General features: G+C 65.1%; 49 protein-coding genes (2 of these 49 running past the window's edge). 26 read left to right on the plus strand and 23 right to left on the minus strand.

What is annotated here, in order from left to right; genetic code table 11:
- Both GA566_RS21875 and GA566_RS21880 read left to right on the plus strand, forming a co-directional pair.
- Positions 1-2,610: the 3' portion of a nitrate reductase gene (locus GA566_RS21875; RefSeq protein ID WP_137925409.1), read on the plus strand. It extends 129 nt beyond the left edge of the window; the window shows 2,610 of its 2,739 coding nt (coding positions 130-2,739); its start codon lies beyond the left edge, outside the window; it ends in the stop codon at positions 2,608-2,610.
- Between the two features lie 133 nt (positions 2,611-2,743).
- Positions 2,744-3,712 (plus strand): threo-3-hydroxy-L-aspartate ammonia-lyase, encoded by a 969-nt coding sequence (locus tag GA566_RS21880; protein ID WP_160473992.1) that lies wholly within the window; start codon positions 2,744-2,746, stop codon positions 3,710-3,712.
- Between the two features lie 175 nt (positions 3,713-3,887).
- On the opposite strand, the gene alaC is transcribed toward GA566_RS21880, so the two are convergent.
- The 4 genes from alaC to GA566_RS21900 form a co-directional block, all read right to left on the minus strand.
- A complete protein-coding gene (alaC, locus tag GA566_RS21885; protein WP_160473993.1) occupies positions 3,888-5,102 on the minus strand; it encodes an alanine transaminase in 1,215 nt (404 codons plus the stop codon).
- Between the two features lie 117 nt (positions 5,103-5,219).
- Positions 5,220-5,606: a hypothetical protein gene (locus GA566_RS21890; protein WP_137925412.1), complete on the minus strand. Its 387-nt coding sequence runs from the start codon at positions 5,604-5,606 to the stop codon at positions 5,220-5,222.
- Positions 5,607-5,686: 80 nt separating this feature from the next.
- On the minus strand, positions 5,687-6,508 hold the full coding sequence (locus tag GA566_RS21895) for a siderophore-interacting protein (protein ID WP_160473994.1): 822 nt from the start codon (positions 6,506-6,508) through the stop codon (positions 5,687-5,689).
- A gap of 2 nt (positions 6,509-6,510) precedes the next feature.
- A complete protein-coding gene (locus tag GA566_RS21900; protein ID WP_160473995.1) occupies positions 6,511-7,221 on the minus strand; it encodes a PadR family transcriptional regulator in 711 nt (236 codons plus the stop codon).
- A gap of 132 nt (positions 7,222-7,353) precedes the next feature.
- Between GA566_RS21900 and GA566_RS21905 the strand changes: the two genes are divergently transcribed.
- Together GA566_RS21905 and GA566_RS21910 are read left to right on the plus strand one after the other, a co-directional pair.
- On the plus strand, positions 7,354-8,082 hold the full coding sequence (locus GA566_RS21905) for an SDR family oxidoreductase (protein WP_160473996.1): 729 nt from the start codon (positions 7,354-7,356) through the stop codon (positions 8,080-8,082).
- Positions 8,083-8,263: 181 nt separating this feature from the next.
- Positions 8,264-8,860 carry a 2-hydroxychromene-2-carboxylate isomerase gene (locus tag GA566_RS21910; protein WP_160473997.1) on the plus strand — a complete coding sequence of 199 codons (597 nt, stop codon included), beginning with the start codon at positions 8,264-8,266 and terminating at the stop codon, positions 8,858-8,860.
- A 6-nt stretch (positions 8,861-8,866) separates the two neighbouring features.
- Here GA566_RS21910 and GA566_RS33625 read toward each other — a convergent pair whose 3' ends face one another.
- The 3 genes from GA566_RS33625 to GA566_RS21925 all read right to left on the minus strand — a co-directional run bounded on the left by GA566_RS33625 (position 8,867) and on the right by GA566_RS21925 (position 11,418).
- Entirely contained in the window at positions 8,867-10,411 is a 1,545-nt protein-coding gene (locus tag GA566_RS33625) for a methyl-accepting chemotaxis protein (protein ID WP_137925417.1), read from the minus strand.
- A gap of 144 nt (positions 10,412-10,555) precedes the next feature.
- The gene (locus tag GA566_RS21920; RefSeq protein WP_202126850.1) at positions 10,556-11,050 is read right to left on the minus strand and encodes a DUF6644 family protein; all 495 of its coding nucleotides are present in this window, start codon (positions 11,048-11,050) and stop codon (positions 10,556-10,558) included.
- Positions 11,047-11,418 (minus strand): DUF6152 family protein, encoded by a 372-nt coding sequence (locus GA566_RS21925; RefSeq protein ID WP_237380573.1) that lies wholly within the window; start codon positions 11,416-11,418, stop codon positions 11,047-11,049. Before GA566_RS21925 ends, GA566_RS21920 begins: the two co-directional genes overlap by 4 nt.
- A 154-nt stretch (positions 11,419-11,572) precedes the next feature.
- Between GA566_RS21925 and GA566_RS21930 the strand changes: the two genes are divergently transcribed.
- The gene (locus tag GA566_RS21930; protein ID WP_160473998.1) at positions 11,573-12,721 is read left to right on the plus strand and encodes a DSD1 family PLP-dependent enzyme; all 1,149 of its coding nucleotides are present in this window, start codon (positions 11,573-11,575) and stop codon (positions 12,719-12,721) included.
- Between the two features lie 16 nt (positions 12,722-12,737).
- On the opposite strand, the gene GA566_RS21935 is transcribed toward GA566_RS21930, so the two are convergent.
- Positions 12,738-13,223 (minus strand): hypothetical protein, encoded by a 486-nt coding sequence (locus GA566_RS21935; RefSeq protein ID WP_137925419.1) that lies wholly within the window; start codon positions 13,221-13,223, stop codon positions 12,738-12,740.
- Positions 13,224-13,704: 481 nt separating this feature from the next.
- On the opposite strand from GA566_RS21935, the gene GA566_RS32970 reads away from it, so the two are divergent.
- From GA566_RS32970 to GA566_RS21955, 5 genes are all read left to right on the plus strand, one after another.
- Positions 13,705-13,878, plus strand: coding sequence for a hypothetical protein (locus GA566_RS32970; protein WP_171020411.1), 174 nt, complete (start codon positions 13,705-13,707; stop codon positions 13,876-13,878).
- Between the two features lie 79 nt (positions 13,879-13,957).
- Positions 13,958-16,099: a phosphocholine-specific phospholipase C gene (locus GA566_RS21940; RefSeq protein ID WP_160473999.1), complete on the plus strand. Its 2,142-nt coding sequence runs from the start codon at positions 13,958-13,960 to the stop codon at positions 16,097-16,099.
- A 140-nt stretch (positions 16,100-16,239) separates the two neighbouring features.
- On the plus strand, positions 16,240-17,163 hold the full coding sequence (locus tag GA566_RS21945; RefSeq protein WP_137925421.1) for a LysR substrate-binding domain-containing protein: 924 nt from the start codon (positions 16,240-16,242) through the stop codon (positions 17,161-17,163).
- Positions 17,164-17,224: 61 nt separating this feature from the next.
- Complete coding sequence (locus GA566_RS21950) at positions 17,225-18,253, plus strand: M14 family zinc carboxypeptidase (protein WP_160474000.1); 1,029 nt, start codon at positions 17,225-17,227, stop codon at positions 18,251-18,253.
- A 15-nt stretch (positions 18,254-18,268) separates the two neighbouring features.
- Positions 18,269-19,027, plus strand: a complete 759-nt coding sequence (locus tag GA566_RS21955) for an alpha/beta fold hydrolase (protein WP_160474001.1) — start codon at positions 18,269-18,271, stop codon at positions 19,025-19,027.
- Positions 19,028-19,085: 58 nt separating this feature from the next.
- Here GA566_RS21955 and GA566_RS21960 read toward each other — a convergent pair whose 3' ends face one another.
- Together GA566_RS21960 and GA566_RS21965 are read right to left on the minus strand one after the other, a co-directional pair.
- Positions 19,086-19,706 (minus strand): TetR/AcrR family transcriptional regulator, encoded by a 621-nt coding sequence (locus GA566_RS21960; RefSeq protein WP_137925424.1) that lies wholly within the window; start codon positions 19,704-19,706, stop codon positions 19,086-19,088.
- Positions 19,707-19,983: 277 nt separating this feature from the next.
- Positions 19,984-20,655, minus strand: coding sequence for a copper resistance protein CopQ (locus GA566_RS21965; RefSeq protein WP_160474002.1), 672 nt, complete (start codon positions 20,653-20,655; stop codon positions 19,984-19,986).
- Positions 20,656-21,119: 464 nt separating this feature from the next.
- Here GA566_RS21965 and GA566_RS21970 point away from each other — a divergent pair, with 464 nt between their 5' ends.
- Complete coding sequence (locus GA566_RS21970) at positions 21,120-21,995, plus strand: alpha/beta hydrolase (protein ID WP_137925426.1); 876 nt, start codon at positions 21,120-21,122, stop codon at positions 21,993-21,995.
- Positions 21,996-22,022: 27 nt separating this feature from the next.
- Here GA566_RS21970 and GA566_RS21975 read toward each other — a convergent pair whose 3' ends face one another.
- The gene (locus GA566_RS21975) at positions 22,023-23,096 is read right to left on the minus strand and encodes a methyl-accepting chemotaxis protein (protein WP_160474704.1); all 1,074 of its coding nucleotides are present in this window, start codon (positions 23,094-23,096) and stop codon (positions 22,023-22,025) included.
- A gap of 346 nt (positions 23,097-23,442) precedes the next feature.
- On the opposite strand from GA566_RS21975, the gene GA566_RS21980 reads away from it, so the two are divergent.
- Positions 23,443-23,742 (plus strand): hypothetical protein, encoded by a 300-nt coding sequence (locus tag GA566_RS21980; protein WP_160474003.1) that lies wholly within the window; start codon positions 23,443-23,445, stop codon positions 23,740-23,742.
- Between the two features lie 91 nt (positions 23,743-23,833).
- Here GA566_RS21980 and GA566_RS21985 read toward each other — a convergent pair whose 3' ends face one another.
- The gene (locus GA566_RS21985) at positions 23,834-24,754 is read right to left on the minus strand and encodes a LysR family transcriptional regulator (protein WP_160474004.1); all 921 of its coding nucleotides are present in this window, start codon (positions 24,752-24,754) and stop codon (positions 23,834-23,836) included.
- A 132-nt stretch (positions 24,755-24,886) separates the two neighbouring features.
- Between GA566_RS21985 and GA566_RS21990 the strand changes: the two genes are divergently transcribed.
- Entirely contained in the window at positions 24,887-26,380 is a 1,494-nt protein-coding gene (locus tag GA566_RS21990; RefSeq protein WP_160474005.1) for an acyl-CoA synthetase, read from the plus strand.
- Positions 26,381-26,423: 43 nt separating this feature from the next.
- Positions 26,424-27,395 carry a tripartite tricarboxylate transporter substrate binding protein gene (locus GA566_RS21995; RefSeq protein ID WP_137925430.1) on the plus strand — a complete coding sequence of 324 codons (972 nt, stop codon included), beginning with the start codon at positions 26,424-26,426 and terminating at the stop codon, positions 27,393-27,395.
- 13 nt (positions 27,396-27,408) lie between these two features.
- Here GA566_RS21995 and GA566_RS22000 read toward each other — a convergent pair whose 3' ends face one another.
- The 4 genes from GA566_RS22000 to GA566_RS22015 all read right to left on the minus strand — a co-directional run bounded on the left by GA566_RS22000 (position 27,409) and on the right by GA566_RS22015 (position 37,176).
- The gene (locus tag GA566_RS22000; RefSeq protein WP_370459338.1) at positions 27,409-27,978 is read right to left on the minus strand and encodes a VWA domain-containing protein; all 570 of its coding nucleotides are present in this window, start codon (positions 27,976-27,978) and stop codon (positions 27,409-27,411) included.
- A gap of 98 nt (positions 27,979-28,076) precedes the next feature.
- The gene (locus GA566_RS22005) at positions 28,077-29,111 is read right to left on the minus strand and encodes an ATP-binding protein (RefSeq protein WP_160474006.1); all 1,035 of its coding nucleotides are present in this window, start codon (positions 29,109-29,111) and stop codon (positions 28,077-28,079) included.
- Positions 29,108-32,902: a cobaltochelatase subunit CobN gene (gene cobN / locus GA566_RS22010; RefSeq protein WP_160474007.1), complete on the minus strand. Its 3,795-nt coding sequence runs from the start codon at positions 32,900-32,902 to the stop codon at positions 29,108-29,110. Before cobN ends, GA566_RS22005 begins: the two co-directional genes overlap by 4 nt.
- Before the next feature lie 284 nt (positions 32,903-33,186).
- Positions 33,187-37,176, minus strand: a complete 3,990-nt coding sequence (locus GA566_RS22015) for a cobaltochelatase subunit CobN (protein WP_160474008.1) — start codon at positions 37,174-37,176, stop codon at positions 33,187-33,189.
- A 451-nt stretch (positions 37,177-37,627) separates the two neighbouring features.
- Here GA566_RS22015 and GA566_RS22020 point away from each other — a divergent pair, with 451 nt between their 5' ends.
- From GA566_RS22020 to GA566_RS22030, 3 genes are all read left to right on the plus strand, one after another.
- On the plus strand, positions 37,628-37,942 hold the full coding sequence (locus GA566_RS22020) for a hypothetical protein (protein ID WP_137925434.1): 315 nt from the start codon (positions 37,628-37,630) through the stop codon (positions 37,940-37,942).
- Positions 37,943-38,037: 95 nt separating this feature from the next.
- Positions 38,038-38,709 carry an alpha/beta hydrolase gene (locus GA566_RS22025; protein WP_137925435.1) on the plus strand — a complete coding sequence of 224 codons (672 nt, stop codon included), beginning with the start codon at positions 38,038-38,040 and terminating at the stop codon, positions 38,707-38,709.
- The gene (locus GA566_RS22030) at positions 38,706-39,083 is read left to right on the plus strand and encodes a hypothetical protein (RefSeq protein WP_160474009.1); all 378 of its coding nucleotides are present in this window, start codon (positions 38,706-38,708) and stop codon (positions 39,081-39,083) included. Before GA566_RS22025 ends, GA566_RS22030 begins: the two co-directional genes overlap by 4 nt.
- Before the next feature lie 137 nt (positions 39,084-39,220).
- Here GA566_RS22030 and mdtD read toward each other — a convergent pair whose 3' ends face one another.
- Positions 39,221-40,639 (minus strand): multidrug transporter subunit MdtD, encoded by a 1,419-nt coding sequence (gene mdtD, locus GA566_RS22035; RefSeq protein WP_160474010.1) that lies wholly within the window; start codon positions 40,637-40,639, stop codon positions 39,221-39,223.
- Positions 40,640-40,768: 129 nt separating this feature from the next.
- On the opposite strand from mdtD, the gene GA566_RS22040 reads away from it, so the two are divergent.
- Positions 40,769-41,626 carry a LysR family transcriptional regulator gene (locus GA566_RS22040; RefSeq protein ID WP_137925438.1) on the plus strand — a complete coding sequence of 286 codons (858 nt, stop codon included), beginning with the start codon at positions 40,769-40,771 and terminating at the stop codon, positions 41,624-41,626.
- A 139-nt stretch (positions 41,627-41,765) separates the two neighbouring features.
- Here the strand turns inward: GA566_RS22040 and GA566_RS22045 are convergent, their stop codons facing one another.
- The gene (locus GA566_RS22045; protein WP_160474011.1) at positions 41,766-42,911 is read right to left on the minus strand and encodes an AGE family epimerase/isomerase; all 1,146 of its coding nucleotides are present in this window, start codon (positions 42,909-42,911) and stop codon (positions 41,766-41,768) included.
- Positions 42,912-43,095: 184 nt separating this feature from the next.
- Here GA566_RS22045 and GA566_RS22050 point away from each other — a divergent pair, with 184 nt between their 5' ends.
- The 4 genes from GA566_RS22050 to GA566_RS22065 all read left to right on the plus strand — a co-directional run bounded on the left by GA566_RS22050 (position 43,096) and on the right by GA566_RS22065 (position 46,086).
- Positions 43,096-43,338, plus strand: coding sequence for a hypothetical protein (locus GA566_RS22050; RefSeq protein ID WP_137928628.1), 243 nt, complete (start codon positions 43,096-43,098; stop codon positions 43,336-43,338).
- A gap of 151 nt (positions 43,339-43,489) precedes the next feature.
- On the plus strand, positions 43,490-43,771 hold the full coding sequence (locus tag GA566_RS22055) for a hypothetical protein (RefSeq protein ID WP_137928629.1): 282 nt from the start codon (positions 43,490-43,492) through the stop codon (positions 43,769-43,771).
- Positions 43,772-44,072: 301 nt separating this feature from the next.
- Complete coding sequence (locus GA566_RS22060; RefSeq protein ID WP_202126920.1) at positions 44,073-44,933, plus strand: ferritin-like domain-containing protein; 861 nt, start codon at positions 44,073-44,075, stop codon at positions 44,931-44,933.
- Between the two features lie 7 nt (positions 44,934-44,940).
- Positions 44,941-46,086, plus strand: coding sequence for a glycosyltransferase (locus tag GA566_RS22065; protein WP_202126851.1), 1,146 nt, complete (start codon positions 44,941-44,943; stop codon positions 46,084-46,086).
- Here GA566_RS22065 and hpnA read toward each other — a convergent pair whose 3' ends face one another.
- Positions 46,087-47,151 carry a hopanoid-associated sugar epimerase gene (hpnA, locus tag GA566_RS22070; protein WP_255459447.1) on the minus strand — a complete coding sequence of 355 codons (1,065 nt, stop codon included), beginning with the start codon at positions 47,149-47,151 and terminating at the stop codon, positions 46,087-46,089.
- Between the two features lie 156 nt (positions 47,152-47,307).
- Here hpnA and ispH point away from each other — a divergent pair, with 156 nt between their 5' ends.
- Entirely contained in the window at positions 47,308-48,306 is a 999-nt protein-coding gene (ispH, locus tag GA566_RS22075; RefSeq protein WP_137928599.1) for a 4-hydroxy-3-methylbut-2-enyl diphosphate reductase, read from the plus strand.
- Positions 48,307-48,340: 34 nt separating this feature from the next.
- Positions 48,341-49,507: an adenosyl-hopene transferase HpnH gene (gene hpnH / locus GA566_RS22080; protein ID WP_137928598.1), complete on the plus strand. Its 1,167-nt coding sequence runs from the start codon at positions 48,341-48,343 to the stop codon at positions 49,505-49,507.
- 147 nt (positions 49,508-49,654) lie between these two features.
- Here hpnH and GA566_RS22085 read toward each other — a convergent pair whose 3' ends face one another.
- Positions 49,655-50,284 (minus strand): phospholipid-binding protein MlaC, encoded by a 630-nt coding sequence (locus tag GA566_RS22085; protein WP_137927843.1) that lies wholly within the window; start codon positions 50,282-50,284, stop codon positions 49,655-49,657.
- A 208-nt stretch (positions 50,285-50,492) separates the two neighbouring features.
- Between GA566_RS22085 and GA566_RS22090 the strand changes: the two genes are divergently transcribed.
- Both GA566_RS22090 and GA566_RS22095 read left to right on the plus strand, forming a co-directional pair.
- A complete protein-coding gene (locus GA566_RS22090) occupies positions 50,493-53,216 on the plus strand; it encodes an MMPL family transporter (protein ID WP_160474012.1) in 2,724 nt (907 codons plus the stop codon).
- Positions 53,217-53,301: 85 nt separating this feature from the next.
- Positions 53,302-54,096: a VacJ family lipoprotein gene (locus GA566_RS22095; RefSeq protein ID WP_137927845.1), complete on the plus strand. Its 795-nt coding sequence runs from the start codon at positions 53,302-53,304 to the stop codon at positions 54,094-54,096.
- A 286-nt stretch (positions 54,097-54,382) separates the two neighbouring features.
- On the opposite strand, the gene GA566_RS22100 is transcribed toward GA566_RS22095, so the two are convergent.
- The 3 genes from GA566_RS22100 to pelG form a co-directional block, all read right to left on the minus strand.
- Entirely contained in the window at positions 54,383-56,137 is a 1,755-nt protein-coding gene (locus GA566_RS22100) for a HAMP domain-containing sensor histidine kinase (RefSeq protein WP_237380578.1), read from the minus strand.
- 56 nt (positions 56,138-56,193) lie between these two features.
- Complete coding sequence (locus tag GA566_RS22105; protein ID WP_160474013.1) at positions 56,194-56,895, minus strand: response regulator transcription factor; 702 nt, start codon at positions 56,893-56,895, stop codon at positions 56,194-56,196.
- Positions 56,896-57,143: 248 nt separating this feature from the next.
- Positions 57,144-57,671, minus strand: partial view of an exopolysaccharide Pel transporter PelG gene (gene pelG / locus GA566_RS22110; RefSeq protein WP_137927847.1) — the 3' portion only. The gene runs 843 nt beyond the window's last position; the window shows 528 of its 1,371 coding nt (coding positions 844-1,371); the start codon falls outside the window, past its right edge — the gene reads right to left on this strand; its stop codon occupies positions 57,144-57,146.

Here is a 57,671-nt window from a genome sequence, read left to right on the forward strand (position 1 = left end):
GGCGACGCCGACCATGCATCGAACTTCGGTCGCCTGTGCGTGAAAGGCTCCGCGCTTGGAGACACCGTCGACCTCGACGGCCGGCTGCTGCATCCACAGTTCCGCGATGCCGATGGCACGCTACGTCGCGTGAGCTGGAACGATGCGCTGGATCGCGTCGCGAATGGCTTTGCGGACGTGATTGCTCGCCATGGTCCCGACGCCGTGGCGCTCTACGTCTCCGGCCAGATCCTGACCGAGGACTACTACGTCGCCAACAAGCTCATGAAGGGCTTTATCGGCTCGGCCAATATCGATACCAACTCGCGGTTGTGCATGTCATCGGCCGTGGCCGGCCACAAGCGCGCGTTCGGTGAAGATCTGGTGCCGTGCAACTACGAAGACCTGGAATCCGCCGATCTCGTCGTGCTCGTTGGCTCAAATACCGCGTGGTGCCATCCGATCCTGTTCCAGCGCCTCACGCGCGCCAAGGAAGCGCGGCCCGAGATGAAGATCGTGGCTATCGATCCGCGCCGCACCGCCACGTGCGAACTGGCCGACCTGCATCTGCCGTTGCGCGCGGGCACCGACGTGCGGCTGTTCAACGGGCTGCTGTCGTACTTGTCGCGGCATGGCCATGTGGATCAGGCGTTTGTCGAGGCGCACACCAGCGGATTCGATGACGCTCTGGCCGCCGCCGACTTGGAAACCAACGAGATCGCCGCGCTCGCCCGCGCGTGCAAGCTCGATGCGCAAGACGTAGAGACCTTCTTCGCGCTATTCGCCGGCACCGAGAAGGTCGTCACGGCGTTCTCGATGGGTGTGAACCAGTCATCGTCGGGCACGGACAAGGTCAACGCCATCGTCAATTGCCATCTGCTGACGGGTCGCATCGGCCGCGCCGGCATGGGTCCGTTCTCGCTGACCGGGCAGCCCAATGCGATGGGTGGGCGCGAAGTGGGCGGTCTCGCCAACATGCTGGCGGCGCATATGGAGCTGGCGAATCCGCTGCATCGCGACATCGTGCAGGATTTCTGGCAGTCGCCGCAAATGGCCGATCGCCCCGGCCTCAAGGCCGTGGATCTGTTCCAGGCCATCGAGCAAGGCAAGGTGAAGGCCGTGTGGGTCATCGGCACCAACCCCGTGGTGAGTCTGCCCGATGCCGATCAGGCACGCCGCGCGCTGGCGCAGTGCGAACTCGTGGTGGCTTCCGACATCGTTACCCGCACCGATACCAATGACGCTGCGCACGTGTTGCTGCCTGCGCTGGGCTGGGGCGAGAAGGACGGCACGGTCACCAACTCCGAGCGCCGCATCTCGCGCCAACGCGCGTTCCTCTCCGCACCGGGCGAGGCTCGCGCGGACTGGGACATCCTCTGCGATGTCGCGCGTCGCATGGGCTTTGCGGGCTTCGACTACGCGGGCCAGCATGAAATCTTTGACGAGCACGCGCGCCTGAGCGCGTTTCGCAATGGTGATGCCGATGATCGCCACGCCCCGCGCATGTTCGATATCGGCGGCCTCACCGGTCTTGGCGAGGAAGCCTACGACGAACTCGTACCCGTGCAATGGCCGCTGCGTACCGCCACCGCGCCCGGCACGCAACGTCTGTTCGAAGACGGACGCTTTGCATTCGGCGATGGCCGCGCGCGCTTTGTCGCTACGGCTGCCCGCGCACCTGCGAACAGCGCGGACGATGATTTCCCGCTGATCCTGAACACGGGCCGCGTGCGCGACCAGTGGCACACGATGACGCGCACCGGCCGCGCCGCGCGACTGGCCGATCACCTGCCCGAACCCTTCGTCGACATGCATCCGCAAGACGCGCTGCTATGCGGCGTGGGCGAAGGCAAGCTCGCGCGCGTGACCAGCCGATGGGGCGCCATGGTGGCGCGCGTGCGCTTTGGCGGCGGCATCCCGCGCGGCAGCGTGTTCGTGCCGATCCACTGGAACAACCAGTTCAGCTCCGACGCGCGCGTGGGCGCCGTGGTCAATCCCGCCGTCGATCCGGTCTCGGGCGAGCCCGAGTTCAAGCACACGCCGGTACGCGTGGACGAGTTCCGCGTCTCGTGGCACGGCTTTGCGCTGAGCCGCAACGCGCTGCCCGCCGACGCGCTGACGTACTGGACGCGCATCCAGGGCAAGCAGTTCCATCGCTACGAATTTGCGGGCCGCGATGTGGTGACCGACCGCACGGCCTGGGCGCGCGCACTGCTCGGGGTGCAGGACCCGGATGCCGACTGGCTCGAGTACGAGGATCGCACGGCAGGCGTGTACCACGCGGGCTACGTGGTCAATGACCGCATCGAGGCATGCGTCTATATCTCGACGCGCGCCGAACTGCCATCGCGCGCGTGGCTGTCGCAACTGTTCGGCCAGGAACGGCTGGAAGACGCGGACCGCATTGGCCTGCTGCTCGGCCAGCCCCTGGAAAAGACCGCCGATGCAGGACCCACGATCTGCTCCTGCTTCGGGGTGGGACGGAACACGATTTGCGATGCAGTGCGCAAACACGACCTCAAGACACCTGCCGAGATCACGGCCTGCGTGAAGGCCGGCGGCAACTGCGGCTCTTGCGTGCCAGAGCTTCGCAAGCTGCTGGTGGAGATCCGCGTCACGGAAGTGGCGTAAGGACAGCGCAGGGGAAGCGTGAAGTCGGGTACAGGCGGCGCTGTTCCGGTGCCGTCTGTATCTTGACAATCGAGGAGCCAGCCTTAAAGCTATGGGGCTTCGCGTGCCCACGCGCCCTCCTCGCGGAACCATCATGACCACCCTGACCCTGCCCACTTACGCCGACGTCGAAGCTGCTGCCGGCCGCATCGCCGGTTACGCCAACCGCACGCCAGTCAACACCAGCCGCACGCTCAACGACCTGCTGGGCGCGGAAGTGTTCTTCAAGTGCGAAAACTTCCAGCGCATGGGCGCGTTCAAGTTCCGTGGCGCGTTCAACGCGCTGTCGCGCTTTTCCCTCGAGCAACGCAAGGGCGGCGTGGTGGCGTTTTCTTCGGGCAATCACGCACAAGGCATCGCGCTGTCCGCCAGGCTACTCGGCATGCCCGCCACGATCGTGATGCCGCATGACGCACCCGCTGCCAAGGTAGCGGCGACCAAAGGCTATGGTGCCACCGTGGTCAGCTACGACCGCTACACGGAAGACCGCGAAGCCATCGGCCGCAAGCTGGCCGAAGAACACGGCATGACACTGATTCCCCCGTTCGACCACCCCGACGTACTGACGGGCCAGGGCACGGCGGCCAAGGAATTGTTCGAGGAAGTGGGCAAACTCGACGCATTGTTCGTGCCGCTGGGCGGCGGCGGCCTGCTCTCCGGCACCGCACTGTCCACGCGCGCACTGGCGCCGGACTGCAAGCTCTATGGCGTGGAACCCGAAGCCGGCAACGACGGCCAGCAATCGTTCCGTAGCGGTTCCATCGTCCACATCGATACGCCGAAGACCATCGCCGATGGCGCACAGACCGGCGCGCTGGGCAACTACACGTTCGGCATCATCAAGCGCGATGTGACCGATGTGCTGACTGCATCGGACGCCGAACTGGTGGAAGCCATGCGCTTCTTTGCCGAACGCATGAAGATGATCGTGGAGCCGACAGGTTGTCTGGGTCTGGCTGCGGTTTTGCAGCAGAAGGAAGCACTACGCGGCAAGCGCGTGGGCGTGATTATTAGTGGTGGGAACGTGGATATTGCGCGGTTTTGTGAGTTGTTGGGTGGGTGATTGATTGTAATCCCTCTCGCTGGTTTGCTCCCCTCTCCCGCATAGCGGGAGAGGGGTTGGGGGTGAGGGCCGGAGGTTCTGCTTGCCGACCACGTCGCAATTTGATCCGCTTGCCCTCACCCCCGCCCCTCTCCCGAAGGGAGGGGGGAGAAAACCGAGAGTGCGGGAGTGGAAACTACTCCCCCACCTTCACCAACCCATCCACTCTAAACATCGACTTGATACCGCGCACCGCCTGCCGGATGCGGGATTCGTTTTCGATCAGGGCGAAGCGTACGTATTCGTCGCCGAAATCGCCAAACCCGATGCCGGGCGAGACCGACACCTTGGCCTTTGCCAGCAACTGCTTGGCAAACTCCAGCGAACCCAGCGCGCGGTACGGTTCCGGAATCCGCGCCCAGATGTACATCGACGCTTTCGGGATATCTACCTGCCAGCCCGCCTCGATCAGCCCGCGCGCCAGCACGTCGCGGCGCGACTGGTATTGCGCGGCGATTTCCGTCACGCAGGTCTGATCGCCTTCGAGCGCAGCGATGGCGGCCACCTGCACCGGCGTGAACGTGCCGTAGTCGTGATACGCCTTGATGCGTGTCAGCGCGGCCACCAAGTCCGGGTTGCCCACCATGAAGCCGATGCGCCAGCCCGCCATGTTGTAGCTCTTGGACAGCGTGAAGAACTCAACGGCGATGTCCTTGGCGCCGGGCACCTGCATGATCGACGGCGCCTTCCAGCCATCGAACACGATATCGGCATAGGCCAGGTCATGCACGACGAAGATGTCGTGCTTGCGCGCCAGCGCGATCACGCGCTCGAAGAAATCCAGTTCCACGCACTGCGCCGTAGGGTTCGACGGAAATCCGAGCACGATCATCTTCGGCTTCGGATAGCTGCCACGGATGGCGCGCTCCAGTTCCGCAAAGAAGTCGATACCCGGCGCCAGCGGCACCGAACGGATATCGGCACCGGCAATCACGGCGCCGTAGATATGGATGGGATAGCTCGGGTCCGGCACCAGCACCGTATCGCCGCGATCCAGCGTCGCCAGCATCAGGTGGGCCAGACCTTCCTTCGAACCGATGGTGACAATGGCTTCCTTGTCCGGATCGATCTCCACGTCATAGCGCTCTCGATACCAGTGCGAGATGGCGCGACGCAGGCGCGGAATGCCTTTCGATGTCGAATAGCCGTGCGTATCGGGCCGCTGCGCGGCATCGACGAGCTTGGCGACGATATGCGGTGGCGTGGCCCCATCGGGGTTGCCCATGCTCATGTCGATGATGTCCTCGCCACGGCGGCGGGCGGCCATCTTCAACTCGGCGGTGATATTGAAAACGTACGGGGGAAGGCGATCGATGCGCGCAAAGCGGCGCTTGCCGGAATCGGCAGTCATGGAGAGATCCTTTACGTAAGCGCCCGGAACCGTCCGAGCGACGTCGTGACCGCTGTCTAGGTCACTGGGGATCGATCATAGCCAGCCGTGCGCATTTTCACAACTGGCCCGTGACACCTAGATGAGTCCGCCCGGCACGTTGACCGGCCGATCGGGCGGCAGGTTGCGCACGGTGCAGTCCAGCGCGTCGGCGTTCTCCTTGTTGCCGCCAAAGGTGGCGGCGATGGAGTCGCGATATTGCGGCACAGAGATGCGGTTGTAGTAGAGCCGCGACGTCTGATCCAGCCAGTAGACGTAGTTGCTGTCGCTGTCATCGGAGCCGCTGCGCAGCCACTCGCCCATGGGCTGGCCGCCCAGCCGCGTGTTGGCGCAGACGTCCTGGATCTTGTCGAGATACTTGTTGAGACCGTGCGCCTCGTAGTTGCGCACCGAATCCGGTGCGCATGCAGCAAGGGCAAAACAGGGGATGGCGGCGATGAGCGACAACCGGCGGAGACTGGGCATGTCAGGGTTCCATGTCGATGGGCATGCCAAACAGTGTAGTCGGGCGCGCGCATCCGTGCTTCCGCATCCGCCCGCTTGCTTCAGTCGTCGATCGTTTCATGCACGGCAGCATTGCCATGCTTCCAATAGGCCGAGGCGCGGATGCGCTTCTTGTCGATGCCACGCTCGCCCACCAGGTACTGCCGCACGTCGCGCATCGCGGCGGCCTCGCCGGCAGCCCATACGTAGCCCTCGCCTTGCGGCAGGGTCAGTGTGCGCAGCGCGGGCAGCAACTGGCTGCCTTCCGGCTCGCCCCCGCGATAGACCCAATGAACCTCGACATTGGCGCTTGATGCCAGCGCAATGCGCGCCGACTCGTCACCCACCTCGGCTACCACCACCACGCGCGCATCCGGATTCTGCTGCGTGATGTCTTCCACGCGGCGGCCAATGGCAGGCAGCGCGGTGTCATCGCCAATCAGCAGATGCCAATCGAATCCAGTGGGAATCACGAACGATCCGCGCGGGCCACCCACGCCGAGGTACTGCCCCGGCTGCGCCTGCGCGGCCCAGGTGGATGCGGGGCCATCGCCGTGCAGCACAAATTCGATATCGAGTTCCAGCGCAGCGGCATCGTAGCGGCGCGGTGTGTAGTCGCGCGCCTGCGGGCGAGGCTGGCCTTCGGGGAACACGACGCCGTCGGGGCCTACCTGTGGCAGCACCGGCTTCTCATCGCCGGGCGCGGGGAAGAAAACCTTGATGTGGTCATCGAACGATGCGGATACGAACTCGGCCAGATCATTGCCGCCCAGCGTCACGCGCAGCAGTTGCGGCGACATCTGCTGCGTGCGCAGCACCTTGAGCAGACGTATCTTGAGCGGATGACGCACGCGTTGCACGGTCAGGTCACGGGATTCAGTCATATTCAAGCCTCCGGGTTCGGGTTCGATGCATTCGTCGCGCCTTCGATCTCGTCGGCAGCGCGCTCCAGGATGGCCGCGATGCGGCGCTGTTCGTCGGCGGACGCGCCGCTGCGCATCATCATTGCCTGCTTGAGACGGCCACGTGCGCGCGTGAGTTCAGGCGCCCAGCCGCCCTCTTCAGGCTCGCGCTGCGGCTGGCCACTCATGGCGCGGCGCATGAAATCCATCTTGCGCGCCACGTGCTGGAGACGCGCCACCATTTGTTCCAGACGCGCGCGGTTCTGGGTCAGGTACTCGCGGCCTGCATCCGACAGTTGATAGCGTTTCTTGTTGCCCTCGGTATCGACGGTGGCGTAGCCCACGTCTTCGAGGTACGTCAGCGCGGGATACACCACGCCCGGACTCGGCTTGTAGAAGCCACCGGTGCGGGTTTCCAGCGCCTTGATCAGTTCGTAGCCATGTGACGGCTTTTCATCGAGCAGGGACAGTAGCAGCAGTTGCAGGTCCTCTGCACTGAACTTCCGGCCACGGCGCAGGCTCTCGCCGTCGAAACCGCTTCCATCGCCCTCGCCACCGTCGAATCCGCCGCCTTGCGACCAGAACCCGCCGCCGCGCACCATGGCGAAAAGACCGTGCATATGACGATGCAGCTTGCCACCATGGCCATGATGATGACCGTGGTGAGCGCCGTGATGTCCAAAGTGATGTCGCATGGAATAGCTCCGTTATGTCGTAAGACGTATCGCAAGATATATATCGTACGATATAAAGTCAAGGGTTGATCTGCATACGCCGCCCGCGATTGACGCTGTCATAATGCAAGTCACTTCGACCGGAGGAGACCCATGCCCGACAAGAAAGCCGTGCTCGTTGTAGGTGCTGGAGATGCGACAGGCGGTGCCATCGCGCGCCGTTTCGCGCGTGAGGGATATATCGCGTGCGTTACGCGCCGCAGCGCCGACAGGCTCGCGCCCCTCGTCGACCAGATCCGCGCAGAAGGCGGCGAAGCCCACGCCTTCGCCTGCGATGCGCGCAAGGAAGAAGACACCGTGGCGCTCATCGCGCGCATCGAACGCGAGATCGCACCACTGGAAGTGGCGATCTTCAACATCGGCGCCAACGTCAATTTTCCGATTCTCGACACCACATCGCGCGTGTACTTCAAGGTCTGGGAGATGGCCTGCTTCGCCGGTTTCCTGATGGGCCGCGAAGCTGCGCGCGTCATGGTGCCGCGCCAGCGCGGATCGATATTCTTTACGGGTGCCACAGCCAGCACGCGAGGCCGCGAAGGCATGTCGGCCTTTGCCGGTGCCAAGCATGCCCTGCGCGCGCTGGCACAAAGCATGGCGCGCGAACTGGGCCCGAAGAACATCCACGTCGCGCATCTGATCGTCGATGCAGCCATCGACACGGCCTTCATCCGCGACAACTTCCCAGAGCGCTACGCCACGCGCGAGCACGACGGCATCATCAACCCGGACCACATCGCAGATACGTACTGGATGCTGCATCAGCAGCCGAGGGATGCGTGGACGCATGAACTGGATGTTAGGCCCTGGGTGGAGCGGTGGTAGTTGCCAATTTCCTCTCCCGTTTTTAGCTCCCCTCTCCCACTTGTGGGAGAGGGGTTGGGGGTGAGGGCCAGCGGTTCAAATTGCCACTTGTCGGCAAGCAGAACCGCCATGCCCTCACCCCCGCCCCTCTCCCGCTCGCGGGAGAGGGGAGAAAACCGAAAGAAAATTCCTGGAGACCCCCATGCCCAACCAAGTCCACTTCTACTTCGACTTCGGCAGTCCCTATTCCTACCTCGCCTATCGCGAACTGCCGCGCATTGCGGCGCGCACGGGTTCGACCATCGTCTGGAAGCCGATGCTGCTGGGTGGTGTGTTCAAGGCCACGGGCAACCATAGTCCGATGGAGATTCCAGCCAAGAGCGACTGGTCGAAGCTCGATCTTCGCTGCTGGGCCGAACGCTATCACGCGCCTTTCCAGCACAACCCGCATTTTCCGATCAACACACTGGCACTGATGCGCGGGGCGATCGGTTATCAGCGCAAGGGCGAAGCCGAATTCCTCCGCTATGTGGAGGCGATCTTTGCTGCGATGTGGGAGAACGGCAGGAACCTGAACGATCCGAACGAGATCGGCAAGGTGCTGGTGGCGGCGGGATTCGATCCGCGCGAGGCGTTGGCGATGCTGGACGATCCCGAGGTCAAGGCCGGGCTCAAGCAGGCCACCGAGGAAGCCGTGGCGCGCGGTATCTTCGGCGCGCCGAGCTTCGTGGTCGATGAAGAACTGTACTGGGGCAATGACCGGCTGCTGTTCGTCGAGGAACGGCTGGCCGGTCGATAACTCACGTCAGGCCAGACGGAACGTGCCCACGGCGGCGGCCAACTGGTTCGCTTGAGATTCGAGCGAATCTGCTGCAGCCGCAGCCTGCTCTACCAGCGCGGCATTCTGCTGGTTGACCTGCTCCATTTGCGACACGGCCTCGCTGACCTGCGTGATGCCGCTGGACTGCTCCAGCGACGCCGCCGAGATCTCGCTGACCGTACTCGCCAGCCGCTGCACAGCGGATACGATTTCCTCGATCGTGCTGCCGGCCTGCTCCACCTGGGCGCTGCCCGCATCCACCTTGTTCACCGAGGAATCGATCAGCGTCTTGATTTCCTTTGCGGCGTTGGCGCTGCGCTGGGCCAGGCTGCGCACCTCGCCCGCCACCACGGCAAACCCCCTGCCCTGCTCGCCCGCGCGCGCGGCTTCCACTGCCGCATTTAGCGCGAGGATGTTGGTCTGGAAGGCGATGCCGTCGATCACGCCGATGATGTCGACGATCTTCTGCGAGCTCGAGTTAATCTCGCTCATCGTATGGACCACGCCACGCACCACCTCGCCACCGCGCGAGGCCAGGTCGGCCGCGTTGCTCGCCAGTTCGGCGGCGTGCGCCGCGCTCTGCGCATTGTTGCCCACGGTCGAAGTCAGTTGCTCCATGCTGGCCGCCGTCTGTTCGAGCGCCGACGATTGCTCCTCGGTACGCGACGACAGATCCGTATTGCCGGCTGCGATCTCGCGCGCGCCGATCGTCACGGCATCCGAACCCGTGCGCACCTTGTTCACGGTCTGCGTCAGGCCCGCCTGCATGCGGGACAGCGCGTCGAGCAACTGGCCGATTTCGTTGCGGCCCGCCTTCGGCACGTTGATGGTCAGATCGCCATCGGCCACGCGCATGATCAGGTCACGCGCCTGCATCAACGGCGCCACCACCAAACGGCGCAGTGCTACGTGGACCATGACGATCAGCGCCACGGACATGACCAGTCCCACGCAAACCAGCACGATCACACGGCGCAGGCGCGACGCATCTTCTTCCATCGCCGCATCGTTCAGCTTCGTTGCGTACTGCTGAAACCGCTCCACGCCGGCCGAATACCTGGCGCCGGATGCCGTGATGTCGCGGTCGTTGATAGCCGCGTAGCCATCTGGATCGCCGTTGCGCAGCGCTTCCAGCCCGCGCTGCACCACCTCCATATGCGAACGGCCCGCGCTGACGATTTCCTCGCGCGTGGAAGCATCCTGCTGCGGCAAGGCTGCGGCCTTCTCGAATTCGTCGAGTTCGGTCTTCGATTTGCCGAGCGATTTCTCCGCGCTGGCAATTGCTTCGGCATTGACCTGGCCGCTGGCCTTGGCCGAGCTGTACGCACGCGTCAGCGCGGAGCGCACGCGGGTCATGTTCTTGTAGGCATCGTTGATCAGCAACGCCCGCGTGGACACCGCATGCACGCTGCCGGCGGCCTGGCTGGCCGCACTCAACTGGCTGACGCCGAGCACGGCGCCAAACACAATCATCAAACCAAAAATCACAAGCGTCGCCAGCAAGCCGTGGCGAATACTGAGGTTGTTCATCAGGGGGCTCTACTCGTAAGGGGTCCGACCTGCCTTAACGTCGCCCACATTTAATTCTTGAGCGTCTACTCTCACACGTTTGAGTTACATCAATTTCAGCACTTGAAAGCGCCGATTGATGCACCCGAATTGCCTGGAAAACACCTACACATAGGCGATGAGACGCCCTGCGCAGATGACCAGGAACCACGTCAGGATCGACAGTCCGGCGCACGCGCGAGCCATCGGCGGCGGCGCACGTTGCGTTTCCCACGCGCCGTTGCCGTGCAGCCGGCGATACGGGCCAAGATGAAACCATGCGGCATTGAGCAGCCCGAGCAAAATCAGCACGAGCTTGAACAGGAAGGCGCGATTGGTGATCAGTTCATCGGCATGCGCGATGAACAGCAAGGCGCCGCTGACCACGATGCAGGCAAATCCCACCATCGACGCTGGCAATGCGTGCCGCAACAGCGTGGTCACAGGCAACTGACGCCCCAGTCCCGCCAGCCGCAGATCCACCACGACGATGGCCCCGAACAGCAGCGCCATACCGCTCAGGTGCAGGATTTCCGCAGCAGGATAGGCCCAGGGCGATGCGCGCAACCAGACCGCCAGCGGCGACTCGGCAAGCGCAGCCGCCCAAGTCGTCAGGTTCAACGCAATTCCACGGTCTGGCCACCGTCGAAGGTGATACGTTCCACGCGCATTTCGTCGCCCTTCTCCTTGCTGGCATAGCCCACCAGCGTCACCTGCTTGCCCACGGCAACTTTCTCGGCCGATGCGCCGCGTGATTCCATGCGCGAGATGGGCGCGAGGATTGCCAGCCAACGTTTGCCCTGCACGTCGATGCGGATGCTGGCGTGGGGATTCTCGTAATGGGTTTCGACGATCTTGCCGGTCACGGTCAGCGGCTTGGTCTGGTCATAGGTGGACCAGCCGTGATGTGCGAGAGCGGGAACTGCGGCCATCGACATGGCAGTGACGGCGGCGATGCGAAGAACGGAACGGCGCGACATGGCGGACATGAGCGAACTCCGGTTGGCAAACACGCTGAAGGCGGCGCCTGAAGGCGGGGGCACTCCCCTATCGTAGAGGACATGCCATGGGGCGCCAAGGCGAAGTATGCCGCACGCCGTGTTACGCTGCACTCCGCCCCAACCCTCTGTGCCCCTCCTCGCCATGTCCTTCGCCTTCGATCTGCCTCCCGCCGCGCGTATCGGCCAACCTGCCGAATCCATCGATACTCCCTCCCTCGTACTCGACCTCGCTGTCTTCGAGCGCAATGTCGAGCGCATGCAGGCGGCGGCCGACAAAGCCGGCGTGAAGTTGCGCCCGCATGCCAAGGCCCACAAGACGCCCGATATCGCGCTGGCGCAGATTGCACGCGGCGCCGTGGGCATCTGCTGCCAGAAGGTCAGCGAGGCGATACCGTTTGTCCGTGCCGGCGTGCGCGACATCCATATCAGCAACGAAGTGGCGGGTCCGGCCAAGGCCGCGCTGCTGGCCGAACTGGCCCGCCATGCGCACCTGAGCGTCTGCGTGGACGATCTCCGCCAGATCGACGCGCTCGCCGCCGCCACGCTGGCTGCCGGCAGCCAGCTCGATATCTTCGTGGAAGTCGATGTCGGCCAGGGCCGCTGCGGCGTGGCCGATGGCGATGCGGCATTGCCGCTGGTCGAACGCATCGCCGCACATTCGCAGTTGACGCTGCGCGGCCTGCAGGCGTACCACGGCGGCATCCAGCATCTGCGTGGCTGGGATGAGCGGCGCGAAGCCGCCGCACGCGCCGCTGACCGCACCGGCAACGCCGTCGCGCGGCTGGCTGCGGCGGGTGTGCGCTGTGACGTGGTCACTGGCGGCGGCAGCGGCAGCGTGGAATTCGACCTGTCCAGCGGCGTCTATACCGAGATCCAGCCCGGTTCGTACGTGTTCATGGATGCCGACTACGGCAGCAACGCCTACACCGGCACGATGCGCTTCGAGCACGGCCTGTTCATCGCCACGGCCGTGATGAGCGTGGCAGCAGGAGATCGCGTCGTCGTGGATGCCGGCCTGAAATCGATGGCTGTCGATTCGGGCCTGCCGTGGATCTGGGAGAAGAATGCACCGTCAAACTCGCTCGACTACGTGGCGGCCAACGACGAGCATGGCATCGTCAGGCCGAAGCAGGAAGGTGCTGTGGACGCGCTGCCGCCGCTGGGCAGCCGCATGATGCTGGTGCCGGGCCATTGCGACCCGACGCTGAATCTCTATGACGAACTCGTGGGGGTGCGGGATGGTGTCGTGGCGTGCATCTGGCCGATTTCGGCGCGCGGACTGAGCCGCTGAATGTCGCGTTAGATCACTAAGCCAGCTGAGCGGCCAGTTCGTCGAGGTTCGCCGGTGTCCACGCGGCGCCGGTCCATCTTTCGAAGCGCAGATCCTCGACCGGGATCGAGGTCAGCGTACCGAGCCAGTCGGTCGGGGCGGCACCGCAGCGCAGCCCGCTGGCTACCATCGTCATGGCCTCGGGCACATCGATGTCCGCCACGCGGGTCACCGTCGGCCAGGGCAGCAGGCGCATGTCCTGGGCCGGCAGGCCGAACCGGTACAGCCCGAACCGCGCGTGGAGCGCCGCGCGCGACATCGTGTGCCGCGCGCGGTCCAGCGCGTCATCCTTGGTGGCCGATGGGTCCCATTGCTGGTTGCGCGAAAACCACAGGATCTCCTGCTCGCCCAGGCGCGGAACCTCCGCGCGGGCCGCGGCCGGAATCAATTGCCCCGAACGCGCGATGGCCGCCAGCGGCGTGCCGACCGTGTAGTGCCAGACGTAACCAGTTTCGTTGTTCATAGTGCAGCTCCTGCAAACGTCCCTTCCGCCTCCAAGAGTGGTGGCGGATTGCCCCGCTTACAAGAAAGGTCACGGCGCATTGCGACCGCAACAAAGATGGCACATGGGGGTTGGCAACCGCTCCCATCGCCCTGCGAGCCAGCACTGGCGCGGATCTTCGTAAATCCGCTGCCGCGCTGGCTTCGCGATCATTGTGTGTATTTTGAGTGAGACGTCTAAAACCTTAGCACAGCGACTGGTGCATTGCAGCATTTGCCGTCATCGACATGGCTCGATACGTGCGCCACGCCACACCTGCCCGATTATCGCAATGGGCGCCTTGAAGAAACATGGACAGTGCCATGGATGTTGCCAGGGGTGACAAAGAATACCGATACCGGCATCGGGATTCTTGGGGCGGATGTCACATGCTGTGACTTTCGGGTGGCTTACGCTGCGTCCCGCATCGCAACTCGCCGTGCTCCCCCAAGAGACACCCACAATGACCGAAGCCACCCGAACCTTCGCACCGGCCCGCCCACTGGGTCTGCTGGCTGCCCTGCTGCTATGCACGGTGCTGACCGCCTGCGGCGGCGACAACGATAACGGCACGCCGACTACCGCCCCGACCACTACGCCCGAGGCCAAGCCGCAAGGGGTGAAGTGCGCGCCCTGAGGCGCCGGCGCTCCCCCTTTCCGACATCGCCAATCCGCTACAGAACAGCGCTTCAGACCTTCCAGGGCAGACCGAGAACATGACTTCCAGCCGCCGTAACTTCCTGAAAATGGCAGGTGGCAGCGCCGCCGCCACCGCCGCGCTTGCCGCCTTCCCACCGGCCATCCGCCGCGCACTGGCCATTCCGGCCAACAACGCCACCAAGTCGATCCGCGACGTGGAATACGTCGTGGTGCTGATGCAGGAAAACCGCTCCTTCGACCACTACTTCGGCACCATGAACGGCGTGCGCGGCTTCAGCGACCGCTTTCCGATTCCGCTCGCCGGTGGCCGCACCGTCCTTGAACAGACCTACGCCACGGGCAACACCAACCGCGTGGTGCTGCCGTATCACCTCGACCAGACCCTGGGCAACGCCCAGCGCGTCAGCGGCACGCCGCACAGCCAGCCCGACGGGCAGGCCGCCTGGGATCTGGGCCGCATGAGCGCCTGGCCGACATCGAAGAAAACACAGTCGATGGGTTACTACACGGAGCAGGAACTGGGCTTCCAGTACGCGCTCGCCAACGCCTTCACGCTCTGCGACGCCTACCACTGCAGCTTCCACGGCGGCACCAACACCAACCGGCTGTTCCACTGGACCGGCACCAATGATCCGTTCGGCAGGAACGGCGGCCCGGTGATCGACAACAGCGGCGACTCGCTGAACGCCACCGGCATCAACTACACCTGGACGACCTATCCGGAGCGCCTGCAGTCCGCCGGCGTGACCTGGAAGGTCTACCAGAACATGCCGGACAACTACACGGACAACCCGCTGGCCGGCTTTGCGCAATATCGCGCGGCCAATGCGGCCAAGGGCAATGCCATCGATGGCGCGCCCTATCCGCCGTACACCGCCGCCGACGAAGCCGTGAGCCCGCTCTACAAGGGCATTTCCAACACCATGCCGGATGGCGGCTTCGTGCAGGCGCTGCGAGACGACGTGGCCGCCGGCACGCTGCCGCAGGTCTCGTGGGTCGTGGCACCGGCCACCTACTCCGAGCACCCGGGACCGTCGAGCCCGGTACAGGGCGCGTGGTACACGCAGCAGGTGATCGACGCGCTGACGTCGAACCCCGATATCTGGAGCCGCACCGTCCTGCTGATCAACTTCGACGAGAACGACGGCTTCTTCGACCACCTGCCCCCGCCATGCGCCCCGGCGCTCGATGGCAAGGGCCTGCCGGTGGGCTACACGTCGATGGATGCTTCCCCCGAGTACTACAGCGTGGACAAGACCCCGTTCGGCCCCGGCCCACGCGTGCCGATGTACGTGGTGTCGCCGTGGAGCCGTGGCGGCTGGGTCAACTCGCAGGTGTTCGATCACACCTCGGTGCTGCGTTTCCTGGAACAGCGCTTCGGCGTGGCCGAGACCAACATCAGCGCATATCGCCGCGCTGTGATGGGCGACCTGACTTCGGCCTTCGACTTCGTCAATCCGAATGGCAATGTCACGGTAGGTGTTTCGTTCGACAAGGCCAAGGCCGACGCGGATCGCGCCGCGCAGGACGCCAAGACGCAGATTCCCGTGCCGACCGTTGCCGCCCAGTCGGTGCCGGTGCAGGCCAAGGGCACGCGTCCGTCGCGCGCCCTGCCCTACACGCTGCACACCAGCGGCGTGGAAGAGCCGGCCACCAACTCCTTCCTGCTGCGTTTCAAGAACGACGGCAAGCAGGCCGCGGTGTTCCACGTCTACGACCGTCTGAACCTCAGCGATGTCCCGCGCCGCTACGCGCTCGAAGCCGGCGTGTCGCACGACGCCCGCATCGACGTCAGCGCCGATAACGGCCGCTACGACCTCTGGGTGCTCGGCCCCAACGGCTACCACCGCGCCTTCCAGGGCGACGTGACTGCACAGAAGGCCGCCGGCGGCGGTGCTGCACCGGAGATCCAGGTCTGCTACGACGATGGCCCCGAGCCGAAGGTCTGGCTCACGCTGATCAATCGCGGCAGCGCCACCTGCACGTTCACGGTCAAGCCCAACGCCTACCGCACCGACGGGCCTTGGTCGTTCGAAGTACCGGCCGGCAAGAGCCTGGACCAGGGCTACCCGGTGAAATCGCAGGCCAACTGGTATGACTTCACGGTGACCACGCAGCAAGGCGGTTTCAATCGCCGGTTTGCCGGGCGGCTGGAGAATGGCGTGCATACGACGTCGGATCCGGCGATGGGGGCTTAAACCAGCCGTCTCCGGCTGGTTGTCTCCCCTCGCCCGCGTAGTGGGAGAGGGGAGACAACACACGCGCGCAGAGAGCCTTCTTCCCCCTGTCACATTCCCGCCTTACAGTCGCCGGCTGACCTTGTTCTTCCGGAAGCTCAATGCTTGGCGATCTGCTCATTACGTTCTACGAAGTGGCACGACAGGGCAGCATCACCACGGCGGCGCGGCAACTGCGCCTGAGCCAGCCCACGGTCACCGGACGTATCCGCCAGCTTGAAGAGCTCTATGGCGTGGAGTTGTTTCATCGCCGGTCCGGCCGGGTGGACCTGAGCGATGTGGGCGTGGCGCTCATGCCCCTGGCCGAGCAGATCCTGCAGCAGGAGAGCAATGCGGACTTCCTGCTGCGCAATGCCGGCAACCTGCGCATGGGCAACCTGCGGATCGGTGCTACCGGCCCCTACTACATCCTGCGCAGCGTTGCCGCGTTTCGGCAGCGCTATCCCGCCATCGAGATCAGTATCGAGATTGGCAATTCGCGGCAGATGATCGAGGCGTTGTACGAGTACCGCATCGACGCCGCCGTGTCCTCGCACGCGCTCGACGACGATCGCCTGCACCGCGTGACGCTGGCCGCCGATCCGATGGTGCTGGTCGTGCATCCCGTGCATCCGCTCGCCCGTCGGCCCCGCGTGGAGGTGGCCGAACTGGCGACGTGCCACCTGCTGGTACGCGAACAGGGCTCGATGACGCGCGAGGCCACAGAGTCCGCGCTGCTCGCCGCCGGGGCAAGCCTGCCCTCGCACACCGTCATCGGCAGCCGCGAGGCGATCTGCGAAGCCATTCGCCACAACCTCGGCGCCAGCGTGATGCCGGTGGGCGAAGTGCCGCGAGATCCGGCGCTCACCGTGGTGCAGTTCGCCAGCAATGCGCCAGTCATCCACGAATACCTGTACTGCCTCAACAGTCGACGCGACACCAGACTGCTGAGCGCCCTACTCGGCTGCCTGGTTACCCCCGGCAGTGTCGCCAGCCCCACGGACCTGCGTGGCGAGGTGCCGCCGCCAGCGCCTATATTGAATTGACGTCCGTCCGCGCCCCCCTTCGCCCTCACGCCTCCACCAGACACCTCCCACTGACGATGCAATGACCGACCCGGGCCGCCCCAGCTTTCCCGAGTACGACCAGTTGCTCACGCTGCTGGAGCTTGGCGCGCCATGGTTCCAGACCGAGTCCGCCTGCCAGGTGGATGTCCGCGGCCACACCTTCGATGTCCACGTAGCCAGCCTGGGCACCCGCTCGCCCGATGCACCGGCCATTGGCATCTTCGGTGGTATCCACGGACTGGAACGCATCGGCACGCAACTGGTGCTCGACTACATGCGTGCGCTACTGTGCCGGCTCAGTTGGGACGAACTGCTGCACCGGCAACTGGAAACGGTTCGGCTGGTGTTCATGCCGATCGTCAATCCCGGCGGCATGTACGAAGCCACGCGCGCCAATCCCAACGGGGTGGATCTGATGCGCAACGCGCCCCAGAACGCTGACGACCGTGTGCCATTCCTGGCCGGTGGACAGCGGCTTGGCGCCTGGCTGCCGTGGTATCGTGGCCGCGCCGGTGCGCCGATGGAGGCCGAGAGCCGCGCGCTGCTGCGCGTGGTGGAGACTGAACTGTTGCCCCGCCCGCTCAGCTTTGCGGTCGATTGCCATTCCGGCTACGGCTGGCGTGACAGCATCTGGTTTCCCTATGCCCGCACGCACGCGCCGATGCCGCATTTCCCGGAGATGTACCTGCTGAAGACGATGTTCGAACAGGCCCACCCCCATCACGGCTATGCCTTCGAGCCCCAGAGCCACCAGTACCTGCTGCATGGCGACCTCTGGGACTACGCCTACGACCGCACGCCGCCCGGAGGGCTGTTCCTGCCGATGACGCTGGAACTGGGCTCGTGGCTCTGGATCAAGAAGAACCCCCGGCAACTGTTTTCCCGGGCGGGCATTTTCAATCCGATGAAGGCACACCGCACGGCGCGCGTGCTACGGCGCCATGTGAGCCTGTTCGACTTTCTGGGCCGGGTAGCCGTGGCGCCCGAGCGCTGGCTGCCGCGTGGCGACCATCGCAATCAACTGCTGGCGCAGGCGCGCGCGCACTGGCGCGGCAGGCCCGCACCGTAGCGCCTTCGATCCACCATGGGACGTTGGATATTCCTGCGCGGCCTGACCCGCGAATCGCGTCACTGGGGTGACCTGCCCGCACGATGGGTGCAGCACGGGCTTGGCCAGCCGCTGCTGATCGACCTGCCCGGCAATGGCGATGCCCGCCAGCAACCGGTGCCCGGCACGGTGCGCGGCATGGCCCAAGCGATACGCGATGCGGCACACGCCTCCGGCACAAGCGGACCATTGCATATCCTGGCCATGTCACTGGGCGCGATGGTCGCCACGGACTGGGCACAAACGCACCCGGAAGACCTCGCCAGCCTGGTGCTGATCAATACCAGCATGCGGCCGTTCAGCCGTCCCACGCAGCGGCTGCGGCCACAGAACTGGGCTGCGATCCTCGGCATGGCACGTCACTGGCACGACCGGGTCCGGTGCGAGCGCACGATCCACCGGCTGACCTGCGAGCGGCTGGATACGCGCGATGCCGACCTTGCCCGCTGGGTCGAGATTGGAGAAAGCGCCCCGGTCACACGCGATGCCGCATGGCGCCAGCTACTGGCGGCGGCGCGCTTCCGCGCGCAGGACGTGCCGCCGCCCTGCCCCACGCTCATCGTCGCTTCCGACGTGGACCGGCTGGTCGATCCGCGATGCTCGGCGCGATTGGCAGCGGCATGGCAGGCCCCGCACGTCCGGTTCGCCCGGCATCCGTGGACCGGCCACGATTTGCCGCACGACGATCCGGCATGGCTCTGCGATACCGTCCGCGCGTTCCTGCCACGCCAATAAAAAACCGCCGGAGACCCGAGGCCGTCCAGCGGTTGCTTCCTGCGTATGGCTGAGTGACTTACAGCGAACCGCAGGTGACTGGCGACTGCGATTCCAGCAACGCCTTCGCGCGGTGGTTGCACAGGGCGCCCAGCAGCGTCTCGGCGGCCGCTTCCAGACGCTCTTGCGTACCGAACAGCCGCGCTGCGATCAGGCCGCTCTGCAGCGAGCCGTAGATCACCTGTGCCAGCATGGCGGGCGGCACCGGGTACGGCGTCTCGCGCTCCTTCTGGCCGCGCTCCAGCAGTCGGGCCAGCCATGCCTCGTTGATGTGATAGAACTCCTTGAGCACGTGATGCACCGATTCCGGCAGGCTCAGGATTTCGGTGGACAGCATGCCGGCCAGGCAGATCTGGCCCGAGCCGCAGGTCTGCCGCAGCGGATCCAGATACTGGCGCGCCTGCTCCAGCACGGGCAGGCTCTGGTCGATGCCGGCCAGCCGCGCCGAGATCCTGCGGCTGTATTCCTGCACCGCCTCCAGGACCAGGTCGTCCTTGGAAGGGAAGTAATAGTGGATGCTGGAGGTCTTCACCCCCACGAGTTCGGCCAGGTCGCGATAACTGAAGCCGTTGAAGCCGCGGCTGCGGATCAGGACCAGTGTGTGTTCGAGCAGTTGCTCGCGGACGGGTTGCGTTTTCATGGTGGGTACTTTATCTACACGAAGATAGATACTCAACCGGGAATTTCCCGGAGTCAATGCCGGCGCCGATCACAGCACGCCCTGCACCGCCAGCGTGATGGCTGCACCACTCACGGCGCACAGCGCCAGCCAGCCGCCCAGAACCAGGGCATCCTGCCCGATCCACGTTTTCATCTTAGTGCTGCCTCAAAAAAAACAGACGTGCGCCCTTTTGGGACGCCCGTCTGTGCCGGAGTCATCGTCAGATCATGACGACGTTTGAAACCTTGGCCGTACCTCAGACCAGTGCGCCGTCGGTGAAGACGTCGATCGAGCGGGCACCGTCGCTGAAGCCATCGCGGTTGCTGATGCGGGCACCTTCGGTGTACACGTCGCGGTTCGAGAGGCTGGCAACCAGGCCATCGCGGTTGCTGACGCGCGCACCATCGACGAACGGGTTGCGCGGAGCATTGCCACGGGCGCCTTCGGTGTACACATCGCGGTTCGACAGGCTGGCTACGAGGCCATCGCGGTTGGTGACGCGGGCACCGTCAACGAACGGGTTGCGCGGTTCATTGCCACGGGCGCCTTCGGTGTACACGTCACGGTTCGACAGGCTGGCGATGAAGCCATCGCGGTTGGTGACGCGGGCACCGTCAACGAACGGGTTGCGCGGAGCATTGCCACGAGCGCCATCGGTGTACACGTCACGGCTGGACAAGCTGGCAACCAGACCGTCGCGGTTGCTGATGCGGGCACCATCGGTGAAAGCATCGCGGTTTCCGATACGGGCACCGTCCGTGAAGGCGTCGCGGTTACCGATGCGAGCACCGTCAGTGAAGGCGTTGCGTTGATCGTTGACGCGGTAGCTGTAACCGTAGGCTTCGCCACGGGGTTGTGCGGCCTGGGCAGCGCCCGTAACGAAAGCGGCGGCGAGGGCGGCGGCGGTGATGATGGTCTTGGCGTTCATGATGCTCTCCTTGCGGGCCGGGCGATCCTGGATTGGGCGGATCGGGCGGCGGGTCTGTGCTGCAGATCGAGCGGTCTTTCTTTTGGTCCTCGTTGCTATCTACTGCTAGATAGAGGACCAGGGCTAAAAAAAAGACCGCCTCCGGTTTCACTGCCTGGTGTTGCGTGGACCTTTCTGCTTCGGTTCCGTACCGTTTCTGTCTCGGTCCGGAGCGCTGCGTCGCTGTCCATGGCGTGAATACTATCTACCTATAGATAGACAATCAAGGAGAATTTCGTAGAACTACGAGAAAAGATTTCTATGGGGAGGATTGAGTTTGCCTATTTCATCGGTAACCCGTTGATTTTTCTAAGCTTTCCATAGCCTTTCCGCCAATTTTCGCTTGTTCGACCTCCAGCACAAACTTTCTTTTACGCAGGCGAGTGCTACGGTTATCACATACGGACCCTGCCTACCGTCGCGCCATGCCCTCCTCGCTCGATCCCTCCGACGTGCAACGCTCCGGCTGGCGCTGGGTGGCAGGCGCATTCGGGCTGGCGGGACTGGCGGCTGCCGCATCCTTCGGCCGACTGCTGCTGTACCGCGCCGTGGAACGCGAGGCGTTCATGCCCAGCCCCATTGGCACGCTGACACCCGATGATCTCGGCGTGGTCTCCCGACAGTTCACGTTCCACAGCGGCGACAGGACCCTGCAAGCGTCGTGGGTGCCGGCTGCGCAGCCGGGCGCCCCGGCGCTGGCCGTCTTTCATGGTGATGAAGAAAGCCTGGCCGACTGGGCGCCGGTGCAGGCGTTACTCCATGCGGGCGGGATCAGTTCATTCGTATTCGATTACAGCGGCTATGGCAGCAGTACCGGCACGCCCAGCGTACGGCGACTGCGCGAGGACGCTCTTGCCGCCTACCTGCAGTTTCGCGAGGCGGCGTCGGGTGCCAGTCGGCATTACGTGATGGGGTATTCGCTGGGCAGCGGGGTGCTGCTGGATGTCGTGGCATCCCTGCAGCCACAGCCGGACGGCGTGGTCGTGGGTGCCGGGTTCTCGTCGGCGCGCGCCGCTGCCGTGGCCACGGGGCTGGTATCGCGCTGGATCGCCTGGGCGCTACCCGATCCGTGGAACAACATCGCCCGGGTGCGCAAGGTGAAGCTGCCGGTGATGCTGGTACACAGCCGGCTCGACGCCACCATTCCGTTTCGCCACATGCAGCACATGGCCCGGGCGATTCCGGGCCCGAGCCGGCTGGTGGTGTTCGAGCAGTTGCCGCACAACGCGGCCATCGAGCCCGCTTTCATGAAGACGTTCTGGGCGCCGGTGACCCGCTATCTCTCGAGCGGCAAGCTGTAAATGTGAAGCTCGGCTTTACAGCCACCCTTACAGCTTGAACTCGCCCACCACCCGCTGGAGTTCCTGGGCTTGGTCGGCCAGCGCGGCCGACGCGGCGGCGGCTTCCTCCACCAGTGCGGCGTTCTGCTGCGTCACGTCGTCCATCTGCGTCACGGCCACGTTGACCTGCTCGATGCCGTCGCTCTGATGTTCGGACGCCGTGGCGATCTCGCCCAGGATCTGCGTCACGCGACGCACGGCCTGCACGATCTCGTCCATCGTCTGCCCGGCTCGTCCCACCAGCGCCGTGCCGCTTTCCACCTGCTGCGCGGAGTCGCTGATCAGTACGTTGATTTCCTTGGCGGCCGCGGCGCTGCGCTGGGCCAGCGTGCGCACCTCGCCCGCTACCACGGCAAAGCCGCGCCCCTGCTCGCCCGCCCGTGCCGCTTCCACGGCGGCGTTGAGCGCCAGAATATTGGTCTGGAATGCGATGCCTTCGATCACGGCGATGATGTCGGTGACCTTGCGCGAACTGACGCTGATGGCATCCATGGTCTGCACCACGTCGCTGACGATGGTGCCGCCCCGCTCGGCAATACCCGACGCGGCATCGGCCAGCCCGTTGGCCGTGCGTGCGCGTTCCGTGTTCTGCCTGACCATGGCGGTCAGCTCGCCCATGCTCGACGCGGTTTCCTGCAGCGTCGCCGCCTGTTCCTCGGTGCGTTGCGAGAGATCGGTGTTACCCACGGCAATCTGCTGCGAAGCCGACGAAATCGCGTCGCTGGCGGACTTGATGCGCGTGACCAGCTCGGTCAGCATGTCTTCCATCTCGCCCAGCCCGCCCAGCAGCCGGCCAAAGTCGCCGCCCCGGTCGGTCTCGAAATCCTTGCTCAGGTCGCCAGCCGCCACGGTCTCGGCGATGAACTCGGCCTCCTTGAGCGGCGCCTCGATCGCGCCCACCAGCCGCACCCAGAAAATCAGGCTCAGCACCGGCACCGCTGCGCCAATGCCCCAGATCCAGCCCCGCGTGCCAGCATCGTTGATCTGCCCCAGCGCCAGCGTGGCCATGACGCCCACCAGCACCACGATCACCCCGAAAGCCGCGCCCATGCGGGTGCGCATACTCAAGTTGTCCCAAGCCATGATGCCTTCCGCTCCTCGTTCCTGCCCCGCGTTGTCCGGGGCTATCGATGGGCTAACGGTTGGAGGGCCGGGAAACTTTAGGGGCGTTGTGGCCCGGTGGAGGCCACTCAGACTGCGGTCATGCGGAACACCGTTGGGGGGCCATCCCGGCTGGGTCTCCGCCTCGCTCTCGATGAATCACCACCAAATAAGGAAGACGCAAGCACTTATAGCCTTTCCCAACGCGAAAGTTACCCCGCTTACATCTTGCACACATCGTCGGCAGGTGAGTAGTGAATAGAATCTGACGAGTAGAAGTCGACAATCGATTTTTGAGATAGCCACAATGCCACGCACCCTCCTTTCTGCCGCAGCCGTCGCGGTCCTCTCGATCTTGGCGATCACCGCCCATGCCGACCCATGGAAGGACGAGTCTGGCCATGGTCATGGCAACCGAAAAGGCGGCGAATACAAGGAGGAATATTGGGACGGTCCGTGCAAAGTGGAACGCAAATGGAAAGGCAATGGCGAGTACAAGGAAGAACGAAAGTGCAAGGACCGCGGTGCGTACTATGCTCCCGCTCCCGTGTACCCGGCGCCTGAGCCGGCCATCGTGATCAGCCCACAAGTGATCGTGCGCCCATGAAGGTGGTGTCCTGCGTGAGAGACGGAGGTGGAGGCTGCTACCGGAAGCCGCCAATCTGACAACTCTCGGAAAAGTTCTCGTCCTCTAGCCCCTACTCCCCCACAAACACCGGCAACCCCGACACCTCGTCACGCAGAAACGCAATCAACGCCCGCGTCGCCATCGACAGATGGGGATTGGGCGTAGTGATGATGTAGAGGCGGTTGCCCAGCCCTTCCGGTGTCCAGTCGGGCAGCACGGGAACGAGCGTGCCGCGTCGAACATCGTCCCAGCCCATGTAGAGCGGTAGCAGGCTGACGCCGTGCCCTTGCCGCACGGCGTTCATCAGGAACGGAAAGTGTTCGGACTGCAGGTACGGGGTGATTTCCACGTCCTGTCGTTCCGGGCCGCAGTCGGTGTCGCGACCCAGCGTCAGCAGGAAGCGGCGCGACGTATAGGGCGGGCACAGGAAGCGGCATTCGGTCAGGTCCGATGGCTTCCTCAGTGGCGCGACGCGCTTCAGGTAATCGGGTGAGGCGCAGAGCTGCCAGCGGATCGCGCAGACGTCGCGCGCCACGGTATCGAGTGGTGGCAGCGACGTCACCTTCAGCGCCACGTCGATCTCCGCAGCAATCAGGTCAGTGACGCGGTTCGCAAAGAACACGCGCAGCGAGATACCGGGGTGCAGTTCGGCAAAACGCAGCAACATCGGCGCGATGAATGCATCGCCCAGTCCGGTTGGCACGCTGATGCGCACATGGCCGCGCAGCGTCTTGCCCAGGCTGTCGATCTCCGCCTGCGCGGCTGCGATCTCCTGCAGGATGCGCAAGCCATGTTCGTAGAGCGACTGCCCCGCATCTGTCATTTCCAGCCGGCGCGTGGTTCGGCGCAGCAGCATGGTCCCCGCCTGCTCCTCCAGTTGCCCGAGTTGCCGGCTGATCTGCGAGCGAGTCACGCCGCGTCGGCGCCCTGCCTCGGCCAGGTTGCCCGACTCCACGATATCCACGAATGCCTGAACGAGATTGAGGTCCATGCGAATGCTCTGAAAAGCAATGTCAAGTATTACGCAACATTGTGCTGCGGCAAGACAGGATTGTCGATGATGAAGAGCGTGGCTACAGTGTTGTGCCACTGGATAAAGATGTCGAATAACTGGGAGACCCGTATGCCTGCAGACCTCTGGTTCGAATCGTTGCATCGCCCCGGCGCGGAGGTCGTGGATCGCGGCAACCGGCTGGCGGGCGGTCTCAGGCGGCTTGGGCTGGAGTCGGGTGACGTGGTGGCGGTGCTGCTGCGCAACCATCCGGTGTTCGCCGATGTGGTGTTTGCGTGCCGCACGGCCGGCACCTATTACTGCCCGATCAACTGGCACTTCACGGCGGAGGAAGTGCGCTATCTGCTGGAAGACAGCAACGCGCGCGTGCTGATCACCCAGGCAGACCTGCTGCCCGCCGTGCTGGCCGTGGTGCCTGCCGATGTAGTCGTGCTGACCGTCGACGGTATCAATGACGATGCCATCGAATACGAACCCTGGCTCGCTGCGCAGGCACCGTACGACGGCCCGCGCGTGGCGCCGCGCGGCCATCTGGCCTATACCTCCGGCACCACGGGGCGGCCCAAGGGCGTGCTGCGCCAGCCGGTTCCGCTCGATCAACTGGACGATCAGCAGACGCGGCTGCGCTCGCTGGTCAGCCAGGCCATCGGCATCGTTCCCGGATGCCGCGCGCTGATGTCGGCCCCGCTGTATCACAGCGCGCCGAGCGTATTCGTGCAGAACGCGCTGCAGATGGCCGAGCGGCTGGTGCTGGCGCCACGCTTCGATGCCGAGCAGGTGCTGGCGCTCGTGGAGAAACATCGTATCGACGTGCTCTACCTCGTCCCGATCATGTACGTGCGCCTGCTCAAGCTCGCGCCCGAGGTGCGTGCGCGTTATGACCTGTCATCAATCCGATTCGTGGCATCCACCGGATCGCCCTGCTCGCCCGAGGTCAAGCGCGCGATGCTCGACTGGTTCGGCCCGGTCATCCACGAAACCTATGCATCGAGCGAGGCCGGCATGATCACGGTGGCCACGCCGCATGACGCCGCCACGCGACCCGGTACGGCCGGGCGTGCCGTGGACGAAGGCAGCATTCGCATCATCGACGAGGCTGGCCGCCCTTGCGCCACCGGCGAAGTGGGCCTGATCTACGTGCGCCAGCCTGCGTATCCCGATTTCACCTACCTGAACAACGACGCCGCGCGGCAGGCCATCGATATCGACGGACGTGTCACGCTCGGTGACATGGGCTATCTCGATGCCGATGGCTACCTGTTCATTTGCGACCGCGCATCGGACATGGTGATCTCTGGCGGCGTGAACATCTATCCGGCCGAGATCGAACACGAACTCGTGCGCTATCCCGGCGTGGCGGATTGCGTGGTCTTCGGCGTGCCCGATGACGAATACGGCGAGCGGCTGCACGGCGTGGTGCAGCCCGTGGCAGACACCACGCTGGAACCGGAAGCTGTTGTCGAATGGCTGCGCGGACGGCTCTCGGGCTTCAAGGTGCCGCGCACGATCGAGATCGTTGCGCAACTGCCGCGCGACGAGACCGGCAAGCTCGCCAAGCGCCGGCTGCGCGACCAGCACTGGGCGGGACGCCAGCGTCGCGTCTGAGTCATCGATCAAACAACAAAACACAAGAAAGACAGGAGACAACATGCAACGCAGGACCGCACTCATCGCCGCCGCAACGCTCGGCCTCGCAACCTTCGCTTCATCGGCCTTTGCCGCGTATCCCGATCGTCCGATCAAGCTTGTGGTGCCGTACACGCCGGGCGGCTCGACCGACCAGTTCGGCCGTGCAATGGCCGAGGGCATGGCGCGCGAACTGAAGCAGCCCGTGGTGGTGGAAAACCGCCCCGGCGCCAATACGATGGTCGGCACGCAAAGCGTGGCGCGTGCGCAGGCCGATGGGTACACCATCCTGATGGGCAGCAGCGCGAGCATGGTGCTGAACCCGATGCTCTACAAGAAGACCGGCTACGACCCGAAGGACTTCAAGGTCATCCTGGTGGGCATCGAAGTGCCGCTCGTCGTGGTCACCAACAATCAGGTGCCAGCCAACACGATCAAGGACTTTGCCGCCTACGCCAAGGCGGCGGGCGGCAAGCTCAACTATTCCTCGGTAGGACTCGGCAATCCGCTGCAACTGGCCTCGGAGATGCTCAAGTCCGAGCTTGGCATGGAGATGACGCACGTGCCGTACAACGGCAGCGCGCCGGCGTTGTCGGCGCTGCTGGCCAACGATACGCAGATGATGGTCGATGTGGTCAGCACCTCGCTGCCCCATATCAAGGCGGGCAAACTCAAGGCGCTGGCAGTGACGGCGCGCTCGCGCCTGGAAGTGCTGCCCAACGTGCCGACCATGGCGGAGAGCGGCTATCCGAACTTCCATGCCGCCACGTGGTTCGGGCTGTCCGTACCGGCCCAGACGCCGCCGGAAGCCATCGCGAAACTGCAGGCTGCCGCATCGCGCGTGCTGACCGAGACGGCGTTCCGCAATACGTTCAACGCGCTGGGGCTGATCGTGCAGCAGCCGCGCTCGCAGGCCGAGATCGATCGCTACGTGAACGCCGACCGTGAGAGCTGGGGCAAGGTCATCCGCGCCAACAACATCAGCCTCGATTGATGCGATGGATGCATCAGGCGAGCGCCTCGGCGGTGCGGTAGTCCGCATCCCACGCGCTCGCCAGTTGCAGGCAGCGGCCCAGCGGTACGGCGTTGCGCTCGACATCCACGACCATGACGTGATCGGCCCATGCGGGACGCGGCGGTGTCTCCGCGCTGCGTCCATCGGTCAGCAGCCATAGCCAGCGCTGCTGCGCGGGACGCTCCCGGGCCTGGCGCGCCAGCAACTGATCGGCGCGGGCAAGGCCCAGCGTCAGTGGCGTGCCCCCTCCCCCACTGATCGGCCGAATCCAGTCTTCATTCCAGCGCTGCGCGCGTGACGGCGCCAGCCGCACCTCGGCGTGCCCTGCGGCAAAGCAGACCAGCGCCACATCGGCGCGCGACTGATAGGCACGTTCCAGCAATCGCACCAGCACGCCTTTGGCCAGCGCCATGGGTTCGCCATGGACCATCGAACCGGAACAATCGAGCACCACGCAGTGCAGCACGCCCGCGCGCGGGTCCGTGCGCCGGAAGCGCAAGTGCGCGGGCGTCAGCACGGCGTTGCGGCGCGCGGCCAGCGTGCGCGGCCAATGCACACGCACGCCCGGTGCCGCACCATGCGTGGCTTGCCGTGCCGATACCGGACGCGCCGCCTGCCACCGATTGCCCCCGGACCGCTCGGGTCCGGGCGCCCGGTGGCTCAGGCTTTTTTTGCGGTGCGGTCTCCGGCGAATGGCTTCAGCGGTTTCACATCGGCAATCGCACTCGGCTGGGGTGGCGGCAGTGCACCCCACGGGTCTGTTGACGATGGCGATTGGGACGATGGCGGCGGTGCGGCCTGCGCGTTGTCCTGCGCAGGCTGTGTCGCTGGCGAGCCGGCATGACGGCGATGATGGAGCACCAGTTCGGCCACGGCATCGACATGTCCTGCGTCGATGGCGCCGGCGCCCTGCCACGCAGCCAGCGCACGCGCGGCGCGTAGCATGACGAGGTCAGCACGCACGCCATCCACGGCAGCGGCCAGACAGAGCGCACTGACGTGATCGTGCACGGCATCACTGAACGTCAACGCGTCGAGCGATGCACGCGCACTGACCACACGCGCCGCCAGTTCACGCTGGCGCGGCGCCACGGCGGCGCAGAACGCTTCCGGGTCCGCATCGAACGCCAGCCGCGCACGCACGATGGCCTGACGCGCGGCGGGGTCCGCGTAGTTGCCCAGCGACAGCGCCAAGCCGAAGCGATCGAGCAACTGCGGCCGCAGCTCGCCCTCTTCCGGATTCATCGTGCCCACCAGCACGAAGCGCGCAGGATGCTCGTGCGATACCCCGTCACGCTCTACCACGTTCACGCCGCTGGATGCGGCGTCGAGCAACTGGTCGACCAGCGGATCGGGCAGCAGGTTCACTTCGTCGACGTAGAGCACGCCATCGTGCGCGCGTGCCAGCAGCCCCGGCTGGAAGCGCACCTCGCCCTGCTGCAATACGTGCGACAGATCGAGCGTGCCCGTCAGTTGTTCCTCGCTGGCACCGAGCGGCAGCGTCACGAAGTGGCCGTGCGGCAGTAGTCCGGCCAGCGCACGCGCCGCCGTGGATTTGGCGGTGCCACGCGGGCCAGTCACCAGCACGCCGCCGATGCCGGGATCGATGGCCGCCAGCAGCAGCGCCTGTTGCAGCGCGTCCTGCCCGACCAGGGCACTGAACGGAAAAATCGGGCGCAGGGCCTGGCTTGTCATGGCTGTCCTTCCAGACGCTGTTCGTTGTCGAGTAGATGGTGTTCGATGCGATCCCGCTGGTCGCCCGGTTCCTGCCAGAGGCCACGGTCCATCGCTTCCAGCAGGCATTCGCAGATGCCTTGCAGTGCGCGCGGATTGTGCTGGGCGAGGAAGTCGCGATTGGTAGCGTCGTGCACATAAGCATCGGCCACGAGCGCGTACTGGTGATCGCCCACCACGCGCGCGGTGGCGTCGTAGCCGAACAGGTAATCCACGGTTGCGGCCATCTCGAACGCACCCTTGTAACCATGCCGACGCACGCCGTCTATCCATTTCGGATTCACCACGCGTGTGCGGATCACGCGCGCAATTTCTTCGTTCAAGGTGCGCACGCGCGGCGCGGCAGGATTGGCGTGATCGCCGTGATAGATCGCCGGCTGCGCGCCGCCGAGATGGCGCACCGCCGCGACCATACCACCCTGGAACTGGTAGTAGTCGTTGGCGTCGAGGATGTCGTGCTCGCGGTTGTCCTGGTTCTGCACCACGGCGTCGATGCCGGCCAGCCGCGACGCGAAGGTTTCGTGCGCCGCCACGCCATCGAGCCGCTGCCCGTAGGCGAAGCCGCCCGCGTGCAGGTAGGCATCGGCGAGGTCCGCATCGGTCTGCCAGCGACGACCATCGATCAGCGCCTGAAGGCCCGTGCCATAGTCGCCGGGCCGCGCGCCGAACACGCGCCAGCTTGCGCGATCCTTTGCGGCATCGGACGAGACACCCTGCGCCATCAGCGCCTGCTGCTCGGCCAGCACGCGAGCACGGATCGGATTGACGTCCTCCGGTTCATCGAGCGCGGCCACGGCACGCACGGCGGCATCGAACAGCGACACAAGATTGGCGAAGGCATCGCGGAAAAACCCCGAGACGCGCAGCGTGACATCGACGCGCGGTCGGTCGAACACCGTCATCGGCAGGATCTCGAAATCGACCACGCGATGGCTGCCATGCGCCCATTTGGGTCGCACGCCGAGCAGCGCCATGGCCTGCGCGATATCGTCGCCACCGGTGCGCATCGTCGCCGTGCCCCAGACCGACAGCCCCACAGCGCGCGGATACTCGCCGTGTTCCTGCAGATGCCGTTCGATCAACTGACTGGCCGAGCGCAGCCCGAGCGTCCATGCGGTGCGCGTAGGCACGGCTCGCGTATCGACCGAGTAGAAGTTGCGGCCAGTAGGCAGCACATCGGGACGTCCGCGCGAAGGTGCACCGCTTGGCCCCGGTGGCACGAATCGGCCATTCAGTCCGTTGGCAAGTTGCGCGAGTTCTTGTGTGCCGCATGCATCGAGACGCGGCGCGACGTCGTTGCGCAACCGTGCGAGTACGGTGGAGGTCTGCGACATCGACGTTGTCGCGGTGCTCGTGTCTTCATCGAGCATGCGCAGCGCCAGCAGTTCAAGACGCTCGCGTGTATCGCCATGATGGCGCCACGGTCCTGCGTCGATACTCGCCAGCACATCCGGACGCGGGCCGGTCCACGGTGCGGCCCAGTCCGCATCGAGCGGATCGAAACCGAGCGACAGGTCTGCTGCCAGCGCCGACAGCAGGCTCGCGCGGCCGTCGGCACCATCCCCAACTGGGAAGCGTGCCAATGCTGCCAACGTATCGCGGCGCTGTCGCCCTTCAGGCGATTGGCCGAACACATGCAGGCCGTCGCGAATCTGCGATTCCTTGAGTTCGCACAGCCATGCGTCGGTGCGATTCAGCAGCGCATCCTCGTCGTCGTTGCTGGCCGGTGCATCGAAGCCCAGTTCGCGATGCAGTTGCTGGCTGACGATAGATTGCAGGATCTCGCGGCGCAGCAGCCTGGCGCGGCGCGGATCGATGCTCAGTGCTTCGTAGTATTCGTCCACCTGCCGCTCCAGATCCTGCAGCGGCCCGTAGTTTTCTGCGCGCGTCAGCGGTGGCATCAGGTGGTCGATGATCACGGCCTGTGCGCGGCGTTTGGCCTGCGCGCCCTCGCCTGGATCGTTGACGATGAACGGATAGAGATGCGGCGTGGGACCAAGGATGGCGTCGGGCCAGCAACTATCGGACAGCGCCACGCTCTTGCCCGGCAGCCATTCGAGATTGCCGTGCTTGCCTACGTGCACGACCGCATCGATGGCGAACACGCGGCGCAGCCAGAAGTAGAACGCGAGATAGCCATGCGGCGGCACGAGTTCTGCATCGTGATAGCTCGCGTAGTCATCCACGCCATACGCGCGCGCGGGCTGGATGCCGACGAAGACGTTGCCCGTGCGTACGCCCGCGATCATGAAGCGACCGTCGCGCATCATGGGGTCTGCTTCAGGCGCGCCCCAGCGCGCGGCGATGGCGTCGCGATTGGCCTCGGGCAATTCGGCCAGCCATGCGCGATAGTCCTCCATCGACAGGCTCTGGAACGCGGGCCGCCATGCATGCTGATCGAGATCGTTGGTGACGCCACGGGTGAGGCCGCGCATCAATGCGTCGCCATCGGCGGGAAGCGGACCCAGTGTGTAGCCTTCGGCATCGAGCGTTTGCAGGATGCGCACGACCGACGCCGGCGTATCGAGCCCTACCCCGTTGCCGATGCGCCCTTCGCTGGCGGGATAGTTGGCGAGGATCAGCGCCACGCGCTTTTCATCGTTCTGCAACGTGCGCAAACGACACCAGCGATGCGCAAGCTCCACCACGAATCGCACGCGCTCCGCATCGGGCTGATAGCGCACGACATCGACCTGTGTATGCGGGCAGCGCCACGCCAGCCCCTTGAAGCTGATGGCGCGCGTGATGATGCGGCCATCGACCTCGGGCAGCGCCACATGCATCGCCACATCGCGCGTGCCCAGGCCCTGGCTATCGGCCAGCCAGTCCTCGCGATTGCCGCCGCTCAGGATGACCTGCAGCACCGGAGCATCGTTGGCGAGCGGTACATCGCTATCGCTCGCATTGTCGAGCGAGGCCGTGGCGAAGGCCGTGGTGTTGAGGACGAGCGCTACCGAGTGTTCGTCGCACAGGCGCTGGAGCACCTCGCGGCACAGCGGCTCTTTCAGCGAACTGACGGCCAGCGGCAGCGGACAGAGGCCAGCATCGAGCAACGCCTCAGCCACGACATCGAACACGGCGGTGTTACCGGCTTGCAGATGCGAGCGATAAAACAGCAGTGCCACGACCGGCGCACCATCGAGTCCGCGTGCAGACCATTCGTGCTGCCAGTCCTGCACGGTCGCCACGCCATGGTCGCGGTGATAGAGCGCGGCTTGCGGCAGGACTTGCGGGGGTAGCGCGGGTGCGGTGAACTGTTCTGGATAGGCATGGCCGCCGAGACAGCGGAAGAATTGCTCCGCATTGCCGGGACCACCCTCGCGCAGATAGCGCCATAGCTGATGCGAGAGTTCCACCGGCGCATTGCCACGCCGCGCGAGGTTGTCGTCCTCGGCCAGGTCGCCCGAGAACATCACCAGCAGTTGCCCACGGGCGCGAGCGAGTTCCGGCAGGCGTTCCAGCCCGTAGGCCCAGTCGCTCTCGCCGCCGAGGTGATCCACCACCACTACACGCGCATGCTGCAGAACTTCGTCGATATAGAGATCGAGCGAGGCCGGCTGGCGCAGGTACATCTGGTTGGCCAGTCGCACACTCGGATAGTCTGCGCCGAGTTGCGGCACGGCAGCAGCCAGCAGCGACAGCGTGGTGTCAGCGGCACTCAGGACGACGATATCGCCCGGCGTCTGCTCGATGCGCAAGACGATCGAATCGTCCTCGACGAAGCCGCCTGGCCGGGTGGACAGCAGATGCATGGGTCAGCGAACGCCCGTAACGATCGTGGCTGGAATGCTGGACGTCTGCATGGCTGGGGCGGGTGAATTTGTGAAGGCGATCAGGATACGGGGGTTGGCGGTGGCTGTCTATTTGGGGGGCCTTGCCCGCCCTGCCGGTTTGCTCCCCTCTCCCATGTAGTGGGAGAGGGGTTGGGGGAGAGGGCATGCGGTTCAAATTTCGACTTGCTGGTGATTGCACCGCTAGCCCTCTCCCCCTGCCCCTCTCCCGCCTTGCGGGAGAGGGGAGCAAACCAGCGGCAGAGTTAAACGCGTCGTCGCCAAGCCACGAACGCGCCTGATCCAATCAACAGCAGCCCCAACATCGCCGCCAGCCACGCGTAGTTCGTATGCGCGGGCGCCCTTGCCACACGCACTTCACGTGGTGTCAATTGCTGCCCCGTAACACGCTGTTCGGCTGACACCGCAGGCGCCGCCGGCGCATCAACCGGTGCCGTACGCGCAGCCTCCTTCGCCTTCGACACCACCCGCCCCGGCGCCACCACCGCATCCGCCAGCGCTTTTCCCACGTCCCGCAGATCCACACCTGCCGCCTTGCCGCTGCGTGCGATATGCGCCATCAGCACCGGATTGCCGCACGTATTGGCCGTACACGACAACCCATCGCGGCGCACGCTCTCCGCGTACTGGCGCAGCAACTCGCGACGCTCGTCGTCAGTGAATCGATAGCTCCCCTGCCGATCCACTTCCAGCAGCCGCGCCAGAATGCCCTGCCTTGCATGCGGATTGGCCTGCTGGAAGAATGCGCGCATCCCAAGGCCGAGCTTGTCGGCCACATACACATCGTAGGTACGCTGCCAGAATGCGCCCGGCGTCTGCTCGGGCACCGTCGCCTGAAATCCGTACAGGTGCTCCACCTCGCGGTACATCTCGCGTGCGCCCGCATAGCCAGAGCGCTGCATCGCCGTGATCCACTTCGGGTTCCATTGGCGTGCGTTGAGTTCCGTGGCCAACCACGTGCGTGCGTCAACGGTCTGCGTTTCGCCTGCGCGCCGCAGGTTATGCAGCCAGAGCGGCGGCGCGCTGCCCGTCACGGCACGCGTGGCGGCGGTCAGGCCGCCAGCATATTGGTACGTGTCATCGTTATCGAGCGCACCGTACAGCGTGCTGGTGCGCGAAAACACCACGGCCTGATTCGATTTCAGGTGGCTGGCCAGCGCGGCAGGCGCCGATTCGCCCCATCCTTCGGCCGAATACGCGAAGTTCATGTAGCGCAGGTACTGGCGCGCCAGCGCGTCAGGGCCCCCCTGCGCGTCGCGGCTCTGCTCCACCATCTGCTGCACACCAATCGAATAGTTGCCGGGCTTCGCCGCAAACACGCGCGCCCGTGCCACCTTGCCAGCCGTTTCCGCATCCACCCCCTGCCGGACCAACTCTGCTGTCACGGCCCTGTCTTGGCGGCTAATTGCATTTTCTCCGGCGGCAGCAGCCAGCCGGGCAGCCTTGTCGAGCAGCGCGATCTTGTCGCCGAAGCCATCGCGGTAGATGCCCGAGGTGGTCAGCAGCACGTTGACGCGCGGGCGGCCCAGCTCGGTATCGGGAATCAGCCGCACGTCCTCCACATCGCCGCGCGCGTTCCATACCGGCTCCACGCCCATCAGGTACATCGCCTCGGCTTCCATGGCGCCCTGGTGCCGCTCCGTTTCGCCATACCAGAGGACCATCGAAACCGATTCCGGCCATTGCCCGCCGTGCTCCTGCCGATAGCGCGCCAGCGTCTGGCCGGCCATCGTCTTGCCCAGTGCCCAGGCCGCGCGCGTGGGGATCTTTGCGCCGTCGAACGCATGAGGGTTGCGACCCGTCGGCAGGCTATCGGGCACGCGCACCGGATCGCCCAGCGGGCCGGTTGGCAGATAGCGGCCGGACAGCACCGTGATCGACGCATCGAGTTCTGCCTGCGGCGAGGCGCGCAGATCGGCCAGCCACTGCCGCCCCATCGCCAACGCACGGCGCGTGGCATCGTCTGGCGCCACGGGATCACGGCCCGCCACGACCGCTTCTGCCCAATCGTGCAGGGTAGAGCGATCGGCACGCACCTGTGCGCCGAGCAGCAAGGCCAGCGCATCGGTCTGGTCGGCGGTGTCCGGCACCTGGCCGAGCGTATGGATGCCAAGCGGCATCGGCTCCGCCTCGACCTTGTGCAGGAAGGCATGCAGCACCGGCTCGATCTGTTCCCACGGCGCACTGGCGTCGAGACCGAGTTGCTGATCGAGCTTCTGCGCACGCATTTGTTCGATGGCCTGCTTGCGGTACTGCGCCGAAAGTTCGGGCGCACTGTCGCGCGTGGCGTCGGCCTGTTCCACGGCTTCATCCAGCGCTGCCAGCACAGGCGGCTGCCCTGCGCTGGCCAGCAGCGGCGAGAGGTGGCTGACCAGCACGGCCGCGCTGCGGCGCTTGGCCTGGATCGCTTCACCGCCACCGTCCTGGATGTAGAGGTAGGCGTTCGGCAGATCGCCAAGAATCACCTCCGACGCATCATCGCCAGACTGCGCCACCTGCTTGCCGGGCAGCCATTCCAGCGTGCCGTGACGGCCCACGTGCATCACGGCATCGGCGCCAAACCCATGGCGATACCAGAGATAGGCGGCGAGATAGGAATGCGGAGGCGGCGTGATGGTGTCGTGCGAGTCGTCCATGGCGCGGGCGAACGTGGACCGCAGCGGCTGCGGCCCGACGAATACATTGCCGAAGAACAAACCCGGCACGACGAATGCCGGCTCACCGCTGGCGTCGCGCGCGAGCATCAGCGGATTGCGTTCGGGCGGCCCCCATGCGCGCAGCACCGACTGCCGGAATGCGGCGGGTAGCGTGTCGAACCAGCGGCGGTATTGCGCCATCGGCACCAGCTTGACGTGCCCGGCCCGGACCATGCGATCGCGCTCGCCAGGGGACCATGTCTCGATGTTGCGTCCGTTGGCATCGAGCAGCGCCGCGAGCGAGGCGGCATCGGGCAAGGCATCGCCCGTGGTGTAGCCGGCCGCACGCAGTCGCTTGAGGATCTGTTCAAGCGTGGGCAGCGTGGCGAGATAGCTCGCGCCGATGTTGCCGCGTCCCGGCGGGTTGTTGTAGTAGAGCACCGCCACGTGCTTGCGCGCGACGGGTGTGTCCTGCAGCGCGATCCAGCGTTTCACTCTCGCCACGATGGCGTCGACGCGCTCGGGCACAGCTACACTGGCACGCACACCCTCGTGCGATTCCTGCGTCGCGAACAGCATCGGCTCGGTGGCGCCGCTGCGTTCGGGAGCAGTCAGCAGCAACGGCAGGCGCTCGCCCGCGATGCCGCGCACATCGGCCTGCCATGCCGATGCACTGTCACGCGTGGCAACGAGATTGATCGTGTGCAGCCCGTGCCGTGTCAGCCAATCCTTGTCCTGCGCACGCGGGATGGTCAGATTCAGCGCCAGCAGCGCACGCAGCGGCGTCTTGCCATCGACAGTCAGCAGCGTATCGAGTGACGAGACCGGCCAGCCAAAGACCGGCACGGCGCCCATGCCCTGCCGCTCCAATGCCTCCACCAATGCATCGATATGCGCGAGATCGCGCTGGCGATAGCTGGTGGCGTAGAACGTGATGCCGACGAGCGGCGCTTCGGCGCGCAGATGCCCTTGCGTGCGATACCACTGCAGATAATCGGCCAGCGAAGCAAACGGCTGCGGGGCACGCGGATGGTAGATGCCAGCGGTCGGGGCGGGACGCACCGGGGGCACCGCAATCGGCGTCGCCCCCACCTCACGCTGACGCGCGGCCACGACATAGGCCATCCATGCGGCAAGATTGTCGACGCCCCCGGCATCCCAGTATTCCTGTGTCGCCGAGTTCGCGGCAGCGTTGATGCGGAGTCCCCATGCCTCTTCCGCATTCTGCGCAGGGGAAGCCAACACCGTCGCGCCACGGGCCTGCGCCTGCCGGACCGCTGGCGCCACCTTTCGCAATGTGGCAGCGGGCACGAACCACGCTTCGATAACATCGGCGCGCGCCAATGACGCGGCGTCAGGCGTACCGGTCACGAACGTGAATTCGGCGACATCGTCGCCATGCGTCGAGCGAAACGATGCTTCGGCCGCGGGCAACAGATGCCCTTGCGATGTCATCACCATCACGCGAATGGGTGCCGACTGTACGACCGATGAGCAGACCAGCAGCCACCACGCCAGACAAATCAGGCGCAGCAACGGACGACGGAGGAAAGCGCGGAACGGGAGCACGAGACGGACGAAGTGACAGGAGCCAGGCATGGGGGCGCCCGATTCTACCTGTCGCGGGGAATGGCAATGGATTCGGATGTTATCGTCCGGTCACCCCGGCGCTCCCGAAAATCAAACGCTCGTGTGGCACATCGCGTGGCGAGGGATCGGGATCTGCCCCATGTGGTTTTTTTGCCGATGCTACAAATCAGCGTCTTTGCTGGCGCTTTTGCAGCGTTGGCAGCACGTTTCGCCACAATCGGCAAATCCATCCGGGCCCGCAGTGTAAAAAAGACAAGGCCAGGCGCAGCGGATCGCCGGGCCTGGCCAGATGGGCGATCAATCTACCTCAGCTTCGCGTGCCCCGCAATCAGCCCTGTGGGGGACCCCACATCGGTCATGGTGACCCATCGTGTACCGTGCGCCGGATCGTCTATATTTGACCGCATGGCGCACAAACCGAATGAATCACCGCCGTAGACAGCCCCGGGAGGTATATGCCATGCGTTCGCTTGCAAACTTGTTCAGTCCGCCGACGCCAGAGAAGATCGCTGAAAAGGAACTGCAAGACATGAGGCTGACGCTTTTCCAGGCAGAACGCCGCCTGCTTGAAGCGCAGATGCAAGTCGATTATTACCGCAACATGATCGCCTTCCTCGAAGAAGTGGGAACCGTGGGCGTGGAAGGCGTAGCCGACCGCCGCACCACCCTGCCCGCCGCGTCCTCCGCGCCTCAGGCGCCGACGCTGCAGGCGCCGCAACCGGCCCGTGCCACTGCGGGCCTCGCCACGATTCCGATCGTGCCTTCCGCAGCGTGATGCGCGCTGCGTGACGCGTGTAGGGATGCACGCCCCCCCGCCCGCGCGGGGGGCCTGTGCGATACTGGCCGCCTTTCCGAATCCGAGAACCGGCCATGAGCAACCTGCTACCCGCGATTGAAATCGAAACCGCGCCCAACCCGACGCATGCTGTTATCTGGATGCATGGCCTGGGCGCCGACGGCAACGATTTCGTGCCGGTGGTGCCGGAACTCGGATTACCCACGACGCCGGCCATCCGCTTCGTCTTTCCCAACGCCCCCGCCATTCCCGTGACCTGCAACGGCGGTTACGTGATGCCAGCCTGGTACGACATCCTTTCGCTCGATGACGCGGGGCGGCAGGCTGACGAGGCCGGCATCTGGAAATCGTGCGAAGCCGTCCGCGCGCTCATCGCACGCGAAAATGCGCGTGGCATCCCGTCGGATCGCATCGTACTGGCCGGATTCTCGCAAGGCGGCGCCATTGCCTACACCACGGCGCTTACCCACCCGGAGACGCTGGCCGGCGTGATCGCGCTGTCTACGTATATCCCGTCCACCGCGCTGATTGCCAAGCATGTTGCACCGGCAAACGCCGCCACACCGATCTTCGCGGCGCACGGCACCGAGGACGGTGTGGTTCCGTTGGCACTGGGTACCCGCGCACGCGACCACCTGACCGCGCAGGGCCAGCCCGTGGCCTGGCACACCTACCGCATGGCCCACTCGGTCTGCATGGAAGAAATTGCCGATATCGGCGGCTGGCTCAAGGAACGGCTGCAATGATTCCGGCTTCGCCCCCGCCCCGCATCGATTTCAACACCCGCAAGGCGCTGATGTTCGCGCTGATGGCCGAACGGCTGTCGGCCTACTACGAACACGGCCAATGGATGACCGAAGCCCAGGGCGCCACGCTGGCCGGCAACTGGCTGTCGCGCTCGAAGCTGCAACTGGCGCTGGCCGAGCGGCGCCTGCTCTCCGATCTCAGCGACCAACTGGCGCGCCAGCTTGCCGAGACGCTCTCGCGCGAAGCCGGCCTCTATGCGTCCCACGAAATGATGGAAGCGCTGGACCCCAACTACCAATCCGCCTTTGCCCACGACATGCTCGACGAATGCGAGCGGATGCTGCGGGAGAATGGGGTCGATCCGGAGAGTTGAGGGGAAGTTGCGCGAAGTAGATGCACGTTCCATCAGGGCCACACTCGTTTATTCGCTTTTATTCCGATTTCCATAAATTATCCAAATCGGAATAATTCCGGATAAAACGGCTGCTTTTCCTTACAGGAGCCAAGCACTTACCCCGCCTCCACCACCCGCTTCACGCTCTTTGGATTGAGACGTTCCGCGTCGAGCCTGCGGAACACCAGCGCCGAGAGCAGCGTGATGATGCCCACGGTGAGGAAGGCCAGCCGATAAGCCGGTGCGGCCACGCCGAACTCGGCAGAGAACACACTCACCAGCCCGCCACCAATCGTTACGCCCAGGCCGATGGCCAGCATCTGCACCATCGAGAACAGGCTGTTGCCGCTGCCCGCATCCTCGCGGGTCAGGCCCTTGAGCGTCACGCTGTTCATCGCGGCAAACTGCATCGAATTGGCGCCACCGAACACGGCCAGTTGGAAAATAGACGCAGCCAGCGGCCAGCCGGGCGACATCGCTGCGAACGATGCCATCGACACACCCACGATCACGGTGTTGACCATGAGGAAGGTGTCGTAGCCGAAGCGGTTCACGAGCGGCACGATCCAGCGTTTGGAGATGGCCCCGGCAATGGCCACCGGCAGCAGCATCAGCCCCGAGTGGAACGGCGAGTAGCCCAGTTGCAGCTGGAACAGCAGCGGCAGCAGAAACGGCACCGCGCCCGAGCCGATGCGGCAGATCAGGTTGCCGATCAGGCCCACGCTGAAATTGGGTTCGCGGAATAGCGCGAGCCGGAACAGCGGCGTCGTGTACCGGCGTGCATGGGGGATATAGAGCAGCGCGCTCGCCACGCTCACCACCATCAGCAACACCGTCCACGCATTGAACGTGCCGCATTCCAGCGCCAGCGAGAACGTGACCATGCATAGCGATAGCAGGCCGCACCCGATCCAGTCGAACGGGGGCGCCGCGCCGGCCTCGCCCTGGGGCAGGTAGCGACGTACTGCGAACAGTCCGACCAAACCCACGGGCACATTGATCAGGAAGATCCAGTGCCACGAGGCGCTCTGCACAAGCCAGCCGCCCAGCACCGGCCCGAAGATCGGCCCCACCTGCCCGGCCACGGAGACAAAGGCGAGCGCGGCGATGTATTGCTCGCCCGGGATATTGCGCAGCACAGCCAGCCGGCCGATGGGTAGCAGCATCGATCCGCCAATGCCCTGCAGCACGCGTGCGATCACCAGTTGCGTCAGCGATTGCGCCCCGGCGCAGAACACGGAGCCGAGCACGAAGATCAGGATGGCGCTGAAGTAGACGCGCCGTGTGCCGAATCGATCGGCCAGCCAGCCCGAGGCTGGCGTCAGTAGCGCCATGGTCAGCGTGTACGCCACCACCACCGGCTTCATGTCGAGCGGTTTCTCGCCCAGGCTATGTGCCATCGACGGCAGCGCGGTGTTCAGGATGGTGGTGTCCAGCGTCTGCATGAAGAAGCCGGCAAAGACGATCCACAGCATGGCCTTCTGGGAGAAGGCGGCGTTGTTGGATGTGGCTGGGGAAGCTGGAGCGTGCGGCATGGGGCAGGTATCTGAACTGCGGGTCCGGGTTATCCCGGATCGATGGAAGCATGGTACGCACCCCGCACCCCATCGGGAACCCCTCTGCGATGATTGACTGTCATCGGGAAATCCGATGACAATGCGCCGATGCTCAATCCCGTTTGGATCCAGACGTTCGCCACGGCGGCCACTGCGCACAGTTTCACCGAGGCCGGGCGCCAGCTCGGACTCTCGCAGTCGTCAGTCAGCGACCATATCCGCCGCCTGGAACAGAGCGTCAATCGCCGGCTGTTTGTGCGCGATACGCACTCGCTCTCGCTGACGCCCGATGGCGAAGCGCTGCTCGTGCACGCCCGCCTCATCCTCGAAAGCCTGGCCCGTGCCGAGCAGCAGTTCAGCGGGCCCCGGCTGCAGGGCCGGGTGCGTCTGGGCTGCTCCGAGGATCTGGCGCAAGGCCCGCTACCCAACGTGCTGGCGGCCTTCCGCGCCTCGCATCCCGACGTGGAACTGGAAATCACCATCGGCATGACCAGCAAGCTCTATGAATGGATCGAAGCCGGCACGCTGGACCTGATCGTCGGCAAGCGACGCGAGGGGGAGCGGCGCGGCGTGCCGCTGTTTCGTGGCCAGTTGGAGTGGCTGGCGCGGCCCGGCACCGTGGTGGATGTGGGGCAACCGTTGCCGATCATCCTCGTCAACGAGCCGAGCGTCACGCGCTCGGTGGTACTCGATACGCTAGCTGCAGCAGGCTGGCGCTGGCGCAACGTCTGCACAAGCAGCAGCCATTCGGGCTGTATCGCGGCTGCACGAGGCGGACTCGGCATCACGGTGCGTGCGCAGAACCTGACCGGCGGCGGACTGGTTCCGCCCGTCAACGTCGACGCCCTGCCCGCCTTGCCCGACGTGGAATTCATCACACTGGCCGCACGGCGCCTGACACGCCCGGCCGAAACCCTGCTTCAGTTGATCCGCAAGAGCGACCTACGCTCGCTGCGGGTGGAGTGATTATTTAGCTCCCCTCTCCCGCAACGCGGGAGAGGGGCTGGGGGAGAGGGCCAGCGGTGAAAGTTGCCACGCCGTCGGCAAGCAGAGCCACCGACCCTCACCCCTAACCCCTCTCCCACTTCGCGGGAGAGGGGAACTATCAGGCGGCAGGCAGCAGCTGACGCAGCGCCTGCCACGCCGTCAGCAGGTGATAAGGCGTAGTCGACGGCATCTCGCTGCGCACCACAGCACCATCCGGCGCCAGGCACTCGTGCCAGCCCCCCGCATGCAGGAAGCGGACGCGGAACTGGTCGATCCATGCCTCGAGTTCCGCCAGCGGCGCCGGATCTTGGTCAACGGCAGCCTTGATCACCAACGCCCGCGCGAACTCCGTCTGGGCCCAGATCCGCTCGATGTCGTCCTGCACATTGCCCTGCGCATCCAGCGCCGCACAAACCCCGAGCGTGCCGGCAGCCACGCCATGACGACGCGCGAAATCGTAGGCGCGATGCAAGGCGGACGTGAGCGACGTATCGGCAAACAGCGCCGGAGCGGTCATCACCAGCGAATACCACTCGAACTGATGCCCTGCCTCGATGCGATTCCCATCCGTGCCCTGCAGCAACTCGGCCACGCAACCGGTGGCCGGATCGACAAAGCCTGCGTGAACGGACTGCGCCAGCGTGCGCAGCCGATCGGCGAACCAGTCATCGCGAGTAGCTTCCAGCGCAGCCAGGTAACCCTCCGTCAGATGCATGATCGGGTTTTGCACCACGCCACTGCCGTTCGGCGCGAAATCCTGCGACAACGCCGCGTGATAGAGACCGTTGCCATCGGCAAACCGGGATTCGATCACCGCAACGGTCTGGCGCAAGGTCTCCAACGCAGCCGTGTCCTGGCTGGCGCGGTAGTAATGCGCACACGCGAAAACCACGAAAGCGTGGGTGTAGAGGTCGCGCGTACTGTCGAGTGGCACCCCCGCAGCATCGATGCTGTAGATCCAGCCGCCCTGGCCATCCCCGAAATGACGATTCAACGATGCGAACAAGGTCTGCGCATGGGCCAGATCGCCAGCCGTGGCGAATACATAGAGCTGGCGCGCGCAAGCCATGGCGCGATAGCGCTTGTCGGGCAGCGGCTGGCCCGAGGTGCCGTCGAGCGCCTCATGCGCCAGTTGCCAACCCGGATTCCAGCCCGCGTGCGTCCAGGCCGGCAGGATGGCCGTATCGAAATGCGCCAGCAGCGCGGTAATACGTTCGACGAGTCGGGCAGGCACGGAAGACGGCACGGCGGAAGAAACAGACATGATGGTTTCGGGAGACCGGAAGGCGACCCCGGGTTCGGGGCGAGAAACGATAGCAGGCCCAGCGCATCATGCAAAGGCCGACAACGCCGCACCGCATCAAATCGGGCTGGCATTGCCCTGCGGCTTTGCTATGGTGAAAGTCCACCGGTCCCCCGGTCCGGTGCCTGCGCCCGGGAGAAATACCATGTCCACCCATCCGATGTCCCTGACCGATCATCGCCGCACGCTCGTCATGCATGTGCTGGAAGACCCTCCGGGGCGCTACACGTGGCGCATCGTGGTGGAGGAAAAATGCGGCGGGGCCGATTGCGACAGCACCATCGAATCCCATGCCGACTATGCCTCGCACGCCGAGGCCGAAGCGGCCTGCTGGGCCACGGGCAACAGCATGCTGGACGGCCAGCGTGCCACGACGGGTCTCCACTGATACGCCACAACCACGGTGACAGCAGACGAAAATACGTGACATTGCGTGACATTGGATGCCAATGGGCACCAATGAGCGCTTGAAGCGCTGCACCGCGCCTTGAACCGCGCACCGGAGCGTCTTAGTCTGGAAGCTCCGAGGGAGAGAAGCGATGGACAAGCCGACCGTAAGCCCCAGCCGCTTTGTCGAAATCATGAACGAGCGGCTCACCTGCCACCCCCTTTATCGGGAGGGGATGCGGGTGTACGCCATCCCGGCCCATTCGGAGCGCCCCCGCAGCCTGGTCTGCGTCGGGCCGCGCGGTACCGAAGGGATCTGCGCGACGATCGAGAACATCGTCCGCGGTGAATGCGATGTCTTTCCGGACATCGGCCAGGACTGGCCGCCTCAACGTCAACCCAGGCCGCCCATGCACGAACATCGTGCTCGCTAGCGGCATCCACGCATGACCAACCAGCCGGCGGACCCTGAAAAGGTCCGCCGGATTCGTTTGTGGCGTGCCAGGGACGCCCGGGAGCAGCATTGCCAGCCGCTGGCTACAATGACTGCCGCACCCCCTGCCCGGAGCGCCAATGAAAAGAACCTTCGAAATCGATGGCGTGGTGGACGATCTGTCCCGCGCCGTAGTTGCCAACGAAGCTGCCAACAAAGGTGCCGCCGAGTCGTTCATCGAGCGCGCCACACAGGTGGCACCCACCGTGGCCCGCCAGGCCATCGAGCAGGCAGACCATGCCATGCGCAACTGGACGGACCCCGAGCCGGGTCCGCTCCGGATCGGCTCTCCAGCCCATCTGCGCATGTTCTGCAACATGCTGCTGCAGACCCACAACCCCTACAAGCCCTCGGTCATCGACTGGCCCGTGTTGCCGCCCGACGCGCTGCGTCGCGTCACCTCGCTGCCGATCTGGGACATCGCCGTGCAGACCGAAGGCCGGGCCTCGGTGCGCGTGCACAGCTTTGCCGCACGGCAGCGCGACGCCCTGCTGCGCAGCGCGCTGGAGATGGATGGCGACGAGGAAGCGCGCCACAAGGTGGTGCTGTCGAAACTTGTGGAAGCCTATGGCATCGAACTGGCGCCGGAGCCCGAGTACCTGCCGCCGGCGGATGCCGAGTGGGGCTGGCTCGTGACCGGCTACAGCGAGTGCATCGACAGCTTTGCCGCGTTCGGCCTGTTCGCCGCCGCCAAGGATTCAGGCTTCTTTCCCGCCGAACTGGTGGAGACCTTCGAGCCGGTGATCCAGGAGGAAGGCCGCCATATCCTGTTCTTCGCCAACTGGGTGGCGTGGTATCGCGCCAGCCTGCCATGGTGGCGCCGCCCGGCGTTCGCGCTGAAGGTGGCGCGCGTCTGGCTGTTCCTGATCCGCGAACGGATCGGCATCGCCAAAGGCATCGACGTGAAGGCCGATGGCGCCGCGCAGGACGCGAACTTTCCGATGAACGCGGCGGAGTCGCTGGGCCAGACGCTGTCAGCCGGCGCCATGATCGACCTGTGCCTGGCCGAGAACGAACGGCGCATGGCGGGGTATGATGCGCGCCTTGTGCGCCCCGCCACGGTACCGAAACTGGCCCGTCTGGCACGGCGCTTCATCAGGTAAGTCAACGATGCTGCTTTTCGGATGTTCCCTGCTGACCCTGCTGGTCTGGTGCGTGCTGGTCTTTGCGCGCGCCGGATTCTGGCGGGTGCGCAAACCCGCCCCCTCCCCGCAACCCGCCGCGTGGCCCCCTGTGATCGGCGTGATCCCTGCCCGCAACGAGGCCGACGTGATCGCCCGCGCCGTGACCGGCGTGCTGAGCCAGCAATATCCCGGCCGCCTGCATCTGGTGGTGGTGGATGACCACAGTACCGATGGCACCGCCGATATCGCTCGCGCTGCGGCACTCTCTATTGGCCGCGCCGATGCGCTGACCGTGATCGGCGCCCGCGACCTGCCTCCGGGGTGGAGCGGCAAGGTCTGGGCCCAGTCGGAAGGCTTGGCAGAAGCGGACCGTCAAATGCCTGACGCGGGCTTTGTCTTCCTGACCGATGCCGATATCTGGCACGGTCCGAACACCATCCGCGAACTCGTGGCGCGCGCCGAACACGAACAACGCGACCTGACCTCGCTCATGGTTCGCCTGCGCTGCGAATCGTGGTGGGAGCGCATGATCGTGCCCGCTTTTGTCTTCTTCTTCGCCAAACTCTATCCGTTTGCGAGCGTGGCCAATCCGCGCAGCAAGGTGGCGGGCGCGGCGGGCGGCTGCATGCTGGCGCGCCGCTCGGCGCTGGCGCGGATCGGCGGGTTCGAAGCCATTCGGGGCGAGTTGATCGACGATTGCAGCCTGGCGGCGCGCATCAAGGCAGGCGGCTCCATCCGGCTGGATCTGGCGGACGACAGTATTTCACTGCGCCCATACGACGATTGGGAAAGCCTGTGGAACATGATCGCCCGCAGCGCCTACACGCAACTCCACTATTCGCCGTGGATGCTGATCGGCGCCACGCTGGGCATGATCCTGACCTATCTGGCCCCGCCCGTGCTGGCGCTGATCGGCGGGGCATCGCTGTGGCCCGCGTGGCTCGCCTGGATCATGATGGCCGTCAGCTATCGGCCGATGCTGCGCGAGTACGGCCAGCCGGCCGGCCTCGCCCCGCTGCTACCGCTGACTGCCCTGTTCTACCTTGGCGCCACGCTGGATTCGGCGCGCCGCTACTACCTGCGTCGCGGCGGCCAGTGGAAGGGACGCTCGCAGGCGCCCGTGCGGTCCTGATTACTTGAGATAGCCGTTGTCGCGGAACCAGTCGAGGGCGTCGCGCAGCCCCTCCTGGTACGGCCGGGGCGCATAGCCCAGCTCGCGCTGGGCCTTGGCCGATGTAAAGAACATCCGGTAACGCGACATCTTGAGGCCGTCCACGGTCACAAAAGGCTCTTTCTTCGTGAAACGCGCCACGGTTTCCGCGACGTGGGCAATCGGATAGAGCGGCCAGCGCGGAAGTTCGATGGTCGGGGCGCGGCGCCCTGCCATACCGGCGATATCGGCCAGCATCTGCCGCAGCAGCACATCCTGGCCACCCAGGATGTAGCGCTCGCCGACCCGGCCTTTGTCCAGCGCCAGGAAATGTCCGTTCGCCACATCGTCCACATGGGCCAGGTTCAGGCCCGTATCGACGAATGCCGGGATCTTGCCCGTGGCCGCCTCGACGATGATCCGGCCCGTAGGCGTCGGGCGCACATCGCGCGGCCCGATCGGCGTGGACGGATTCACGATCACCGCCGGCAGGCCCTCGGCCACCAGACGCTCCACCTCGCGCTCTGCCAGCACCTTGCTGCGCTTGTACGCGCCGATGGCCTCGTGGCCAGCCATGGCTGCCCTTTCATCGACCGGCCCGGTGGCACCGGCCACGCGCAGGGTGGCCACGCTGCTGGTGTAGACGATGCGCTCCACGCCGGCGTTGCGCGCGGCTTCCATCGTCGTGACCGTGCCGTCCACGTTGGCGCGGACGATGTCCTCGGGGTCTGGCGCCCAGAGCCGGTAGTCTGCTGCCACGTGGAACAGGTAGCGCACGCCGGCCATGGCCCGCGCCATCGACGCGGCATCGCGCATATCCCCTTCCACCACCTCCACGGGCAGTCCGGCGAGGTTGGCGCGCGGGCTGGTGGGCCGCACCAGCACCCGTACCTGGAATCCGCGTTCCAGCGCCTTGCGCATGACCGACGAACCGAGGAAGCCCGAGGCTCCCGTTACGAGAATGCAATTCTGAATTTCAAATCCCCTGGAGACGTTGCGTGCAGGTTTGGCGACAATCGCGGCTTTCGCGGGCCAGTCCCGTTGCATTTACGCCAGACAAGTCAAATGTTGGCAAGACCCAACGCGCAAACATGAAAATCCGGCCCGGTATATAGTAACCACCATTAACCGGGAAAGTGACGCCGGAAATACCACAAAAAGAATGTTTTCCAATCTTTACAAGCGGGTCGGGGGGCCATCTCCATGCAGGTGATCCTTGCCCAGCCACGGGGCTTCTGTGCCGGAGTTGTCAGGGCGATTGACATTGTCGACCGCGCCCTGCTCAAGCACGGGGCACCGGTTTATGTCCGACATGAGATTGTCCACAACAAGCATGTGGTCGAAGGGTTGCGGCAAAAAGGCGCACGCTTTGTCGAGGAACTCGACGAGGTGCCGGATGACGCCGTTACCATCTTCAGCGCCCATGGCGTGTCGCGCGAGGTGGTGAAAGAAGCACAGCGACGCGAGCTGCATGCCATTGACGCAACTTGCCCTCTTGTGGTCAAAGTGCACAACCAGGGCCGCCAGTATGCGGCGGCGGGCCGTCAGGTGATCCTGATTGGCCATGCCGGGCACCCCGAGGTGGAAGGCACGATGGGCCAGATCCCGGGCAAGGTCCATCTGGTGCAGTGTGAAGCCGACGTGGCCCGGCTGGCGCTGCCGGACGATGTGCCGGCGGCCTATATTACCCAGACCACGTTGTCCGTGGACGACACCCGTAATATCATTGCGGCGCTCGGCCGGCGATTCACCAACCTGGTCGGGCCAAGTACACGCGATATCTGCTATGCCACGCAAAACCGCCAGAGCGCAGTGCGGGAATTGTCGCAGCGAGTGGATGTCATTCTCGTGATCGGAGCGTCGAACAGTTCCAACTCGAACAGGCTCCGCGAGATCGGCACGGAAAGTGGCGTGCCGAGTTACCTGATTGCCGACGGCAGCGAACTCGACCCCGAATGGGTGCGAGGCGCAGACGTCGTAGGCATTACCGCGGGCGCCTCGGCGCCCGAAAGCATGGTGGAAGACGTCATCGCGGCCTTGCGCCGCCTGGGTCCGGTCGATATCTCGACCATGGAAGGGATCGAGGAGCATGCCGAATTCCGCCTGCCGGCTGAACTTGCCGATGCAACGCTGGCCCCAGGGGCCAGGAAGACCACTGATATCAGTGACGCCCGGCTCGCCGCCCAAACGGTGGCTGGCTGAAGCGAACAAGCTGAACCTAACAGGAAGCACCCCCTTGGCCATTCCGTTTCTGCAGGTCGCCCGCGTAGGCGCCTACATCGCACGCAAGCATCTCACCGGGCAAAAGCGCTACCCGCTCGCCCTGATGCTCGAACCCCTTTTCCGCTGCAACCTGGCCTGCTCCGGCTGCGGCAAGATCGATTATCCGGACCCCATCCTGAACCAGCGCCTGTCCGTGGCCGAGTGCCTGGAAGCGGTGGACGAATGCGGCGCACCGGTGGTGTCCATCGCCGGCGGCGAGCCGCTGCTGCACAAGGACATGCCTGAGATCGTGCGCGGCATCATGGCCCGCAAGCGCTTTGTGTACCTGTGCACCAACGCACTGCTGCTGGAGAAGAAGATCGACCAGTACGAGCCCAGCCCGTACTTCGTGTGGTCGATCCACCTCGACGGCGACCGCGAGATGCACGATCACTCGGTCAACCAGGAAGGCGTCTACGACAAGTGCGTGGCCGCCATCAAGATGGCCAAGGAACGTGGCTTCCGCGTGAACATCAACTGCACGCTGTTCAACGATGCCAAGCCCGAACTGGTCGCCAAGTTCTTCGACTCGGTCAAGGCAATGGGCGTCGATGGCATCACGGTGTCGCCGGGTTATGCCTACGAGCGCGCGCCGGACCAGCAGCACTTCCTGAACCGCAACAAGACCAAGCAACTGTTCCGCGACATCCTGTCGCGCGGCCGTGCGGGCAAGAACTGGGCATTCAGCCAGTCGACGATGTTCCTCGACTTCCTGGCCGGCAACCAGACCTACAAGTGCACGCCGTGGGGCAACCCGGCACGCACCGTGTTCGGCTGGCAGCGTCCGTGCTACCTGGTTGGCGAAGGCTACGTGAAGACGTTCAAGGAACTGATGGAAGGCACCGACTGGGACGCCTACGGGGTTGGCAACTACGAGAAGTGCGCCGACTGCATGGTCCACAGCGGCTTTGAAGCCACCGCCGTGGCCGACACGTTCTCGCACCCGCTCAAGGCCCTGGCCGTGACGCTGCGCGGCGTGAAGACCGATGGCCCGATGGCGCCGGACATCTCGCTCGATAACCAGCGCCCGGCGGATTACGTGTTCTCGCGCCACGTGGAAATCAAGCTGGCCGAGATCGGCAACCTGAAGAAGGTGCAGGGCAGCCGGGCCGAGAAGGCACAGGCGGCTCAGGTTCACTGAGCTGAATACTCCCCTCTCCCGCAACGCGGGAGAGGGGTGGGGGAGAGGGCTGGAGGTTCTGCTTGCCGATTGTGACAATTTGAACTGCTGGCCCTCTCCCCCGCCCCTCTCCCGCCATGCGGGAGAGGGGAGAACACCCCCCCTACCTCACCGGCTGTTGTGACTGGTCAGATACTTGATCAGCCCATCCACGCCATCGCGTGCGACGATATCCGCGAACTGCTTGCGGTACACCTCGATCAGCCACGCGCCCATCATGTTGATGTCGTAGATCTTCCAGCCGTCACCGCCCTTCTGCAGGCGGTAGTCGATCAGCATCTCGTCCCCGTTGTTCAGCACCCGTGTCGCCACTACGGCGTCGTTGGCGTTATTGCCTGACTTGGCCGGCTTGTACGTAAACTTGGGACTTTGCTCGCGCAATTGCGACAGCGAGATGGCATAGCTGCGCACCAGCAGCGCGGTGAACTGCTCTTGCAACTGTTTCTGTTGTTCGGGCGTGGCCTGTTTCCAGGCATTTCCTACTGCCAGTCGCGTCGTGCGGCCAAAGTCCGTGTAAGGCAGGAAGTCGCGCTGGACGACAGCGGTAATTTTTGCAAGATCGCCCGAGCGGGTCTCCGGATCGGTCTTGATCTTGGTGATCACACCCTCCACCGCGGACTGGACCAGCTTGTCCGGTGCGGCATTGGACTGCGCGTGCGCGGGGGAAACCACGGCGACCATGGCCACGGCGGCGATGGGCGCGATGATTGCGGCGGGGAACATTGCGTAACGGTTCATGAGTCTTCGATGCACTGCGGCCGGGGTGGCCGGTCGGGCCAGTATATAGCGGAACGGCGAGCCGCTCGGCACGTGGGCGGGTTGCCGAACCAGTGCGCTGCACAAGGCGCCAAACATCATAGGGAAGGTATCCAGCCGCTATACTCCGGTTGCCGCCCGCCGCGCCCCAGGCGCCCTGGCGAAGGTGGACGCAATAGATACAGGACTCATGATCAGACCCCTGCTGGTTCGCACCGTCAAATTCGCCACCGTTCACGCCTGGCTCGTGATCGGCATTTCGCTGCTGCTCACCGCCGCCAGCGGCTTCTACGTCGCGCGCAATTTCGCCATCAACACCGACATCAGCAAGCTGCTGGAGTCCGACGCGCCCTGGGCAACGAACGATGCGGCGATCAGCGCCGCATTCCCCCAGCGCGACAAGATGATCCTGGCCGTGGTGCAGGCACCGGCCAAGGAACTGGCCGATGCCGCCGCCAACGAACTGGCCGCTGCGCTGCGCGACGAGCCGAGCCGTTTCAACGCCGTGGGCCAGCCCGGTGCAGGGGCATTCTTCGAGCGCAACGGGCTGCTGTTCGCAGACCCGGCCAGCGTCAGCGAGATGGCCGACAAGCTCTCGCAGGCCCGGCCGCTGCTGAACAACCTCGCGCACGATCCCACGCTGCGCGGGCTGTCGGACCTGCTGACCACCACGCTGGCCCTGCCGCTGCAGCTCGGTCAGGTCAAGCTGTCCGACATGGACAAGCTGCTGGGCGAAAGCGCAAAGACCGTGGACGGCGTATTGGCCAACAAGCCCGTGGCGCTGTCGTGGGCGGGACTCGTCGACGACAGCCTCAAGCCGAATGCCGATGGCCGCGCGTTCAGCTTCGTCACGGTCTCCCCCGTGCTGGACTACAGCGATCTCAAGGCAGGTGCCGGCGCCAGCGATGCCATTCGCGCCGCCGCAGCAAAGCTCAAACTGGCCGAGCGCTACAACGCCCAGGTGCGCCTGACAGGCCCGCAGCCGCTGGCCGATGACGAATTTGCCTCGGTCAGCGAGGGGGCCGCGCTCAACGGCATCCTGACGCTGCTGGTGGTGGTCGGCATTCTGTGGATGGCCCTGCGCTCGGCACGGCTGATCACGGCGGTGCTGGTGAGCCTGATTGCCGGCCTGATCATCACGGCAGCGCTGGGCCTGCTGATGGTAGGCGCGCTGAACATGATCTCGGTGGCGTTCGCGGTGCTCTTCGTGGGCCTCGGCGTCGACTTCGGCATCCAGTTCGGCGTGCGCTACCGCGCCGAGCGTTGCGAGCATGGCGACCTCAACGAGTCGCTGACGCTGGCCGCGCGCGATGTGGCCGGTCCGCTGACGCTGGCCGCCGCTGCCACGGCCGCCGCGTTCTTCTGCTTCCTGCCCACCGACTATCGCGGCGTGGCGGAACTCGGCAAGATCGCTGGGGTGGGCATGTTCATCGCCTTCGCTACCACGTTCACGACACTGCCCGCCCTGATTCGCGTGCTGGCCCCGCCGGGCGAGAAGGAAATGCCGGGCTTCGGCTGGCTGGCCCCGGCCGATGCGTTCTTCGAGCGCCATCGCAAGGGCACGCTGGTGGGTGTGCTGGCCGTGCTCGTGGCGGGTGCCCCGCTGCTGCCGCACCTGCGTTTCGATTTCGATCCGCTGCACCTCAAGGACCCGCATTCGGAATCGATGGCGACGCTGCTGGCGCTCAAGGATGCTCCGCAGGCCGGCACCGACGATGTCAAGGTCCTGGCCCCTACGCTCAAGGATGCCGAGCAGATCGCGGCGAAGCTCTCCAAGCTGCCCGAGGTCGAGCGCGTGGTCACGCTGAAGACCTTCATTCCCGACGATCAGGCGCCCAAGCTCGCCACGATCGCCGCGCTGAACAAGACGCTGATGCCAGTGCTCACGCAATCGACGGCAACGCCTGCCTCCGATGCGCTGCGCGTGGCCTCGCTGCGCAACGCGTCGCGCCAGTTGTCGCTGGCCGCGCTCGATCATCCGGGGCCCGGTGCGGCATCGGCGGAACATCTATCGCGCGCGCTCAAGCAACTGGCCGATGCCACCCCGGCCGTGCGGGACCGTGCCGAGCAAGCCATCGCTTTGCCGCTGCGACTGGCACTGGCCTCGCTGCAGCGCACGCTCCAGCCCGAGCCGGTGACCCGCCAGACGCTGCCGCCCGAACTGGCGCGCGACTGGCTGGCGCCGAACGGTCAGGCGCTCGTCAACGTCAGCCCGAAGCTGCCGCCCCCGGGCGCGAAGAACGACGCCGCGCGCGAGGCTGCGCTCGACCAGTTCATCGCCACCATGGCCCGTGTGCAACCCGATGCCACGGGCGGCCCGATTGCGATCAAGGGCTCGGCCGATACGATCATGACCGCGTTCATCCACGCGGGGATCTGGGCCGTGATCTCGATCACGGTGCTGCTGTGGATCACGCTGCGCCGCGTGGGCGATGTGGTGCGCACGCTGATCCCGCTGCTGGTGTCGGGACTGGTCACGCTGGAGCTGTGCGTGATCTTCGGCATCTCGCTGAACTTCGCCAACATCATCGCGCTGCCGCTGCTGCTGGGCATCGGCGTGGCGTTCAAGATCTACTACGTGATTGCGTGGCGCCACGGCAAGACCAAGCTGCTGCAGTCGAGCCTGACCCATGCGGTGCTCTACAGCGCGGCCACCACGGCCACGGCGTTCGGCAGCCTCTGGTTGTCGCACCATCCCGGCACGGCCAGCATGGGCAAGCTGCTGGCACTGGCGCTGGTCTGCACGCTGGCAGGCGCCGTGTTCTTCCAGCCCATCCTGATGGGACGCCCCCGGCGCGAGCAGCCGGGCCGGCCGGAGCCGCTCGGTCCGTCTCTTCCCCCACTCACGGTGGCTACGACCATGGCACAATCTGCCGATAATTCAGGAGCCGATTCAGGAAAATCGTCGCGCTAGCACGCGACCTCGGCAATCAGGATGGTTGGCCAGCGTTTCCGGCGACCGTCTCCACGACAAGAACCAAAAGACCGACCGTCTCACCATGCTCTCCCGCAACGTTCTTCCCCGCAGCGCGCTGGCTGCCGCCGCGCTCTGCGCCCTGACCACCGGTTGCGCAACCGGCCCCAATGCGAATCCGCAGGACCCGCTCGAACCGATGAACCGGGCGATCTTCACGGTCAATGACAAGGTGGACACCTACGTGGCCCAGCCGCTGGCCAAGGGCTACCAGTACGTCACGCCCTCCCCGGCGCGTGCGGCCGTGACAAACTTCTTCAACAACTTCTCGGACGTGGGCAACTTCGCCAACAACGTGCTGCAGCTCAAGGGCGTGGAAGCGGCCGAGACGATGATGCGCGTGGCGATCAACACGGTGCTGGGCATCGGCGGCCTGATCGACATCGCCACGGCAGCGGGCATTCCGCGCCATTCGCAGGATCTGGGATTGACGCTCGGCTACTGGGGCGTGCCGGCTGGCCCGTACCTGGTGCTGCCGCTGTTCGGGCCCAGCTCGATTCGCGACGGTATCGGGCTGGCCGGGAGCTTCTACCTGGACCCGGCACACTATTTCGATCCGGCGTGGCGCAATACGATGTTCGGCATCAACGTGATCAACGTCCGCGCGAACATGCTGGGCGCCACCGACCTGCTCTCGCAGGCCGCGCTCGACAAGTACGCCTTCGTGCGCGATGCCTACCGCCAGCGCCGGCAATACCTGCTGAGCGGCGGCGGGGATGAATTGCCGACATACGACGATGACGAGGATTCGGCGCCGGCCGGGGATAAGGCGCCTGCTACGCCAGCGACGCCGGCTCCGGCGCCGGGGATGGCGAAGTAGGACTTCTCCCCTGTTGGTTTGCTCCCCTCTCCCTCTGGGAGAGGGGTTGGGGAGAGGGCTGGAGGGTCTGCTTGCCGATGTTGTCGTAATCTGAACGGCCGGCCCTCTCCCCCGCCCCTCTCCCGCTTGCGGGAGAGGGGAGAAAACCAAAAGAGAATTCAAGCGTCTGGAAAACAAAAAAGCGCCCGCGCCGGGGCCCGGCGCGGACGCGAAGACCAGCGGATGCGGTATCCGTGGCTCGACAGATCGTAGGCAATTTTTGAGTGTTGGATTGCCAACAATTGTGTCAGCCCGCGCGGCTGCGTAGCGGCAGCCAGATCGAGAACGTGGCGCCCTCTCCCGCATCGCTTTTCAGCATGACGCGCCCGCCGTGCCGTTCGGCCACGGTTTTGACGAAGACCAGTCCCAGACCGCTGCCCGATGGCGCATCGTTGCCCTGGGCATGCACGCGGCTGAATGGGCGGAACAGGCGCGCCTGCGCCTCAAGCGCGATGCCCGGGCCCTGGTCGATGACATCGATCGCGATATACGGTCCCAACCGGTACAGGCTCACCTTGACCGGTGCACCGGGTGGGCTGAACTTGATGGCATTGCTGACGAGGTTGGCCACCGCGCGCACCAGCAGCATTGGCGAGACACGCAGCGCCACGCCCTCGGCATCGAGATCCAGTTCGAGTTCGATGCCACGCGTCTTGGCCAGGGCCCACATCTCGTCGGTGGCATCGAGCACGAGCGTGGTCACCTCTACGTCGGCAAAGACCAGGTTCTGCGATTCGGCCTGTGCGAGCCGGATGAAATCATCGGCCAGCGCCAATGTGCGGTGCGCATGCTCGCTGATGCGGCCCAGCAGTTCCGGTTGCGGCAAGGCGCGCTCCGCGCGCGACTGCATGTCGATGAGCGCGAGGATCGATGCCTGCGGCGAGCGCATGTCGTGCGACAAAAAGTGCAGCGTCTGCTCGCGCTGGCGCTCGGCGCGCCGCACGGTGGTGATATCCACCAGGCTGACGATGACGCCAGCCGGGCGCCCTTCCTCGCCGTGCAACGGCGCGCCGTGGAGCAGGTAGCGCCGGTCGTCCTCGGTGGCCAGTTCCACGCCATGCGAGTCGGAGGACGACATCACGGGCGCATCGGCATCCAGCGCACCGCACAGCGCATCCCAGTACGCCAGCCCAGGGCCGGGCACCGGGAACAACGTCTCCACCACATCGGGCAGCCCCGGGCGGTCGAGTCCGCCGTAGGCGTCGTCATAGAACGCGTCATCGCCCCCGAATCCGCCCTTCCCGCTCAATGCGCCCAAGCCTACGGGCTGCGGCAGGTCATTGATGCCCTGCAATACTGCGGGAACCAGTGCCACGGCGCGGCGGTTGGCCACCAGGATGCCACCGTCGAGATTGCAGATGACCGTGGCCTCGGGCAGGCTCTCCAGTCCATCCGAGAGGAAGCGCCGCATGTCGCGCAGGCGCGCCGTCATGTCGTACACAGCCTGCATGCGGCCATCGAGCGAATGATCGACCCGCGTCGGCGCGGCCAGCAGGCCCGGCTCGCGTCCCAGCCGCACGAGTTCTTCCGAGAGAAAGCGCAGTGCCGCTTCCTGGCGGCGCCAGCTCCATAGCGGATAGACCAGCAGGCAGCCAAAGACGGCGGCGGACGGCGCGAACCACAGGTGCACGCTGCCCACCAGCGTAATGCTGCCGCCGATCAGCGCGGCCACGAGCACGACCACCGCAATCAGCGCGTCGCGCGGCGTGAGCACCCAGGCGGCCAGCGCAGCCAGCAACACTGGCAGCAGCGTGGCGAACCAGCCGGCCAGTTCGGGCACGCGCAGGGTCTGCCACGCGTTGGCCGGGATCTCCATGGCCAGGTGCGGCTGGCTGGCGACGGCAAAATCGAGCAGGGCCAGGTCGGCACGCTCGAACCAGTTGAAGCGGGCCACCACGGCGGTGACGCATAGCGCGGCCACGAGCAGCAGCACCCATTCCACACGGGTGCGGCGATGAAAGAAGGCGGCGGCGAACCTACCGGCCGCAGGTCTGGACGTCATGATCCACACCCTCCGCCGATGCAATGTCGTCACGCATCCCGAACACGCACTCCACCCTATGCATCGGCCGTGCTCACTGCCTCGAAGCGATAGCCATGCGAGTAGACCGAACTCAGGCGCACGCCATGCTCGGGCCGCAGCGCCAGCTTGATGCGAAGCCGCGAGATATGCGTGTCCAGCGTGCGCGAGCCGGCGTCCATGGCACGGCCCCACACGGCCTGCTCCACCACGTCGCGCGAGAGCAGCCGACCGATATTGCGGAACAGGAACAGCGCCAGGTCGAACTCGCGTGGCGAGAGTTCCACACCCTGCCCGGCCAGCGCGATGGTGCGACGGCGTGCATCCACCACGTAGCTGCCCTGGCGCATCAGTTCGTCGTCCTGCACCGCATCCGGGTAGGCACGGCGCAGCAGTGCGCGCACGCGGGCCAGGAACTCCGCCGGGCGTAGCGGCTTGCCGAGGTAGTCATCGGCGCCCACGGACAGCCCCGCCACGATATCGCCCTCGTCGATGCGGCTGGTCAGGAACAGGATGGGCGGCAGGCGCCCGGAATGCTGGCGCACCCAGTTGACCAGCTCGTAGCCGCTGATGTCCGGCAATTGCCAGTCCATGAGTACCAGGTCGAACGACTGGTCCCGGAGCGCGCGCTGGAACGCAAACCCCGTGTTAAAGCTGGAGCAGGAAAACCCGGCTTCCTCGAGCAACTGGCGGATCTGCGCGGCCTGGGCGGCATCGTCCTCCACTGAGGCAATTCTCATTACTTCCCTCTGATGACTGCGGCCTGGTGTCGGGCTCGGCGGCGTCATGTTACCGGCATGGACCTTGATGCGTCGAGGCTACATTGGGGGGGCACCGCCGGCGCCGTTGTTGTGCGCGTGATGCGAGTGGGCATTATGGCTTGCGGGCGCAATGAAACCGTGCCAGAAAGAATCGCCGCCCGGCACTGGACAGTACGGGGCGGCGCTTTATCCACATGACGAGGATGGCTATTGGCGGCTATCCGCGGCTACTGGAGCATGTACGTTTCGTACTCCAGCCGGTCCAGCTTGCGATCCAGCAGGTACAGAGACAGCGCCACCACCACCAGCAGCGACACCGCGAAGCCATAGCCATACCACGCCGGACCCAGTTCCAGCGTCAGGCGCGTCAGCACGAAGTTCAGCACCACGAAGGTCCCGGTCAGCATCAGCACCTCGCGGCGGCGGTCCAGGTAGAAGTAGATGTTGAGCACGCCCAGCAGCACCACCTGCAGGCTGGCGCCGATCACGTCCACGTAGAGCAGCGGCAGGTACAGCTCCGAGATACCGAGCAGGTTCAGCAACCACCCGCCGATCACGAACAGCAGCAGCGACGCAATGGCCTGCACCTTGACGATCTCGTACAGGCCCAGGCGGATGGTCTGCACCATCGTGTTGCGCATGTCCTCGATGTGCTCCAGCGAGCTGCCGCCGCGCACCGCGTTGTAGAACGCGTCGTAGTACTCCACGAAATCGGTCTCGATGCGCACCAGGAACACGGCCATGCCCGGAATAAT

This window comes from Cupriavidus sp. SW-Y-13, from assembly GCF_009793345.1.
Taxonomy (GTDB): Bacteria; Pseudomonadota; Gammaproteobacteria; order Burkholderiales; family Burkholderiaceae; genus Cupriavidus.

Excerpts from the sequence above, each read along its gene's own strand:
- GA566_RS22015 (WP_160474008.1), bottom strand. The coding sequence starts at position 37,176 with ATGCCTGGCTCCTGTCACTTCGTCCGTCTCGTGCTCCCGTTCCGCGCT.
- GA566_RS22065 (WP_202126851.1), top strand. The coding sequence starts at position 44,941 with ATGCTGCTTTTCGGATGTTCCCTGCTGACCCTGCTGGTCTGGTGCGTG.
- GA566_RS21910 (WP_160473997.1), top strand. The coding sequence starts at position 8,264 with ATGCCCAACCAAGTCCACTTCTACTTCGACTTCGGCAGTCCCTATTCC.
- GA566_RS22005 (WP_160474006.1), bottom strand. The coding sequence starts at position 29,111 with ATGACAAGCCAGGCCCTGCGCCCGATTTTTCCGTTCAGTGCCCTGGTC.
- GA566_RS21895 (WP_160473994.1), bottom strand. The coding sequence starts at position 6,508 with ATGACTGAATCCCGTGACCTGACCGTGCAACGCGTGCGTCATCCGCTC.
- GA566_RS22090 (WP_160474012.1), top strand. The coding sequence starts at position 50,493 with ATGATCAGACCCCTGCTGGTTCGCACCGTCAAATTCGCCACCGTTCAC.
- GA566_RS22025 (WP_137925435.1), top strand. The coding sequence starts at position 38,038 with ATGAGCAACCTGCTACCCGCGATTGAAATCGAAACCGCGCCCAACCCG.
- GA566_RS21890 (WP_137925412.1), bottom strand. The coding sequence starts at position 5,606 with ATGCCCAGTCTCCGCCGGTTGTCGCTCATCGCCGCCATCCCCTGTTTT.
- GA566_RS22085 (WP_137927843.1), bottom strand. The coding sequence starts at position 50,284 with ATGAACCGTTACGCAATGTTCCCCGCCGCAATCATCGCGCCCATCGCC.
- mdtD (WP_160474010.1), bottom strand. The coding sequence starts at position 40,639 with ATGCCGCACGCTCCAGCTTCCCCAGCCACATCCAACAACGCCGCCTTC.
- GA566_RS21950 (WP_160474000.1), top strand. The coding sequence starts at position 17,225 with ATGACCGACCCGGGCCGCCCCAGCTTTCCCGAGTACGACCAGTTGCTC.
- GA566_RS21925 (WP_237380573.1), bottom strand. The coding sequence starts at position 11,418 with ATGTCCGCCATGTCGCGCCGTTCCGTTCTTCGCATCGCCGCCGTCACT.
- GA566_RS22045 (WP_160474011.1), bottom strand. The coding sequence starts at position 42,911 with ATGTCTGTTTCTTCCGCCGTGCCGTCTTCCGTGCCTGCCCGACTCGTC.
- GA566_RS33625 (WP_137925417.1), bottom strand. The coding sequence starts at position 10,411 with ATGAACAACCTCAGTATTCGCCACGGCTTGCTGGCGACGCTTGTGATT.
- GA566_RS21980 (WP_160474003.1), top strand. The coding sequence starts at position 23,443 with ATGCCACGCACCCTCCTTTCTGCCGCAGCCGTCGCGGTCCTCTCGATC.
- GA566_RS21900 (WP_160473995.1), bottom strand. The coding sequence starts at position 7,221 with ATGCGACATCACTTTGGACATCACGGCGCTCACCACGGTCATCATCAT.
- GA566_RS21955 (WP_160474001.1), top strand. The coding sequence starts at position 18,269 with ATGGGACGTTGGATATTCCTGCGCGGCCTGACCCGCGAATCGCGTCAC.
- alaC (WP_160473993.1), bottom strand. The coding sequence starts at position 5,102 with ATGACTGCCGATTCCGGCAAGCGCCGCTTTGCGCGCATCGATCGCCTT.
- GA566_RS21975 (WP_160474704.1), bottom strand. The coding sequence starts at position 23,096 with ATGCGCACCCGCATGGGCGCGGCTTTCGGGGTGATCGTGGTGCTGGTG.
- cobN (WP_160474007.1), bottom strand. The coding sequence starts at position 32,902 with ATGCATCTGCTGTCCACCCGGCCAGGCGGCTTCGTCGAGGACGATTCG.
- GA566_RS22105 (WP_160474013.1), bottom strand. The coding sequence starts at position 56,895 with ATGAGAATTGCCTCAGTGGAGGACGATGCCGCCCAGGCCGCGCAGATC.
- GA566_RS32970 (WP_171020411.1), top strand. The coding sequence starts at position 13,705 with ATGACCGAAGCCACCCGAACCTTCGCACCGGCCCGCCCACTGGGTCTG.
- GA566_RS22060 (WP_202126920.1), top strand. The coding sequence starts at position 44,073 with ATGCGCAACTGGACGGACCCCGAGCCGGGTCCGCTCCGGATCGGCTCT.
- GA566_RS21930 (WP_160473998.1), top strand. The coding sequence starts at position 11,573 with ATGTCCTTCGCCTTCGATCTGCCTCCCGCCGCGCGTATCGGCCAACCT.
- GA566_RS21935 (WP_137925419.1), bottom strand. The coding sequence starts at position 13,223 with ATGAACAACGAAACTGGTTACGTCTGGCACTACACGGTCGGCACGCCG.
- GA566_RS21965 (WP_160474002.1), bottom strand. The coding sequence starts at position 20,655 with ATGAACGCCAAGACCATCATCACCGCCGCCGCCCTCGCCGCCGCTTTC.
- GA566_RS22050 (WP_137928628.1), top strand. The coding sequence starts at position 43,096 with ATGTCCACCCATCCGATGTCCCTGACCGATCATCGCCGCACGCTCGTC.
- GA566_RS21945 (WP_137925421.1), top strand. The coding sequence starts at position 16,240 with ATGCTTGGCGATCTGCTCATTACGTTCTACGAAGTGGCACGACAGGGC.
- GA566_RS22055 (WP_137928629.1), top strand. The coding sequence starts at position 43,490 with ATGGACAAGCCGACCGTAAGCCCCAGCCGCTTTGTCGAAATCATGAAC.
- GA566_RS21940 (WP_160473999.1), top strand. The coding sequence starts at position 13,958 with ATGACTTCCAGCCGCCGTAACTTCCTGAAAATGGCAGGTGGCAGCGCC.
- hpnA (WP_255459447.1), bottom strand. The coding sequence starts at position 47,151 with ATGCAACGGGACTGGCCCGCGAAAGCCGCGATTGTCGCCAAACCTGCA.
- GA566_RS21990 (WP_160474005.1), top strand. The coding sequence starts at position 24,887 with ATGCCTGCAGACCTCTGGTTCGAATCGTTGCATCGCCCCGGCGCGGAG.
- GA566_RS22100 (WP_237380578.1), bottom strand. The coding sequence starts at position 56,137 with ATGACGTCCAGACCTGCGGCCGGTAGGTTCGCCGCCGCCTTCTTTCAT.
- GA566_RS22020 (WP_137925434.1), top strand. The coding sequence starts at position 37,628 with ATGCGTTCGCTTGCAAACTTGTTCAGTCCGCCGACGCCAGAGAAGATC.
- GA566_RS21880 (WP_160473992.1), top strand. The coding sequence starts at position 2,744 with ATGACCACCCTGACCCTGCCCACTTACGCCGACGTCGAAGCTGCTGCC.
- GA566_RS22095 (WP_137927845.1), top strand. The coding sequence starts at position 53,302 with ATGCTCTCCCGCAACGTTCTTCCCCGCAGCGCGCTGGCTGCCGCCGCG.
- ispH (WP_137928599.1), top strand. The coding sequence starts at position 47,308 with ATGCAGGTGATCCTTGCCCAGCCACGGGGCTTCTGTGCCGGAGTTGTC.
- GA566_RS21905 (WP_160473996.1), top strand. The coding sequence starts at position 7,354 with ATGCCCGACAAGAAAGCCGTGCTCGTTGTAGGTGCTGGAGATGCGACA.
- GA566_RS22030 (WP_160474009.1), top strand. The coding sequence starts at position 38,706 with ATGATTCCGGCTTCGCCCCCGCCCCGCATCGATTTCAACACCCGCAAG.
- GA566_RS21995 (WP_137925430.1), top strand. The coding sequence starts at position 26,424 with ATGCAACGCAGGACCGCACTCATCGCCGCCGCAACGCTCGGCCTCGCA.
- GA566_RS22040 (WP_137925438.1), top strand. The coding sequence starts at position 40,769 with ATGCTCAATCCCGTTTGGATCCAGACGTTCGCCACGGCGGCCACTGCG.
- GA566_RS21960 (WP_137925424.1), bottom strand. The coding sequence starts at position 19,706 with ATGAAAACGCAACCCGTCCGCGAGCAACTGCTCGAACACACACTGGTC.
- GA566_RS21970 (WP_137925426.1), top strand. The coding sequence starts at position 21,120 with ATGCCCTCCTCGCTCGATCCCTCCGACGTGCAACGCTCCGGCTGGCGC.
- GA566_RS21985 (WP_160474004.1), bottom strand. The coding sequence starts at position 24,754 with ATGGACCTCAATCTCGTTCAGGCATTCGTGGATATCGTGGAGTCGGGC.